At 69.1% G+C, this 55,966-nt stretch carries 56 protein-coding genes and 1 pseudogene (2 of these 57 running past the window's edge); 24 read left to right on the top strand and 33 right to left on the bottom strand.

The window, feature by feature from the left end:
• The 4 genes from ACFOSH_RS35150 to ACFOSH_RS35135 all read left to right on the top strand — a co-directional run.
• On the top strand, positions 1-578 hold the 3' portion of the coding sequence (locus ACFOSH_RS35150; protein ID WP_020631814.1) for a superoxide dismutase. It extends 46 nt beyond the left edge of the window; the window shows 578 of its 624 coding nt (coding positions 47-624); the start codon falls outside the window, past its left edge; the stop codon is at positions 576-578.
• A 90-nt stretch (positions 579-668) separates the two neighbouring features.
• Positions 669-1,427: an arylamine N-acetyltransferase family protein gene (locus ACFOSH_RS35145; protein ID WP_378244434.1), complete on the top strand. Its 759-nt coding sequence runs from the start codon at positions 669-671 to the stop codon at positions 1,425-1,427.
• 216 nt (positions 1,428-1,643) lie between these two features.
• On the top strand, positions 1,644-2,483 hold the full coding sequence (locus tag ACFOSH_RS35140) for an SDR family NAD(P)-dependent oxidoreductase (protein ID WP_378244432.1): 840 nt from the start codon (positions 1,644-1,646) through the stop codon (positions 2,481-2,483).
• A gap of 44 nt (positions 2,484-2,527) precedes the next feature.
• Positions 2,528-3,517 (top strand): hypothetical protein, encoded by a 990-nt coding sequence (locus tag ACFOSH_RS35135; RefSeq protein WP_378244430.1) that lies wholly within the window; start codon positions 2,528-2,530, stop codon positions 3,515-3,517.
• Between the two features lie 67 nt (positions 3,518-3,584).
• Here ACFOSH_RS35135 and ACFOSH_RS35130 read toward each other — a convergent pair whose 3' ends face one another.
• Positions 3,585-4,100, bottom strand: a complete 516-nt coding sequence (locus tag ACFOSH_RS35130; protein WP_378244428.1) for a hypothetical protein — start codon at positions 4,098-4,100, stop codon at positions 3,585-3,587.
• A 377-nt stretch (positions 4,101-4,477) separates the two neighbouring features.
• Here ACFOSH_RS35130 and ACFOSH_RS35125 point away from each other — a divergent pair, with 377 nt between their 5' ends.
• Complete coding sequence (locus ACFOSH_RS35125) at positions 4,478-5,491, top strand: hypothetical protein (RefSeq protein ID WP_378244426.1); 1,014 nt, start codon at positions 4,478-4,480, stop codon at positions 5,489-5,491.
• Here the strand turns inward: ACFOSH_RS35125 and ACFOSH_RS35120 are convergent.
• From ACFOSH_RS35120 to ACFOSH_RS35105, 4 genes are all read right to left on the bottom strand, one after another.
• Positions 5,488-5,925 (bottom strand): hypothetical protein, encoded by a 438-nt coding sequence (locus tag ACFOSH_RS35120; protein WP_378244424.1) that lies wholly within the window; start codon positions 5,923-5,925, stop codon positions 5,488-5,490. The genes ACFOSH_RS35125 and ACFOSH_RS35120 overlap by 4 nt on opposite strands.
• A complete protein-coding gene (locus tag ACFOSH_RS35115) occupies positions 5,922-7,181 on the bottom strand; it encodes an MFS transporter (protein ID WP_378244422.1) in 1,260 nt (419 codons plus the stop codon). Before ACFOSH_RS35115 ends, ACFOSH_RS35120 begins: the two co-directional genes overlap by 4 nt.
• A gap of 107 nt (positions 7,182-7,288) precedes the next feature.
• Positions 7,289-7,720, bottom strand: coding sequence for a MarR family winged helix-turn-helix transcriptional regulator (locus tag ACFOSH_RS35110; RefSeq protein WP_378244420.1), 432 nt, complete (start codon positions 7,718-7,720; stop codon positions 7,289-7,291).
• A gap of 220 nt (positions 7,721-7,940) precedes the next feature.
• On the bottom strand, positions 7,941-9,398 hold the full coding sequence (locus ACFOSH_RS35105; RefSeq protein WP_378244418.1) for an NCS2 family permease: 1,458 nt from the start codon (positions 9,396-9,398) through the stop codon (positions 7,941-7,943).
• An 80-nt stretch (positions 9,399-9,478) separates the two neighbouring features.
• Here ACFOSH_RS35105 and ACFOSH_RS35100 point away from each other — a divergent pair, with 80 nt between their 5' ends.
• Positions 9,479-9,706 (top strand): DUF2530 domain-containing protein, encoded by a 228-nt coding sequence (locus tag ACFOSH_RS35100; protein WP_378244496.1) that lies wholly within the window; start codon positions 9,479-9,481, stop codon positions 9,704-9,706.
• Positions 9,707-9,779: 73 nt separating this feature from the next.
• On the opposite strand, the gene ACFOSH_RS35095 is transcribed toward ACFOSH_RS35100, so the two are convergent.
• Together ACFOSH_RS35095 and ACFOSH_RS35090 are read right to left on the bottom strand one after the other, a co-directional pair.
• The gene (locus ACFOSH_RS35095) at positions 9,780-12,590 is read right to left on the bottom strand and encodes a sacsin N-terminal ATP-binding-like domain-containing protein (RefSeq protein WP_378244416.1); all 2,811 of its coding nucleotides are present in this window, start codon (positions 12,588-12,590) and stop codon (positions 9,780-9,782) included.
• Positions 12,580-13,578, bottom strand: coding sequence for a DUF3027 domain-containing protein (locus tag ACFOSH_RS35090; RefSeq protein WP_378244414.1), 999 nt, complete (start codon positions 13,576-13,578; stop codon positions 12,580-12,582). Before ACFOSH_RS35090 ends, ACFOSH_RS35095 begins: the two co-directional genes overlap by 11 nt.
• A gap of 49 nt (positions 13,579-13,627) precedes the next feature.
• Here ACFOSH_RS35090 and ACFOSH_RS35085 point away from each other — a divergent pair, with 49 nt between their 5' ends.
• The 3 genes from ACFOSH_RS35085 (at position 13,628) to ACFOSH_RS35075 (ending at position 16,917) form a co-directional block, all read left to right on the top strand.
• Positions 13,628-14,398, top strand: coding sequence for a glutaminyl-peptide cyclotransferase (locus tag ACFOSH_RS35085; RefSeq protein WP_378244412.1), 771 nt, complete (start codon positions 13,628-13,630; stop codon positions 14,396-14,398).
• 61 nt (positions 14,399-14,459) lie between these two features.
• The gene (locus ACFOSH_RS35080; protein WP_378244411.1) at positions 14,460-16,424 is read left to right on the top strand and encodes an MFS transporter; all 1,965 of its coding nucleotides are present in this window, start codon (positions 14,460-14,462) and stop codon (positions 16,422-16,424) included.
• Between the two features lie 28 nt (positions 16,425-16,452).
• Positions 16,453-16,917, top strand: a complete 465-nt coding sequence (locus ACFOSH_RS35075) for a DUF2771 family protein (protein ID WP_449224205.1) — start codon at positions 16,453-16,455, stop codon at positions 16,915-16,917.
• An 85-nt stretch (positions 16,918-17,002) separates the two neighbouring features.
• Here ACFOSH_RS35075 and ACFOSH_RS35070 read toward each other — a convergent pair whose 3' ends face one another.
• Positions 17,003-17,389, bottom strand: a complete 387-nt coding sequence (locus ACFOSH_RS35070; RefSeq protein ID WP_016337551.1) for a cold-shock protein — start codon at positions 17,387-17,389, stop codon at positions 17,003-17,005.
• Between the two features lie 132 nt (positions 17,390-17,521).
• Here ACFOSH_RS35070 and ACFOSH_RS35065 point away from each other — a divergent pair, with 132 nt between their 5' ends.
• The gene (locus ACFOSH_RS35065; RefSeq protein ID WP_378244407.1) at positions 17,522-17,767 is read left to right on the top strand and encodes a hypothetical protein; all 246 of its coding nucleotides are present in this window, start codon (positions 17,522-17,524) and stop codon (positions 17,765-17,767) included.
• Here ACFOSH_RS35065 and ACFOSH_RS35060 read toward each other — a convergent pair.
• Positions 17,742-18,356 (bottom strand): HAD family hydrolase, encoded by a 615-nt coding sequence (locus ACFOSH_RS35060; RefSeq protein ID WP_378244405.1) that lies wholly within the window; start codon positions 18,354-18,356, stop codon positions 17,742-17,744. The genes ACFOSH_RS35065 and ACFOSH_RS35060 overlap by 26 nt on opposite strands.
• 94 nt (positions 18,357-18,450) lie before the next feature.
• On the opposite strand from ACFOSH_RS35060, the gene ACFOSH_RS35055 reads away from it, so the two are divergent.
• A complete protein-coding gene (locus tag ACFOSH_RS35055) occupies positions 18,451-19,062 on the top strand; it encodes a TetR/AcrR family transcriptional regulator (protein WP_378244403.1) in 612 nt (203 codons plus the stop codon).
• Positions 19,059-20,030, top strand: a complete 972-nt coding sequence (locus ACFOSH_RS35050; RefSeq protein WP_378244401.1) for a R2-like ligand-binding oxidase — start codon at positions 19,059-19,061, stop codon at positions 20,028-20,030. The genes ACFOSH_RS35055 and ACFOSH_RS35050 overlap by 4 nt, the downstream gene beginning before the upstream one ends.
• A gap of 59 nt (positions 20,031-20,089) precedes the next feature.
• Here ACFOSH_RS35050 and ACFOSH_RS35045 read toward each other — a convergent pair whose 3' ends face one another.
• The 3 genes from ACFOSH_RS35045 to ACFOSH_RS35035 form a co-directional block, all read right to left on the bottom strand.
• Positions 20,090-21,217, bottom strand: coding sequence for a hypothetical protein (locus tag ACFOSH_RS35045; protein WP_378244399.1), 1,128 nt, complete (start codon positions 21,215-21,217; stop codon positions 20,090-20,092).
• A gap of 130 nt (positions 21,218-21,347) precedes the next feature.
• Entirely contained in the window at positions 21,348-21,545 is a 198-nt protein-coding gene (locus ACFOSH_RS35040) for a hypothetical protein (protein WP_378244397.1), read from the bottom strand.
• 101 nt (positions 21,546-21,646) lie between these two features.
• Positions 21,647-23,305, bottom strand: a complete 1,659-nt coding sequence (locus tag ACFOSH_RS35035) for an AMP-binding protein (RefSeq protein ID WP_378244395.1) — start codon at positions 23,303-23,305, stop codon at positions 21,647-21,649.
• 139 nt (positions 23,306-23,444) lie between these two features.
• Between ACFOSH_RS35035 and ACFOSH_RS35030 the strand changes: the two genes are divergently transcribed.
• Together ACFOSH_RS35030 and ACFOSH_RS35025 are read left to right on the top strand one after the other, a co-directional pair.
• Positions 23,445-24,206, top strand: a complete 762-nt coding sequence (locus ACFOSH_RS35030) for a PhzF family phenazine biosynthesis protein (protein ID WP_378244494.1) — start codon at positions 23,445-23,447, stop codon at positions 24,204-24,206.
• On the top strand, positions 24,206-24,580 hold the full coding sequence (locus ACFOSH_RS35025) for a YccF domain-containing protein (protein WP_378244393.1): 375 nt from the start codon (positions 24,206-24,208) through the stop codon (positions 24,578-24,580). The genes ACFOSH_RS35030 and ACFOSH_RS35025 overlap by 1 nt, the downstream gene beginning before the upstream one ends.
• Before the next feature lie 4 nt (positions 24,581-24,584).
• On the opposite strand, the gene ACFOSH_RS35020 is transcribed toward ACFOSH_RS35025, so the two are convergent.
• Genes ACFOSH_RS35020 through ACFOSH_RS34990 form a run of 7 tightly spaced genes read right to left on the bottom strand, consistent with a single transcriptional unit; the run spans position 24,585 to position 29,794 of the window.
• Positions 24,585-25,400, bottom strand: coding sequence for a metallophosphoesterase family protein (locus ACFOSH_RS35020; protein ID WP_378244391.1), 816 nt, complete (start codon positions 25,398-25,400; stop codon positions 24,585-24,587).
• A 38-nt stretch (positions 25,401-25,438) separates the two neighbouring features.
• Positions 25,439-26,233 carry an HAD-IIA family hydrolase gene (locus ACFOSH_RS35015; protein WP_037318851.1) on the bottom strand — a complete coding sequence of 265 codons (795 nt, stop codon included), beginning with the start codon at positions 26,231-26,233 and terminating at the stop codon, positions 25,439-25,441.
• Between the two features lie 10 nt (positions 26,234-26,243).
• Complete coding sequence (locus ACFOSH_RS35010; RefSeq protein WP_378244388.1) at positions 26,244-27,308, bottom strand: sulfate/molybdate ABC transporter ATP-binding protein; 1,065 nt, start codon at positions 27,306-27,308, stop codon at positions 26,244-26,246.
• The gene (locus ACFOSH_RS35005) at positions 27,305-28,081 is read right to left on the bottom strand and encodes an ABC transporter permease (RefSeq protein WP_378244386.1); all 777 of its coding nucleotides are present in this window, start codon (positions 28,079-28,081) and stop codon (positions 27,305-27,307) included. Before ACFOSH_RS35005 ends, ACFOSH_RS35010 begins: the two co-directional genes overlap by 4 nt.
• Before the next feature lie 43 nt (positions 28,082-28,124).
• Positions 28,125-28,886, bottom strand: a complete 762-nt coding sequence (gene modA, locus ACFOSH_RS35000; protein ID WP_378244384.1) for a molybdate ABC transporter substrate-binding protein — start codon at positions 28,884-28,886, stop codon at positions 28,125-28,127.
• Positions 28,883-29,287, bottom strand: a complete 405-nt coding sequence (locus tag ACFOSH_RS34995; RefSeq protein ID WP_378244382.1) for a TOBE domain-containing protein — start codon at positions 29,285-29,287, stop codon at positions 28,883-28,885. Before ACFOSH_RS34995 ends, modA begins: the two co-directional genes overlap by 4 nt.
• Positions 29,288-29,320: 33 nt before the next feature.
• Complete coding sequence (locus ACFOSH_RS34990) at positions 29,321-29,794, bottom strand: MarR family transcriptional regulator (RefSeq protein ID WP_378244380.1); 474 nt, start codon at positions 29,792-29,794, stop codon at positions 29,321-29,323.
• 90 nt (positions 29,795-29,884) lie between these two features.
• Between ACFOSH_RS34990 and moaA the strand changes: the two genes are divergently transcribed.
• From moaA to ACFOSH_RS34970, 4 genes are all read left to right on the top strand, one after another.
• Complete coding sequence (moaA, locus tag ACFOSH_RS34985) at positions 29,885-30,949, top strand: GTP 3',8-cyclase MoaA (protein WP_378244378.1); 1,065 nt, start codon at positions 29,885-29,887, stop codon at positions 30,947-30,949.
• Between the two features lies 1 nt (position 30,950).
• A complete protein-coding gene (locus ACFOSH_RS34980; RefSeq protein ID WP_378244376.1) occupies positions 30,951-31,205 on the top strand; it encodes a MoaD/ThiS family protein in 255 nt (84 codons plus the stop codon).
• Between the two features lie 100 nt (positions 31,206-31,305).
• A complete protein-coding gene (locus ACFOSH_RS34975) occupies positions 31,306-32,157 on the top strand; it encodes a phosphatidylinositol-specific phospholipase C/glycerophosphodiester phosphodiesterase family protein (RefSeq protein ID WP_378244374.1) in 852 nt (283 codons plus the stop codon).
• Between the two features lie 454 nt (positions 32,158-32,611).
• On the top strand, positions 32,612-33,250 hold the full coding sequence (locus ACFOSH_RS34970; protein ID WP_378244372.1) for a transglycosylase family protein: 639 nt from the start codon (positions 32,612-32,614) through the stop codon (positions 33,248-33,250).
• A gap of 437 nt (positions 33,251-33,687) precedes the next feature.
• Here ACFOSH_RS34970 and ACFOSH_RS34965 read toward each other — a convergent pair.
• The 5 genes and pseudogenes from ACFOSH_RS34965 to ACFOSH_RS34945 all read right to left on the bottom strand — a co-directional run bounded on the left by ACFOSH_RS34965 (position 33,688) and on the right by ACFOSH_RS34945 (position 38,442).
• Positions 33,688-34,604 (bottom strand): annotated as a pseudogene (locus ACFOSH_RS34965) (molybdenum cofactor biosynthesis protein MoaE).
• A complete protein-coding gene (moaC, locus tag ACFOSH_RS34960) occupies positions 34,601-35,071 on the bottom strand; it encodes a cyclic pyranopterin monophosphate synthase MoaC (protein WP_378244370.1) in 471 nt (156 codons plus the stop codon). Before moaC ends, ACFOSH_RS34965 begins: the two are co-directional and overlap by 4 nt.
• A 17-nt stretch (positions 35,072-35,088) precedes the next feature.
• A complete protein-coding gene (locus ACFOSH_RS34955) occupies positions 35,089-36,618 on the bottom strand; it encodes an alpha/beta hydrolase (protein ID WP_378244368.1) in 1,530 nt (509 codons plus the stop codon).
• A gap of 148 nt (positions 36,619-36,766) precedes the next feature.
• A complete protein-coding gene (locus ACFOSH_RS34950) occupies positions 36,767-38,158 on the bottom strand; it encodes an NAD-dependent malic enzyme (RefSeq protein ID WP_378244366.1) in 1,392 nt (463 codons plus the stop codon).
• A gap of 101 nt (positions 38,159-38,259) precedes the next feature.
• Positions 38,260-38,442 carry a hypothetical protein gene (locus ACFOSH_RS34945; RefSeq protein WP_005156172.1) on the bottom strand — a complete coding sequence of 61 codons (183 nt, stop codon included), beginning with the start codon at positions 38,440-38,442 and terminating at the stop codon, positions 38,260-38,262.
• 94 nt (positions 38,443-38,536) lie between these two features.
• Here ACFOSH_RS34945 and ACFOSH_RS34940 point away from each other — a divergent pair, with 94 nt between their 5' ends.
• Positions 38,537-40,780, top strand: a complete 2,244-nt coding sequence (locus tag ACFOSH_RS34940) for a helicase-associated domain-containing protein (protein WP_378244364.1) — start codon at positions 38,537-38,539, stop codon at positions 40,778-40,780.
• Position 40,781: 1 nt separating this feature from the next.
• On the opposite strand, the gene ACFOSH_RS34935 is transcribed toward ACFOSH_RS34940, so the two are convergent.
• The 7 genes from ACFOSH_RS34935 to ACFOSH_RS34905 form a co-directional block, all read right to left on the bottom strand.
• A complete protein-coding gene (locus ACFOSH_RS34935) occupies positions 40,782-41,114 on the bottom strand; it encodes a hypothetical protein (protein WP_378244362.1) in 333 nt (110 codons plus the stop codon).
• 461 nt (positions 41,115-41,575) lie between these two features.
• Complete coding sequence (locus tag ACFOSH_RS34930) at positions 41,576-42,166, bottom strand: DUF742 domain-containing protein (protein WP_378244360.1); 591 nt, start codon at positions 42,164-42,166, stop codon at positions 41,576-41,578.
• A 6-nt stretch (positions 42,167-42,172) separates the two neighbouring features.
• On the bottom strand, positions 42,173-42,595 hold the full coding sequence (locus ACFOSH_RS34925; RefSeq protein ID WP_020631857.1) for a roadblock/LC7 domain-containing protein: 423 nt from the start codon (positions 42,593-42,595) through the stop codon (positions 42,173-42,175).
• A 461-nt stretch (positions 42,596-43,056) separates the two neighbouring features.
• Positions 43,057-43,665 (bottom strand): GTP-binding protein, encoded by a 609-nt coding sequence (locus ACFOSH_RS34920; protein ID WP_378244357.1) that lies wholly within the window; start codon positions 43,663-43,665, stop codon positions 43,057-43,059.
• The gene (locus tag ACFOSH_RS34915; protein WP_378244355.1) at positions 43,646-44,425 is read right to left on the bottom strand and encodes a DUF742 domain-containing protein; all 780 of its coding nucleotides are present in this window, start codon (positions 44,423-44,425) and stop codon (positions 43,646-43,648) included. The genes ACFOSH_RS34920 and ACFOSH_RS34915 overlap by 20 nt, the downstream gene beginning before the upstream one ends.
• 25 nt (positions 44,426-44,450) lie before the next feature.
• Positions 44,451-44,909: a roadblock/LC7 domain-containing protein gene (locus tag ACFOSH_RS34910; protein ID WP_085939650.1), complete on the bottom strand. Its 459-nt coding sequence runs from the start codon at positions 44,907-44,909 to the stop codon at positions 44,451-44,453.
• 20 nt (positions 44,910-44,929) lie between these two features.
• On the bottom strand, positions 44,930-48,031 hold the full coding sequence (locus tag ACFOSH_RS34905) for a sensor histidine kinase (RefSeq protein ID WP_378244492.1): 3,102 nt from the start codon (positions 48,029-48,031) through the stop codon (positions 44,930-44,932).
• Between the two features lie 656 nt (positions 48,032-48,687).
• Here ACFOSH_RS34905 and ACFOSH_RS34900 point away from each other — a divergent pair.
• From ACFOSH_RS34900 to ACFOSH_RS34880, 5 genes are all read left to right on the top strand, one after another.
• Positions 48,688-49,719, top strand: a complete 1,032-nt coding sequence (locus tag ACFOSH_RS34900; protein ID WP_378244353.1) for an ABC transporter substrate-binding protein — start codon at positions 48,688-48,690, stop codon at positions 49,717-49,719.
• A gap of 247 nt (positions 49,720-49,966) precedes the next feature.
• Positions 49,967-50,974, top strand: a complete 1,008-nt coding sequence (locus ACFOSH_RS34895; protein WP_378244351.1) for an ABC transporter substrate-binding protein — start codon at positions 49,967-49,969, stop codon at positions 50,972-50,974.
• A gap of 8 nt (positions 50,975-50,982) precedes the next feature.
• Positions 50,983-51,753 (top strand): ABC transporter permease, encoded by a 771-nt coding sequence (locus tag ACFOSH_RS34890; protein WP_378244349.1) that lies wholly within the window; start codon positions 50,983-50,985, stop codon positions 51,751-51,753.
• Entirely contained in the window at positions 51,750-52,583 is an 834-nt protein-coding gene (locus tag ACFOSH_RS34885; RefSeq protein WP_378244347.1) for an ABC transporter permease, read from the top strand. Before ACFOSH_RS34890 ends, ACFOSH_RS34885 begins: the two co-directional genes overlap by 4 nt.
• Positions 52,584-52,604: 21 nt before the next feature.
• Positions 52,605-53,486 carry an ABC transporter ATP-binding protein gene (locus tag ACFOSH_RS34880; RefSeq protein WP_378244345.1) on the top strand — a complete coding sequence of 294 codons (882 nt, stop codon included), beginning with the start codon at positions 52,605-52,607 and terminating at the stop codon, positions 53,484-53,486.
• 181 nt (positions 53,487-53,667) lie between these two features.
• On the opposite strand, the gene mdlC is transcribed toward ACFOSH_RS34880, so the two are convergent.
• Both mdlC and ACFOSH_RS34870 read right to left on the bottom strand, forming a co-directional pair.
• Positions 53,668-55,251: a benzoylformate decarboxylase gene (gene mdlC / locus ACFOSH_RS34875; protein WP_378244343.1), complete on the bottom strand. Its 1,584-nt coding sequence runs from the start codon at positions 55,249-55,251 to the stop codon at positions 53,668-53,670.
• 83 nt (positions 55,252-55,334) lie between these two features.
• On the bottom strand, positions 55,335-55,966 hold the 3' portion of the coding sequence (locus tag ACFOSH_RS34870; RefSeq protein ID WP_378244341.1) for a copper homeostasis protein CutC. 43 nt of this gene lie beyond the right edge of the window; the window shows 632 of its 675 coding nt (coding positions 44-675); the start codon falls outside the window, past its right edge — the gene reads right to left on this strand; its stop codon occupies positions 55,335-55,337.

Below are 55,966 nucleotides of genomic sequence, written 5' to 3'. Positions count from 1 at the left end.
TGGCGCCGCACATCTCTGGCGAGATCAACGAGCTGCACCACAGCAAGCACCACGCGACCTACGTCAAGGGCGCGAACGACACGCTCGACAAGATCGCCGAAGCCCGCGACGCCGGCAACTTCGGTGACATCGTCGGCCTGCAGACCACGCTGGCGTTCCACCTGGCCGGGCACGCCAACCACGTCGTGTGGTGGAAGATCCTCTCCCCGGAAGGCGGCGACAAGCCGACCGGCGAGCTGGCCTCCGCGATCGACGAGGCGTTCGGCTCCTTCGACAAGTTCAAGGCGCAGTTCACCGCGGTCGCCACCACGATCCAGGGCAACGGCTGGGCCGCGCTCTCCTGGGACCCGATCGGCAAGACGCTGATCACCCAGCAGCTGCGCGACCACCACAACAACCTGGTCCTGCCGACCACGCCGATCCTGCTGGTCGACGTCTGGGAGCACGCGTTCTACCTGGACTACAAGAACGTGAAGCCGAAGTACGTCGAAGCCCTGTGGAACATCTTCAACTGGGCCGAGATCTCCAAGCGGTTCGACAACGCCGTCGCCGGTGGCAACGGCCTGCTGCTCGGCTGATTTCCCGCCACGAATCGGGGCTCTCCTGCCGGGAGGGCCCCGTTTTTCGTTCCTTGACCTCCAGCGAAGTGGAGGTGTCAAGGTGGTCGTATGGACGTCGCCGCATATCTCGACCGCCTCGGACTGGACCGCCCCGCCACCGTGGACGTCGCCGCGCTGCGGGTACTGCAGGAACGCCACCTCGCGGTGGTCCCGTTCGAGAATCTGAGCATCCACCTCGGCGAGCCGATCGTCCTGGACACCGAAGCGCTGTTCGACAAGATCGTGCGGCGGCGTCGCGGCGGCTTCTGTTACGAGCTCAACGGGCTCTTCGCCGCCTTACTGCGGGAGCTCGGTTTCGACGCCGAGCTGAAGGCGGCGAAGGTGTTCGGGCCGGACGGCACCCTCGGGCCGCCGTTCGACCACGCGGCCATCCGCGTCGAACTGGACGAGCCGTGGCTGGCCGACGTCGGCTTCAGCCGGTTCAGCCGCTTCCCGCTGCGGCTGTCCGCTACCGAGCCGCAGGCCGACCCGGACGGCGAGTTCCTGTTCCTCGACGCGCCCTACGGCGACATCGACGTCCTCCTGGACGGCAAGCCCCAGTACCGGATCGAGCCGCGGACGCGGGCGCTGGCCGAGTTCGTCCCGACGGCGTTCTGGCAGGCGACGTCGCCGGACTCGCATTTCACGCGGGGGCCGGCCTGTTCACTGCCGGGCAGCCACGGCCGGGTCACGCTGTCGGGTGACAAGCTGATCGTCACGACCCACGGCGTCCGCGAGGAGACCAGGCTTTCGAGTGATCAGGAGATCCTGGACGCCTACCGGAAGGAGTTCGGGATCGAACTCACCCGGGTGCCGGAACGGCCTTGACCGGATCGGCGGGGTCATCGACCATGAACCCCCGGAATGAACGAAGCCCCGCCTCCGGGGGTGACCCGGTTGCGGGGCTTCGTCCGTTCCCGAACTGACTGCCGCTCCCACCACGAAGCGGACATGTATGAGGTTAGCCTAACCTCATCTACTCGGGCAAGGGGTACGGCCGCGAGACGCCGATCTCACCCTTCCGGGTGACGGCACACTGGTCCCATGGATCTTCTGAGTGGCAAGGCCGTGGTGATCACCGGCTCCGGCCAGGGTCTGGGCAGGGCTTTCGCGCACCACGCGGCCGCGGAGGGCGCGGCTGTCGTGGTGAACGACGTCGAAGCGGGACTCGCGGACGAAGTCGCGGGAGAGATCCGCGCGCTGGGCGGGCGCGCCGTGTCCCACGGCGGCTCGGTCGCCGACGCCGCGCAGGCCGCCGGGCTGATCGGCCTCTGCGTCACCGAATTCGGCACGCTCGACGGCCTGGTCAACAACGCCGGCGTCAACTACCGCGCCGATCCCTGGGCGGACGATCCGGCCCGGATGCGCGAGGTGGTCGAGGTCAACGTGCTGGGCCCGCTGTTCTGCGGGACCGCGGCGGCCGAGGTGATGTGCGAGCGGGGCGGCGGCGTGATCGTGAACGTGGGCTCCGGCTCGATGATCGGCCAGCGCCGCGCGGCCGCGTACTCGGCCTCGAAAGGCGCCGTCGCCTCCATGACCGCCTCCTGGGCCGCCGATCTGACCGAACACGGCATCCGGGTCAACGCCGTCGCGCCGGTGGCCTGGACGCGGATGGCCCGCGCCGACCCGACCGTCGTCCAGACCCCGGAGCACACCCCGGAACGCGTGGCCCCGCTGGTGACGTACCTGCTCAGCGATCTTTCCGCGGGTGTCACCGGGCAGATCCTGCGGTTCCGGGGCGACATCCTGTGCGTCCTGGCGCAGACCGCGATCAAGGACCCCGTCCTCGAACGGGACACGTGGACCGTCGAAGACATCGCGAACGCCCTCGGCGGGGACCTGCGGGAGACCTTGGAGCCGCCTCCCTCGGCCAGGTGGAAGTAGCCGATTCACGCCCCTGACCGGCGATGATCCGCTAGCGTGCGCGCGTGACCACATGGGGTGTCAGGACTTTGGTGGCGTGCGTGATCGCCGGGCTCAGCGTGGGTTGCATGGCGAAGATCCCCACCTACGAAGAAGGGCTCGGACCGAAGGAACTGCCCAAGGAGTGGCCGACGGCGAGCGGCCGTCCGCTGCGCGCGGTGCCGATGCCGTCCGGCGAGTCCCTGCTGGCGCTGCCGAAGGAGACCGCGGCCCAGGTGCTGTGCCAGGCGCTCCCGGAGGACCGCTGGAACCAGCTGATGAGCGGCGACGTCGCGCGCGAGGTCGAGCACGGCGAGTCCTGCCACGCCGTCGGCCTGGACAGCTGGGTGCGGGTCTCCTTGAACCGCACCGGCTTGGCCGGATCGCCCGGGCTGGCCCCGCCCAAGGAAGTGACCGTCGCCGGACATCCGGCGAAGGTCGTCGTGGGCGGCTCACCGTCCTTTTTGGAGGTCACGCTCGCGGACTCCGGCGCGCGCGTGCTCCGGATCGAGACCAGCTGGACACGCGTCCCTCCGCAGAACGACCGGAGCGAAGGCATGCTGCTCGGACTGGCCGAGGCGATACTGAACGGCGCTTTCGCCCCCGGCCCGAAACTGCCCGCCGCCGACAAGCGGGACGTCATCGAACGGAAGACCGTCGAGCCGGGCGCGGGCATCCTCGACGCTCCGCTGCCCGAACTCTCGTGGAAGCTGTGCACGCAACTCGAACGCGCGATGGGGCTTCCCGCCGGCACGGCGGACCCGTACCTCGACGGGAAGTGCACGGCCACCGCGGCGGATGATTCCTCTGTCCGGGTCGAGCACACCGCCGTCCTGTCGGAACTTCGCGGTGAGCCGGTGGCCGGCCGCCCTGCCGCGGAGAGTCCCGGTCAGGTGAGCGTTCTGTTGACGGACAACGGTTCCGGGCAGGGTCTGAAGTTCTCGTGGAGCGGGGGTTCGAAGGCGGGTCTGCGGGATGTGGCGGAGAAGGTGGTGGCGCCGCTTCTGGGGTCGTGAGCGGGGATTCGGATATCGAGGGGTGCGGCAAACGTGGGCCCTTAAGGACACGACGTCACATCCCCACTCACGACACCCGACCCCGGCGCCGGTGGTAGTGCCACGTCACGACGGCGAGCAGCGGACCCCAGAGCAGCAGCGGCACGTAGACGAGGGCGATCAGCCAGTCCGCCCAGGGCTCGCCCGCCATGTCGGCGTTGAAGGTCGTGTAGACGAACAGCCCGGCGTAGACCGTCGTGGCCAGTACCCCGAGCGAGGACGTGATCACGACCTTGCGGGCGGAGACGGATTTGCCGCCCACGAAAGGGATCCAGCGTGGCCAGGTCTCGCCCCACGGCTGGATGAGACCGAGAGCCAGGAAGGCGACAGCTTCGGAGAACAAGGCAAGGAACACCAAGGAGATCGATCCCCACCCGGGCGTGTTCAAACCGTCCATTTCGGACTGGGCCAACCCGAACGGGATCCCCACGGCCAGCCCGAGCCGCCAGATGCCGGACGGGATGTTCACCAGGGCGACGGTGTGCGCCGACCACTTCGCCCACCTGGGCACTCCGGGAACGCTGCGGAACGCTGTGCTGCTCATGATTCCTAGCATCGCCGGACGAACTTCGATCCGGTTCCCTCCTGCGGTCCGTTGTCCTCCCCCACGAGAGCGACGTGCTGGTCGAGGACCTCTCGAGCGCCGGGACACGAATGCTCGTGCTGGAAAGCGACGAGTCGATCGTGGAGCTGGGCCGGAAGACGCTATCGCCGTCCCGGATGCCCTCGCCTGGTGTTGGCAGCGTGGAGGCCATGGGAGCCCACCCACCGTCCGGAAGGCTGCCGGGTCCACTTCGCCGGTTTACTGACCAGCGCTGATCGAGGTCTACCCCAACCCCTCCCGAAGGCCCATCCTCCGGATCCACCCATCGGGTTGGCGTTTCGCCGGACAGCGGGCCTTTGACGGGCTAGCTTCACCCCGTGGCCACCCCGAACGACTACCGCGCCATCGCGCGCAAGACCGACCGTCCGATGTGGATCTGGGCGGGCTGCGCGCTGACCAGCGTCCTGCTTCTGTTCGGCGTGGGCATCTTCGTCGCGATCACCCTGCTGAACGGCAACGAGGAGCCCGAAGGCAAGCTCCCCGACGTCTGGCCGACCAAAGCCGCGAACGCGCTCCGCCCGGTCCCGATGCCGACGGGCGAGATGGTGGCCGCGCTGACCGACGAAACCGGCGCGCAGGTGCTGTGCCAGGTGATCCCGGAGCGACGCTGGGAGGAGATCCTCGGCGGCCGCACGCTCCGGGAGGCGGGCAGGGCCTGTCACGCGGTCACCGCGCAGCTCGACGTCAGCGCGCAGATGATCCCCGCGCTGCCCGAGGACACGAGCCGGGGCGTGCCCGTCAGGACCACCATCGCGGGCAAGCTCGCGCTCATCGCCACCGACAAGGACGGCACCAGTCTGAGCGTCGAACTCGTCGAGGTCGCGCCGCACAACGGCGCCTCGCCGGTGCTGCTCGTCTCCTTCCGCAGCAGGACCTCCAAGGCCCCCGACGCCGAGGGCAAGGCGAAGGCACTCGCCGAGGCGCTGATCGCGAGCGCGATGCCGCCCGGTCCGAAGTTGCCGAAAATCGGCGAAGACGGCGAGATCGCGCCGCAGCAGGTCGAAGCCGGGCCGCTCAAGGACAAACCGCTTCCGGTGATGTCCTGGCTGTTGTGCGGAGAACTCGGCCGCGCGCTCGGCGCCCCGGCGGACAAAGCGAAACCGACGTTCTTCGCCTCATGCGAGCTGAACGGGGTGACCGCGGACTACAGCGAGCATTCCGCGGTCGTCGTCCCGACCACGACCATCGCCGGGCGACCCGCCCAGGTCGACGGACGGGGCGTCGTCGTGCAGCTCACCGACGACCCGGACGGGAAGACGCTGAAGTTCACGGGCACCGGCGATCTCCAGGGACTCGCCGAAAAGATGGTGCCGCCGCTGTTCGGCCGCTAGGAGCGGTAGTTCGACAGGAGGTCGCGGAGAAGGGTCTCATACGCCTTCCTGTCGAAACGGACCACGGCGAAGTCGAACTCCTGAGCCGGGTCGAAAGGCTCGTAGTCGTACTGCCAGCCGTAATCCCGCCACTCGACCACTTCGTCGCCGAAGACGACCTCGACGCTGTAGCCACCGCAGCCGAGGTCACCGCACAGCGGGCAGAACAGCAACGCGACCCGGCCGTCGTCGAAATCGCCGGGCAGGTCACCCAGCAGACGTGACAGCGTCGCGACGGCGGCCTCACGCCACCTGCCGTCGTCCAGGAACAACGGCGTCTGGTGCTGGGTGGGATCCAGGTCGCGCAGCGCGACACCGTCGATCGTCCAGTCCAGGAACCGGGCCTCGCCGTCGTTCCAGCGGGTCACCGACGGCTCGACGCCGAGTTCGTTCACACTCGCTCCCTCTTCAGCACGCGCAGCCCGTTCCCGAACCGCCGCACCGGCAAGCTCACCCCACCGCGCCGGATCAGCACTACGGCGCACACTATCGCGGCGAGCGCGGAAATCGCACCGCCGATGTAGAACGGCGAGCGGCCGCCGAAGGCATCGGCCATCCAGCCGGTCATCGGGCCGCCGATGGGGTTGCCACCGATCAGCACCAGCACGTACAGACCCATCACACGGCCGCGCATCTCCGGGCTGACCGCGGTCTGCACCAGCGCGTTCGCCGTGTTGAGGAAGGTGATCGTGGCGTAGCCGAGCGGGATCAGCGCGAGGCCGAAGGTCAGGTACGTCGGCATGAAGGCGGTGATGACCTCGAACGCGCCGAGCAGGAACGCCGAGATCAGCAGCAGCCGCACGCGAGGACCGCCGCGGGTGTTGCGGCGGGCCGACATCAGCGCGCCGGTGAAGGTGCCGACGGCGACCAGCGTCGACAGCAGGCCGTAGCCGTCGGCGTTGGTGTGGAAGACGTTCGCGGCGACGATCGGCAGCGACGTGAAGTACGTGATGCCGAACGTGCTCACGAAGAACACCAGCACCATCACGGTCATCAGGTCGCTGCGCCGACGGACGTACCGCAGCCCCTCGACGAGCTGCCCCTTCTCGCGCGGGATGGCCGGGCCGCGGAAGAGCTTGTCCGGGTTCATCATCACCAGCGCGGTGATGACGGCGCCCGTGCTCACCGCGTTCGCCATGAACAGCCAGCCCGTGCCGACCCAGGTGATCGCGAAACCCGCGATGGCCGGGCCGACGATGCGGGCCATGTTGAAGATCGAGGAGTTGAGCGCGACGGCGTTGGTGACCTTGTCCCTGCCGACCATCTCGGCGACGAACGACTGCCGCGCCGGCACTTCCAGTGACGCCGTGCAGCCGAGCGTGAAGCAGAGGAGGTAGACGTGCCAGAGTTGCGCGACCCCGCTCAGGTCGAGCGCGCCGAGGACGATCGCCTGCGCCAGCACGACGATCTGGATGCCGATCAGCAGCCGCCGCTTGTCGACCCTGTCCGCCAGCACCCCGGCCCACAACGAGAGGAACAGCGTCGGCGTGAACTGCAGGGCGACCGCGATGCCGAGCGCGATCGGATCGTTGCCGCTGAGGGTGAACACCAGCCAGTCCTGGGCGATGCGCTGCATCCAGGTGCCGATGTTCGAGATGACCTGGCCGGTGAAGAAGAGCCGGTAGTTGCGGACCTTCAGCGAGGAGAACATGCTCCCGCGCGGCTTGTCACGCGTGGGTGGTGGGGGTGGAGCGGGTTCCCGGGTAACGGTGGTCTTGGAAGGACACTGTGTTTCGTTACCCGTGGTCGTCACCGCTGTTAGTTCCCCGCCATCCTGTCGATGATCTCGGCGGCGCGAGAGAGCGTTTCGCGTTCCTCCGCGCTCAACTCCGCCAGTTGTTTGTCCAGCCAGATCTCCCGCGCGGTGATCTGCTCGATCACGTAGGCCCGGCCACGGCCGGACAACTCGACGATGGCCTGGCGGCCGTCCGTCGGATGCGGCCTGCGCTCGACGTAACCCATCTCCTCGAGCGCGGCGATCACCCTCGTCATCGAGGGCGGCTGGACGCCTTCCTTCGCGGCGAGCTGGCCAGGGGTCAGCGCACCGCATTTGTGCAGCGTGGACAGCGCCGAAACCTGGGTCAGCGAGATGCCGTCACTGGCACGCTGGGCCCGTAGCCGTCGGTTGAGCCGCACCACCGCGAGACGCAGGCGGCTCGCCAATGAGCGCTCGTGCGTGTCTCCGGACATATAGTTAGCATACCTCACGATCGGATCACCGTCCCGTGAGATCGCCCACGGGTAGCCTGACCTGCCAATACGGTCTCACAAAGGACGCTCGGCGCCCGACTGAGACTTCACCGATCGCGCCTCTTTGGCCGAAGGCCACGCGAACGCGGCAGCGGGGCACTTACCCGCGAAGGCGACGTTCTCACCGAACGGCCCCGCTGACTTGTTCGCGTCAGCGCGATCAGGAAAACGCGGCTTGGATCGGGCCGACAGCGAAGTAGGCCACGAACATGACCGCGATACCCCACATAAGCGGGTGGATGCCCTTCGCCCGGCCGGAGACCGCGCGGAGCACGACGTAGCTGACGAAACCGGCACCGATGCCGTTCGCGATCGAGTAGGTGAACGGCATGACCACGATGGTCAGGAACGCGGGCAGCGCGACGGTGAAGTCCGAGAAGTCGATCTCCTTGACCTGGCTCATCATCAGCGCGCCGACGACGACCAGCGCCGGAGCGGCGGCTTCGACCGGGACCACCTGGTAGAGCGGGGTCAGGAACATGGCCGCGATGAAGAGCACGCCGGTGACGACGTTCGCGAGCCCGGTCCTGGCGCCCTCGGCGATCCCGGACGCGGACTCGACGAAGACGGTGTTCGAACTCGACGACGCGAAGCCGCCCGCCACCGCGGCGGTGCCGTCGACGAACAGCGCCTTGCCGACGTTGGGGAGCTTGCCGTCCTCCGGGAGGAGCCCGCCCTCCTTGGCCAGCCCGGTCATCGAGCCCATGGTGTCGAAGAAGTCGGCCAGCACCAGCGTGAACACCAGCAGCACGACGGTGATGATCGGCAACCGCGTCCAGGCGCCGAAGGAGACCTCGCCGACCAGAGAGAGGTCCGGCAGGCCGAGGACCTGATCCGGCAGCGCCGGGTAGCCGAGGTTCCAGCCCTGCGGGTTGACGCCCTTCGAGGGGCCGACCTTCGTGATCGCCTCGACGACGATCGCCAGCACGGTCGAGGCGAGGACACCGATCAGGATCGCGCCCTTGACCCGTTTCGCGACCAGGATGCCGGTCACCAGCAGGCCGACGACGAACACCAGCGTCGGCCACGACGCGATCGAGCCGTTGATGCCGAGCCCGACCGGCACGGTCGTCTTCGCGTCGTCCGGGACGCGGCGGACGAAACCGGCGTCGACCAGGCCGATCAGGCAGATGAACAGGCCGATGCCGACGGCGATCGCCGCCTTGAGCGGGGGTGGCACGGCGTTGAACACCGCCGTCCGGATGCCGGCGAAGACCAGCAGGACGATCACCAGGCCCTCGATCACCACCAGGCCCATCGCCTCGGGCCAGGTCATCTGGGAGGCGAAGGTGACCGCGATCAGGCTGTTGATGCCGAGACCGGTGGCGATCGCGAACGGGTAGTTCGCGACCAGCCCCATGATGATGGTCAGCACCCCGGCGACCAGCGCCGTCACCGCGGCCACCTGCGGCACGGGGAGGATGTTGCCGAGGACGTCCTTGTGCGCGCCCGCGTCGTCAGCGGCGAAACTGCCGATGATCAGCGGGTTGAGGACGACGATGTAGGCCATCGTGAAGAACGTGACGATGCCGCCGCGGACCTCACGCCCCGGTGTCGAGCCGCGCTCGCTGATCTTGAAATACCGGTCCAGTGTGGACCGGGTGCGCTGCTCCGCCATCGCGTACCACCCTTCGCCCGTTGCCGGGTACCCTTCCCCACGTGGGCGAATCGATCAATTCCGGGGAAGTAAACGGTTCATTGCGGCCAACGCCGGAGCTGCCGAAGCGGCTGACCGACCTGACGCCGGTCGTGATCGTAGGTACCGCGCTCTGCGCCGTCGCGACCGTGGTCCTGTTCTTTGTGACCGACGGCATCTGGGTGCAGACGGCGTTCTCCGGCCTCGTGCTCGGCTTCATCGGCCTCGCGATCATCGCCTGGCAGCGCGCCGCCGCCCGGCGGGGCTCGAAAAGCGCCCAGCGCCTCTGATTCTCTCCCGCAACTAGTCACCTACTTGCGATGTGTGTGCCCTGTGACCATCGCAAGTAGGTGACTAATTGCGTTAGTTGAGGAGGGCCGAGGGTGAGGGGTCTTCGAGCAGGGCCGTGAGGACGTGGCGATCGGCCCACCGGTCCGTGGCCCAGGCGAAGGCACGGCCGAGGCCTTCGGGGGTGTCGGCGGCGTGCAGCCTGCCGTCGGACCACCAGGCGACCTCACGCTCCGCGTCCTCGAAAGTCACCGACAGCGCCTCGTGCAGCAGCACCCCGCCGTCGGGCGGTTCGACACCCAGCTGATCGGCGGCCAGCCGGAGCGCGGAAAGCTCCGTCCACGGCACGTACTCGCCGTCTTCGGTGACCTTGGCGTCGAGACCGCTCGCCACCGGCAGGTCCAGCAGCTCCGCCAGCTCGACGGCACCGCCCGCCGAAACGACCAACCGCTCCGGCGCCAGCACGGCCGCGAACCACGGCACGTCGAGGACGACGGCGTCGCGAGCGTCGACGGCCGAACCGTCCGCGACCCGGACGCGATCCGGCGCCGCGACGTCCACTGTGTACTCCGCGAGCGCCGCGTGCGCGCGGGAAGCGAGCCCCGGGCTCACCTTGCGCTCGGGATCCCCCAGCCGATCCAGGAGGTCTTCGACGTCTTCGGCGTCCGTTCCCAGCTCCGTCCGGACTCCGGCGGCGAGCAGGATCTCCTTGCTCAGCCCCGAATCCGGGACGACGTCGTAGAGCCCGGTCAGCGCGGCCGCTTCCGGCATGCGCCAGTCGAGCGGCGCGTGTCCGCCCAGCAGCGCGTACCGCGCGAGCCACCAGCCGCTGTGCCCACCGGGTTCGGTGAGAGCACGCCAGGTCTCGGGGCGGGCTGCGAGCAGTCGCAGCGCTTCCGGCCAGGCGTCGTCGCCGACGAGGTCGAGGTCGCGCACCGCGAGCACCCGTGACGGCGGGCGCTCCCGCGAGTCCCACCAGTCGTGTTCCTCGGGCAGGCCGTGCTCGGGCTCCAGCGGTTCGTCGTCGGTGATGATCGCGAAGGAATCGAGCACACCGACAGCGACGAGCGTGGCGACCGGCCAGTCTTCGGCGAATTCCTCGTCCAGCACGGACAAAGCGCCGTCTTCTTCGAACACCTCGGGGTCGAAGATGTCGCCCAGCGGCGACGTGGGCAGGACGAGTTCGTCCGCACGCCGCCAGCCGTCCTCGCCCGGCAGAGCCAGCGCGCCGGCCCAATCGGGGGCTTCGTCGCCGACCTCGGCGATCAGGCGGAGCACCGCGCCCGCGAGCGCCATACCGTCCAAACCGGACCGGACGTCTTCGACGCTGCGTTCGACGGCGGCGCTCAGCGCGTCGGCTTGGAGCAGGTCCCCGGCCTCGGCGTGCTTGGCGCCCAAGCGTTCCAGCAACGGATGCGCGGCGACCGGGTGCACGAGCCGGAGCCCGATGATGTCCACATCGGACAGAAGTTCGAGCAGTTCCGCCGAGCCGCCGACGAGCAGCGCGTCGCGCACTCCGGGCAAGGTACGGCCGTCCGACATCGGAACCGGCAGGGCGCCGAGGTCGTCCTTGGTGAGGTCGTGCGCTTCGAGCGCCGGGAGCAGCACGTCGTAGAGCGAGCGCCACCACGAAGGCTCGCGCTGGGCCCCGGTCAGCAGTTCGATGGCTTCGGCGGGCGAAAGCGCCTGCGCGCCGACGGCGCGAAGGTCCACACCGGACAGTGAAATCAGGCCTGGTACGAGATCGGCCAGCAGCGGCGCGAGATCCGGCACGTCGACCGAAAGCACTCGCGCCCGGCGCCCCGGCAGGTCGTCGCCTTCCTGCGCCGGAAGCCAGGGCAGTTCGGCGAGATTCTCCAGAATGGACTCCCGCAGCGCTCCGTCCACAGTGGAACGTGGGAAGGTCGCACCGGGGACGAGCGCCAGACGTTCCTTGCCGGGCAAGGAACAAACGAGAGCGACGTACTCCCGCGCGGCGTTCTTCAGTGCCACTGTCAGCTCCGGACCCGGTAGTGCGCGACGACGGGACGGCTCGATCGGCAGCGTCGCGATCAGCCTCGCGGGCAGGGAAAGCTCGTCGTCGGTGGGCGTCGGCGCGTGCAGGACGTCGTCCGTAAGCGGCTTCGGCGAACCGGACGCGTCCAGCGGGACGGCCCAGACGACGTCGCCGCGATGGACCTGCCAGTGCTCGGCGGAACCGTCCGGAGACGAGAGCTCCACGACGCCGTCACCGACGTCGATCCGGCGCCAGACGCCACCCTCGACCTCGATGCTCTCCAGCCAGGACAGCGTGAGCAGGAGATCGCCGATGTCGTTCTTCAGATCCGCCAGCAGGGCGAGGACGTCGACGCCCTCGCGCAACGGGAGCCGGACCTCGGTGGTGAAGCCTTCGGGCACGGGAGGTTCGCCGTCCGCGACCGGCCACGGGAGCCGGAGCACGGGAACGTCGCCGGTGCGGGCGGCCTCGGCTCGCGTGCGCTCCGCGGAGAACGCGACCCCACCGGTCGACGAAACGATCCTCGGTTCGGCGGAAACCGTGAGCACGGCGGCGAACCCGACGCCGAACCGGCCGACGGTCTCGTCACCCTTGCCGGAAGCACGAAGGGAGGCAAGGGATTCGACCCCGCGGGCGTCCAGCGGCGCGCCGGTGTTGGCGAACCTCAGCTCACCGTCCACAACGGACACCCGGAGCCTGCCGCGCTCACCGGCGGCCAGCGCGGCGTCGGCGGCGTTCTGCGCCAGTTCGACGAACAGCCTGTCCCGGTACCCGCCGACCCGCAGGTCGTTCTCGGTGTTGGTGTCCTCGGTGAACCGCGTCGGCGAATCCGCCCACGCGCGCAGAACGGCGGCACGCAACCGCTCCGTTCCGAACGGGTCAGTGCTCACTGGCGCTTTCGGCCTCGGGCTCGACCTCCTGCTGGACCTCGGCGGTCTCGGGCACCTCGGCCACCGGGGCCTCGGACTCGTCGACGACCGTGGCTTCGGCAGGCTCGGCGGCAGCTTCGACGGCTTCGGCCTTGGGCTCAGCCTCGGCGGCGGCTTCGGACTCGGCCTCGTCAGCCTTGGGCTCGGCGGCCTCGGGCTCGGCAGCCTCAGCAGGCTCGGCGGGCGCCTCCGGCGCGGACTCGAAGTCCATCAGCGAGTCGTCGTAGACCAGTTCCGCCACCGGCACCGACGAGGTCACCTCGACCTCGATCTCGGAGTGCGCGCCGCAGCCGTACCCGACGTCGACGACGTGGCCGTCCGCCGGGGAGATGTCGTTGGTGCACGCGCCGAAGGCCGCGCTGAGCGACCCCGCGAGCGACACGAAGAACCCGCAGCTCCCGCAGACGTCCGGCGCGCTGCGGGCCATGTCCGAACGCGGGCCGAACTCGCCCTCGTGCCAGCGGGCGGCGGCGTCGAGCCTGCCGTACCGCGACAGCACGTGGACCCGGCCGAGACCGGTCTCCTTGGCGACCTCTTCGACCGCGGGGTCGTCGGACTCCAGGTACGCCGGGGCGAGCCGCGGGTCGTCCTTCTCCACCGGGAAGATGTCGCCGACACCGAGGTCACCCGCCTGGACACGGCGGTCCCACGGCACCCACGCCGGGGCGACCCGCGCGTCCGGGCCCGGGATGAGCACGACCTCGCTGACCGTGATCGGCTCGTCATCGCCGGCGAGCGCGACCGTCACCGACCAGCGCCAGCCGCGATACCCCGTCACCGTCGCCTCGAACAGGTGGCTCGCGGAAACCGCGTCCTCCCGGTCCACGCCGACGTGCGCGCCGACCTGTTCGGCACCGGCGTCGTCCAGCACCGCCGCGCGGGCCAGATCGACCGCCTCGGCGAGTTTGCGCTGGATAGAGCCGTCGTCCAGGGTCAACAACAGGGTCATGCCCCCATTCTGCCGCACGCGATATCGCGGTCCGTGTCAGGCTGTCCGCGTGCGCACGCTGATGACCACCTCGCTCCTGCTGGCCGCCGTTCTCGGTGGCTGCGCCGCCGCGCCGGTGAGCGACGCCGCCCCTCCCGCGCCCGCGAAACTCAAGGTTCAGGTGCTCTCGACGCTGCCCCACGACCCGGGCGCCTTCACCCAGGGCCTCGAGTTCTCCGGCGAGACGCTGTACGAGGGGACAGGCCTGGTCGGGAAGTCGTCGATGCGGGCCGGACCCGCGGGCGCGGCGCCGTCGGTCCGGCAAGAACTGCCGGGACTCTTCGGCGAGGGCATCACCGTGCTCGGGCCGACGGCCTGGCAGATCACCTGGCAGGACGGCGTCGCGATCGAACGCGACGCCAAGACGCTCGCCGAGCGCAGGCGCGTGAACTACCCGGGCGAGGGCTGGGGCCTGTGCCATCGGGAGAGCACCGGGCAGCTGGTGATGAGCGACGGCTCGTCGAAGCTGACCTTCCGCGACCCCGTGTCCTTCGCGCCGACAGGCAGCGTCGACGTCGGGCGTGACCAGCTGAACGAACTGGAATGCGCCGGGGACTCGGTGTACGCGAACGTCTGGCAGACCGACCGGATCCTGCGGATCGACGCCTCGACCGGGCGGGTCACCGGCGAGATCGACGCGTCGGGGCTCCTCACCGCCGGGGAACAGGGTTCCGCGGACGTCCTCAACGGCATCGCGGCGGTGCCCGGGACCGACGAATTCCTGATCACCGGCAAGCTCTGGCCCAAGATGTTCCGGGTGAAGTTCGTCCCCGTGACCTAGAAAGTCAGCGAAAGCAGTGGTGAACGCGCGAAGCGGGTCCCGCGTAAGGCAGGATTGAGGGGTGGGAATCTTCGGCTCGAACTCTGGACCCGACGGCACGCGTTCCGGCCGGTCGGGCAAGGAGCGCGGCCGCAGGAGCAAGCGGAAGTGGACGCCGGAGCCCGGTGCCGCCCAGGCGCGCGGCTGGTCCGCGCCGCCGCCGACCAGGGTCGACCAGCAGCCGGTGCCGCCGCCCCCGCCGCGCGCGGCCCGCCCCCAGCCGCAGCCTCAACCCCAGTCCCAGCCGCAACCGCAGCCCCGGTACCAGCCGTATCCGGACGGGCCGACCGCCGACGAGGCGCGCACCAGCGCGATCCCGATGGGACACCACCAGCCACCGCCGCCGCGACCACCGCAAACTCCTCCTCGCGGCGCGCGACCGTATCCGGACCAGTCGCAGCGGCAGACCGAGCCTGTCCGGCGTGGTCCGGGCGGGTTCTACGACGATCAGCCGCCGGGCAGCGGCGAGTACGAGCACTACGACACCGGCGGCTACGCGGGCGAGCCGCGTGAGACGCCGGAGTACGTGCAGGAGAACCCGACGACCGCGGTCCCGCCGCGGGCGGGCGCCCTGCCGAAGATGCCGAAGAAGATCACGGTCACCCGGGTCGCGGCGATGCGCAGCCGTCAGCTCACCGGGCAGGCCGTCGGCGCGTTCCAGCGCGCGACGAAGGCGGACGGCGCCGACAAATCGGGTCTGACCTCGCTGACGTACGCGGTGATGCTGAACTACGCCAGCGACGCCGCGATGGCGATCGCGCTGGCCAACACCCTGTTCTTCGCCGCCACGAGCGGGGAGAGCAAGGGCAAGGTCGCGCTCTACCTGCTCATCACGATCGCTCCGTTCGCGCTGGTCGCGCCGGTGATCGGCCCGGCGCTGGACAAGATCCAGCGCGGCCGGAGGCTCGCCATGTGCGTGTCCTCGGCGGGGCAGGCACTGATGGCCGTCGTGATGGCGCTGCACTTCGACGACTGGCTCCTGTACCCGGCGGCGCTGGGCATGATGGTGCTCTCCAAGTCGTTCACCGTGCTCAAGTCGGCGGTGACGCCCCGGGTGCTGCCGCCCGAGATCACCCTTTCGAAGACGAACGCCCGGCTCACCGTGTTCGGCCTGGTCGCCGCCGGCGCGTTCGGCGCGCTGGCGAGCGGGTTCAACGCGCTGTGGGGTTCGCCGGGCGCGCTGTGGTTCACCATGGCGATCTGCGTCGCCGCCGCGGTGCAGTCGATGCGGATCCCGTCGTGGGTCGAGAAGACCGAGGGCGAGGTCCCGGCGTCGCTGTCCGCGCATCCGGACAGGCGGATCAAGAAGCAGCGTCAGCCGATGGGACGGCATATCGTCGTCTCGTTGTGGGGCAACGGTTCCATCCGGGTGCTGACCGGGTTCCTGATGATGTTCTCCGCGTTCGCGGTGAAGGCTCAGACCGAGGGCAGCGGGCAGAGCCCGGTCAACCAGTTGCTGCTGCTCGGCATCATCGGCGCCGCGGCCGGGGCGGGCGGGTTCCTCGGGAACGCGCTGGGTTCGCGGCTGCACTTCGGCAAACCGGATCAGGTGATCCTGGCCTGTGTCGGGGCCTGCCTCGGCATGGCGGTCATCGCCACCGTGGCGGCCGGGCTGGCGACGGCGGCGATCGTCGCGCTCGTCGGCGCGACAGCGAGCGCGCTGGCGAAGATCAGCCTCGACGCCGTCATCCAGGAAGACCTCCCGGAGGAGTCTCGCGCGTCGGCGTTCGGCCGGTCCGAGACCGTGCTGCAGATGTGCTGGTGCTTCGGCGGCGCCGTCGGCCTGCTGCTGCCGCCGACGTACTGGATCGGGTTCCTGGTGCTGTCGATCCTGCTGGCCGTCGGGTTCACGCAGACGTTCATGGTGCGGCGCGGCACCTCGCTGGTCCCGGGGCTCGGCGGCGACCGGCCGCTGCGTCCCGAGCCGACCAGCGAATCGCCCATCCCCTCGGAGGCCGGTGGCTCCCGGTGGCGGCCGGGCTCGTAATCTGCACCGTATGCGGCGACTTCGTATTTTGGCCCTGCTCGCGGCGGGTGGTTTCGTGGTGGCCGGTTGCTCGGCCCCCGGCCCCGAAGAGGTGACCTTCTTCGCCGACGGGAAGACGGTGAACGTCTTCCCGCTGGCGTCCTGCGACGTCAAGAGCGCCCAGTGCACCACCAGGCCCGACTCCGCGGGCAAGCTGCGCGTCCGGCCGGGGAAGCCGGTGCAGATCTCGGTGCCGAGCGCGATCGCGGAAACGCCGTGGAAGGTCACGGTGCAGTACGTGAACGCGCAGGGCGAGCCGCAGGAACTGAAGCAGGACATCATCACGTCGCTGGACCGGTTCGCCTACACCGTGACGACGCCCCGGCCCGACGACCAGATCCTCGTCGTCGAGGTCGCGCAGGCTTCGGTGATCAGCCAGACCGGACGTCCGGAGGACGCCGAGGCGGTCACGACGGCGATCTGGTCGCTGCAGGTCGAGTCACCGGCCGTCTGAAGCTCCCGCACGCTATGAAAGGTCCTTTCCTTGCCAAATTTGCAAGGAAAGGACCTTTCATAGCGCTTGCGGAGGGGGCCGCCGATCAGGGATCGAGATCCCTGGCGACGGCGCGCATGATCTCGGCGATCTGCTTGGTGTTCTTTCGGTCCGGATAGCGGTTGCGCCGCAGATCCGGCTGCACCTTGAGCTCCAGCAGCTTGATCATGTCCTCGATGAGCCCGTGCAGCTCCTCGGCGGGACGGCGGCGCGCCTCGGCGACCGAGGGCGGCGGGTCCAGGAGCCGGACGGAGAGCGCTTGCGGGCCGCGGCGGCCGTCGGCGACACCGAACTCGAGGCGCTGGCCCGCCTTGAGCCCTTCGACGCCCTGCGGCAGCGCGGCTTTGCGGATGTAGACGTCGGCGCCCCCATCCTGGGTGACGAAACCGAAACCCTTCTCCGCGTCGTACCACTTGACCTTGCCGGTCGGCACTTTCCTCACCAATCCTTCGCTGTCCTGCTCACGACGAACGCGCCCGGGGGCGTACCCAGGGCGCGCGTCCCATAAGCGTATCTCGACACATGCCCTGTGGAGAAGCGGATACCGGCGGATACCCTCTGCTTCATGGAGACCGCAGTTAAGGAGGCCGCTGTGGCCGTCCCGGAAAAGCCGCGTAAACCGATCCTCATGCGCGTGGGCATCGGCCTTTTCGCGCTGGGCATGATCGCCGTCACAGCGGTTTTCGTCCTGTTCGCCGCCGGGCTGGAGAACCTGCCGGTGTGGCTGTCCGCCGCGGCGGGCGTGGTCACGCCGCTGGGGCTGGCCCTCGGCCTGATCGCGCTGGTCAGGGAAGCTCGGCGAAAGAGCTGAACCACCCGGGGAACTCGGTCAGGGAGTCGAACACCACGTCGGCCCCTTCCGCGAGCAGTTCGGCCTTGGTGCACGGGCCCGTCGTGACCCCGACGGGTACCGCGCCGGCCGCCAGCGCGCCGCGGACGTCACCGAGGTGGTCCCCGACGTAGACACGGGCGCCGTGCTCGGTGAGCGCGGCGGCCTTCTCCGTCGACCACAGCTCTCCGACCAGGACGTCGACCTCGAGACCGAGGGCGTCCAGGTGGAGTTTCGCGTTGGGCGCGTATTTCCCGGTGACGACGACGGTGCGCCCGCCCGCCTCACGGACGGCGTGCAGCGCTTCGGCGGCACCCGGCAGCGCGACCGTCACCGGCACGACCGTCTCGGGGTACATCGCGCGGAACCGCGTGACCAGTTCCGGGATGCGCTCCTCCGGCGCCCCGAAGCCGCGCAGGCTGGCGTCGAGGGGCGGGCCGAGGTTGGCCGCGAAGAACTCGCCGTCCAGCGGCAGCCCGGATTCCACGCCGAGCGCGTTCATCACCGCGACCATGCCCGGCCGCGGATCGATCAGTGTCATGTCGAGGTCGAACCCCACGGTGATGCCCACCAGGTCACGGTAGCCGCCACCACCGACTGATTTACATCGGCCAGGCGCTCGTCAACTCCTTTGACATGGACGTGATCTGTGTCAAGCTGGAAGTGTGGGCGAGATCACGAGCTTCTCCGATCGGACCAAGGCCTCTCTGCGGGAGGCACTGCTCGACGCCGCCACGGAACTGCTCGCCGAGCGCGGTTTCACGGCGCTGCGGATGGCGGACGTCGCCGCGCGCGCCGGGGTGAGCAGGCAGACCGTCTACAACGAGTTCGGCAACAAGGCCGCGCTCGCCGAGGCCGTGGTCCTGCGGACGACGTCGGAGTTCCTGGAAGGCATCCGGCTGCGGGTCGAGGACGCGCGGGACCTGCTCGACGGCATCCGCGAGGCTGTCGTCTACACGATCGAGCACGCCCGGGAGAACCGGCTCGTCGCCACCACGCTCGGCACCGAAGCCGGCGAAGACCTTCTTCCCCTGCTCACCACCAAGGGCGAGCCGATCCTGACCGCGGCCACCGAAGTCGCGGCCGAGCAGTACCGCGAGTTCGAACCGTCGCTCTCACCGGAGTCCGCGGGGCTGCTGGCAGAGACCGTCGTGCGGCTTTCCCTGTCCCATCTCGTCATGCCGACGCATTCGGCGGGCGAGGCGGCGGCCTCTGTCGTAGCCGTGCTGGCGCCCGCCATCCGGGCGCTGACCACCGATTCGAAGGAGACCTTGTGACCGACACGCTTCCCGAGCTGCGGACCGGTTTTTCCTCGTTGCGCGAAGGCGGGCTGAACTGGGACTCGTTCCCGCTGCGGCTGTTCGCCAAAGGCAACAAGAAGTTCTGGAACCCCGCCGACATCGACTTCTCGCGGGAACGCGAGGGCTGGGAGACCCTGAACCCGGAACAGCGGCGGTCGACGACGTACCTGGTGGCGCAGTTCATCGCGGGCGAAGAGGCGGTCACCGAAGACATCCAGCCGTTCATGCGGGCGATGTCCGCGACAGGCCGCTTCGGCGACGAGATGTACCTGACGCAGTTCTGTTTCGAAGAGGCCAAGCACACCGAGGTGTTCCGCCGCTGGATGGACGCCGTCGGGCTGACCGCGGACCTGCATCCGTACGTCGCGGAGAATCCGCACTACCGCAAGCTTTTCTACGAAGAGCTGCCGCGGTCCCTGCGCGCGCTGGAGGACGATCCCAGTCCGCTCAACCAGATCCGCGCGAGCGTCACCTACAACCACGTCATCGAAGGCAGTCTCGCGCTGACCGGGTACTACACGTGGCAGCTGATCTGCACACAGCACGACATCCTGCCGGGCATGCAGGAACTGATCCGCCGCATCGGCGACGACGAACGCCGCCACATGGCCTGGGGCACCTTCACCTGCCGACGTCACGTCGCCGCGGACGACTCGCTGTGGGACGCGGTTCAGCAGCGGATGGGCGAGCTGCTTCCCCACGCGCTCGACATGATCCAGTGGGTGCAGGACCAGTTCGAGGAGATCCCGTTCGACAACGATCCGCAGGAGATCATCCAGTACGCGGCGGACCGGGCGCAGCGGCGCCTCGGCGCGATCGAGTCCGCGCGCGGGATGCCGGTGGAGCAGATCGACCTCGACTACTCGCCGGAGAACCTCGAAGAGACCTTCGGCGAAGAAGACGCGAAGGCGATCGCCGAGGTGGCCGCCAACTCCGCGGCGTGAAAGGTCGTGAAGGCCTCCTTCCCTACCCTGAGAGAGTAGGGAAGGAGACCTTCACGGACTTACCTGGCGGGCCAGTAGACGGCGTGCCAGTCACCGCCCGCGGTGACCGCGCCGCCCGCGATCGTCCCGTCCAGGCCGATCAGCTGCGCCCGGCTGAAACCGCCGCCCGGCAGCGTGCCGAGGTCGGTTCGTACGCCGTTCGCGTCCCAGAGCGTGGCCTTCCCCGCGCTCGCGCCGACGACCCGGCCCCGCGCGTCGATGTCCTCGGCACTGCCTTCGAGTTCGGCGGACAGCCGGGTCATCGTCCCGTCCGCGGCCCACCGGACCGCCGCGTAAGTACCGGTGGCGTCGGTGTAGCCCGACCCGGCCGAGACCCCGGATCCGTTGAGTGCCAGCACATCCGTGGCATACGAGTTGATCCAGCCGAGTTCGATCATGCGGCCGTCCGCGGTCCATTTCACCGCCGCGTACCGGTCGTTGATCGTCGTCCGGCCGACGATCTCACCGGAGGCGTTCAGCTCCTTGAACGAGCTGAGTTCGCTGTCCGGGCCGAGCATGGTGACCGCACCGGTGGCGTCCCAGCGCAGGACCCGGAAGCTGCCGTCGTCCCCGCGGAGCTGCCCGGCGATGAACCGGCCGTCCCGGCTGATCGCGGTCGCGGAGTAGTTCCCCGCCAGTGGCGGCGCGGCGAGCACCGAGACGTTCCCGGCCGAGTCCCAGCGCAAACCGCGTCCACGGCTGTCACTCGTCGAACCCGAGCCGACGACGATGCCGGTCGAGCTGATCCCGTTCGCTTCCGAGGTCGAGCCGCCCGGCGGCGCGGCCAACTGGGTGATCGAACCGTCCTGGGACCAGAGCACGGCACGCACATTCGACGCGCCGACGATCACCCCGCTCGCGTTGACCGCTTTCGCCGCCGCGAACCCGCCGGGCAGAGGCTTCAGCTCGGTGACCCGGCCTGCCTTGTCCCATTTCGCCGCGACGCACGAGTGCGAGTGCGGTCCGTTGGCGCAAGACTCCCCGATGAGCTGCCCACGGTCACCGATCGCCGTCACCCACGTGTCGTCGGTACCGGGCACGACGCCGAGTTCGATCGGCCCCGCCGCCGCGGTCGCCACCGCGGGGAGGGAGAACGGAAGAGCCACCGCGACCGCGGCCATGGCGAGTAGCCGTCTACCCCGTTGCACGAACATGTTTCCCCTACGCGGCTCCCCATCGCCCCGCGCCCTGCGGGAACTTCTGCCGCGTAGAGGACACGCCCCGTAGATGTGACAGGTTGCCCCGAAGTGTCAACTCGGGTTGAAAGGGCCCTTACGGTCAGAGCCCGATCGCGCCGAGGGTGCCGCTCAGGCCGCCCTGGTCGTGGCCGCCGTCGGTGCTGGAGTGGGTCTCACTGGACCCGGCACCGTCCTGGCCCCGCCCAGCCGCTGTGCTCCTGGTACGTCGCTGCGCCGTCCGGGCCGGCCTGGACCTCGGTGCTGCCGAAGCGGCGATGGTGCGGCGGATCGTACGCATGAGAATTCCCCGTCGTAGCGCCGCCTCATGCGTACGAAAGCTGTGAACGATCGCACCGCGCGGGTGGCCCATCCGACGCGGACAGGCCTCCGAAGCGACGGTCAGGCGTGCTTCGCGCCGGCCGCCGATTCCAGGCCGAGGATGCTGATCGACTCCGCCCGCATCTCGACCTTGCGCACCTTGCCGGTCACCGTCATCGGGAACTCCTCGACGACGTGGACGTAGCGCGGGATCTTGTAGCGCGCCAGCTTCCCCTCGCAGAACTCCCGCACCGCTTCGGCCGTCAACGGCGCCGCGCCCTCGCGCATGCGGACCCACGCCATCAGTTCCTCGCCGTACTTCTCGTCCGGGACGCCGATGACCTGCGCGTCGAGGATGTCCGGATGGGTGTAGAGGAACTCCTCGATCTCGCGCGGGTACAGGTTCTCCCCGCCGCGGATGACCATGTCCTTGATCCGGCCGGTGATGTTGACGTACCCGTCGGCGTCCATGATCGCGAGGTCGCCGGTGTGCATCCAGCGCGCCGCGTCGATCGCGTCGGCCGTCTTGTCGGCCTGCTCCCAATAGCCGAGCATCACCGAGTAGCCGCGGGTGCAGAGTTCACCCGGCTCGCCGCGCGGCACGGTCAGCCCGGTCTCCGGATCGACGACCTTGACCTCCAGATGCGGCCCGACCCGCCCGACCGTCGACACCCGCCGCTCGACCGAATCGTCCGCGCGGGTCTGGGTGGACACCGGCGACGTCTCGGTCATGCCGTAGCAGATCGACACCTCCGTCATGCCCATTCGGTCGATGACCTGCTTCATCACCTCGACCGGGCAGGGCGAGCCCGCCATGATCCCGGTGCGCAGCGACGACAGGTCGTGGGAGGCGAAGTCCGGGTCGGCGAGTTCGGCGATGAACATCGTCGGAACCCCGTACAGCGACGTGCATTTCTCGGCCGCGACGGCTTCGAGGGTGGCCTTCGGCTCGAACGCGGGCGCCGGGATGACCATGCACGCGCCGTGCGTCGTCGCCGCGAGATTGCCCATCACCATGCCGAAGCAGTGGTAGAAGGGCACGGGGATGCACACCTTGTCGGCTTCGGTGTAGTTGCAGAGTTCGCCGACGAAGTAGCCGTTGTTGAGGATGTTGTGGTGGGACAGCGTGGCGCCCTTGGGGAAACCCGTGGTGCCCGAGGTGTACTGGATGTTGATCGGGTCGTCCGCGGACAGCTCGCTCTGGCGCTTCGCGAGCCGCGCCGGGTCGGCCTTACCGCCGATCTCCAGCATCGACGGCCAAGCGGGGCTGTCCAGCAGTACGACGTGTTCCAGCGCCGGGCACTTCGGGCCCGCTTCGGCGATCATGCCCGCGTAGTCCGAGGTCTTGAACGAGTTCGCGGCCACGATGAGCTTGATCCCGGCCTGGTTCAGCACGTACTCGAGTTCGTGCGAACGGTACGCCGGGTTGATGTTGACCAGGATCGCGCCGATCTTCGCGGTCGCATACTGGACGCAGGTCCACTCCCACCGGTTCGGCGACCAGATGCCGACGCGGTCGCCCTTGGCGATCCCGAGGTCCAGCAGGCCCAGCGCGAGCGCGTTCACCTCGGCGGCGAGTTCGGTGTAGGTCCAGCGTTCCCCGGCCGCGCGGTCGACCAGCGCGTCCCGATCACCGAAGGCGGCGACGGTGCGATCGAAGTTGTCGCCGATGGTGTCCCCCAGCAGCGGGGTGTCCGAGATTCCCGATGCGTAACTCGGTAAGGCGGGGGCGTCGGACATGGAGACTCCTGCGTTCGGCGGCATCGACGCGTCGAGTCTAAGAACCCGGCGTGACGGCGGCCACCTGCAAGTGGAGACCCGCGCCACCTCAGGGGAAACCCGGAGGCCGGGTCCCGCCGTGCCCGATATCGTCGAAGACATGCGCCTCTACATCGTCGATGCCTTCACCTCCGAGGCCTTCGCCGGTAATTCCGCCGGAGTCGTGCTGCTGGACTCGCCGGGCGACGCGGGCTGGATGCAGTCCGTCGCGGCCGAGTTGAAGCACGCCGAGACGGCCTTCGTCGAGGTCGGTGGCGAAGGCCCGAAGTCGCTTCGCTGGTTCACGCCGGAGACCGAGGTCGACCTGTGCGGCCACGCGACGCTGGCGACCACGCACGTCCTGGGCGGCGAGCAGACCTTCACGACGAGAAGCGGCGAGTTGCGCTGCCGCGCCGAAGACGGCTGGGTGTCGATGGACTTCCCGTCGGATCCGCCCCGCGGGTCGGACGACGACCTGTCGCCGATCTTTCCGGACCTTGAGTTCGAGTACGTCGGGCGGAGTCACCAGAACCTGTTCGCGGTGATGGACGACGCTTCCGTGGTCAGGTCGCTGAAGCCGGACCTGGCCGCGCTGCGCGCGCACTGGACCGGACGGCTGATGGTCACGGCCCCTGGCGACATCGACGGGATCGACTTCGTCACCCGGTTCTTCGCGCCGGGCGTCGGCATCGACGAAGACCCGGTCACCGGCTCCGCGCACTGCGTGCTCGCGCCGTACTGGGCCGCACGCCTCGGCCGGGAGAAGCTCGTCGGCGAGCAGGCCTCGGCGCGCGGGGGCGTCGTACGGATGAGTCTCGAAGGCGACCGCGTCCTGCTCTCGGGGCAGGCGGTCACCGTGGCCAGTGGGGAGTTGCACGTCTGATGCGCCTGATCCTGAACGTCATCTGGCTCGTGCTGTGCGGCCTGTGGATGGCACTCGGCTACATCGTCGCCGGCATCATCTGCTGCATCCTGATCGTCACCATCCCGTTCGGGCTGGCGTCGTTCCGGATCGCGGCCTACGCGCTCTGGCCGTTCGGCCGCACCGTGGTGGACCGGCGCGACGCCGGCGCCGCGTCGACGATCGGCAACGTCATCTGGTTCCTCTTCGCCGGGCTGTGGCTCTCGATCGGGCACGTGCTGACCGGGGTCGCGCTGTGCATCACGATCATCGGGATCCCGCTGGGCGTGGCGAACTTCAAGATGATCCCGGTCTCGCTGATGCCGCTGGGCAAGGAGATCGTCGAAATCCCGTAAGCGCTCAGTCCTCGGGCTCCCAGGGCAGCGGGATGATCAGGCAAGGGCCGCCGACGAACAACCCGCCGTCGATCCCCAGCGCCTTCCCGCCCGCGTAGAGGTACGGCCCCTCGATCTGCGCGGGGTGGATCCCGAGCTGGTCGGCGATGACGCTGTGCCCGTGCACGATCCGCTCGCCGCCGAGCCGGTCCATGAGCTGCTGCGCGACGTCGGCGCCTTCCGGACCGCGGAAGGCGTAGCGCGTGGTCATCCGCCGCCACACGTCCCACCAGGCCTGGATGTCGCTGCCTTCGAGGATCTCGCGGCCGCGGGCGTTGATCCCGTCGATGTCCTCGCCCCAGTCGAGGTACTCGAGCGTGTCCGAATGCATCAGCAGGTGGTCCGCGGCCAGCGTCAGCATCGGGCGCGAGGACAGCCACTCGATATGCTGCGGGGTGAGCCTGTCCTGGTCGGAGAGCAGTCCGCCGTTGATCTCCCAGCTGCGGGCGAAGCTGCGCGGACCGAAGTCGGACGGCACCTCCGTGTCGCCGAAGTGGTACATCCCGAGCAGCAGGATCTCGTGGTTGCCCAGCAGTGTCCCGCAGTGCCCGCCCGCCGTGGCGGCCTGCCGTTCCAGCCGCATCACCAGGTCGATGACGCCGACACCGTCGGGCCCCCGGTCGACGAAGTCGCCGAGGAACCAGAGGGTCGCTTCACCGCCGGCCCAGTCGTCGTCGGAGTCGAGCAGCCCCTTCTCCCGGAGCGCCCCGGCCAGCTCGTCCCGGTGTCCGTGCACGTCACCGACCACATAGGTCGGGGACGGAGGCTGATCGTCGTGCATCTCTGTGACGATAATCCCTCCGCCCGCCATCGCCTCGTTCAGCCTTCTCCGAACGGGTCACCGGTCCGCCCGACCAGATCCGCGATCGAGTCGATGATCATGGTCGGCCGGTACGGATAGTGCTCGGCGCTCTCCCGGCTGGAGATGCCGGTCAGCACCAGGATCGTCTGCAGCCCGGCCTCGATTCCCGAGTGGACGTCGGTGTCCATCCGGTCGCCGATCATCAGCGTCGACTCCGAATGCGCGCCGAGCCGCCGCAGCGCCGAGCGCATCATCAACGGGTTCGGCTTGCCGACGTAGTACGGCGAGCGGCCGGTCGCCTTCTCGATCAGCGCGGCGACCGAGCCGGTGGCGGGCATCGAGCCCTCCACGCTCGGGCCGGTCGCGTCGGGGTTCGTGGCGATGAACTTCGCGCCGCCCTCGATCAGCCTGATCGCGCGGGTGATCGCGCTGAAGCTGTACGTGCGCGTCTCGCCGAGGACGACGTAGTCCGGGTCACGTTCGGTCAGCACGTAGCCGACCTCGTGCAGCGCCGTGGTGAGCCCGGCTTCGCCGATCACGAACGCCGAGCCGTTCGGCCGCTGCGAGGCGAGGAACTTCGCGGTCGCCAGCGCGGAGGTCCAAATGGCCTCCTCGGGGATGTCGAGACCGGTCCGCTCGAGCCTCGCCCGCAGGTCACGCGGGGTGTAGATCGAGTTGTTGGTCAGCACCAGGAAGCCGATGTCGTTGGCGCGCAGTTCCTTGAGGAACTCGTCCGCGCCGGGCACGAGGTGCTCCTCCTTGACCAGCACGCCATCCATGTCGCTGAGGTAGGTCCAACGGCGCTCGTTCATGGGTCCCACCCTAATGATCCGCGACGGCGTGGACAGTCACGGACGCCGCCTTGACCGAAAGATTGACCGGTGTGCCGGGTTCGAGCGCCAGTTCGGCGACCGCGGCGGGGGTCAGATCGGCGGCGAGACCCGCCGCCCAGTCGTCGCCGCGAGCCCGGACGCGGATCACCGGTCCGTGTGGTTCGAGCGCGTCGACGATTCCCTCGACGGTGTTACGCGGACTCCCCCGGTGCTCGCCGTCCTTGAGGTACACGGCGACGGCGCTGGGCGGGAAGACCGCTACGGCCGCTTCGCCCTCGATGACGTCCTCCGCCGGGATTCCGGCCAACTGTCCGCCTGACGTGCGCAAACCGCCTTCGACGGCGACACCCGGCACCAGGTTCAGCCCGGCGATCCGCGCGGTGAACGCCGTGCGGGGTGCGGCCAGGACCTTCCGGGTCTCGCCGCGTTCGACGATCCGGCCGCCGTCGAGGACGGCGACGTGATCGGCCAGCGCCAGCGCGTCGAGCGGGTCATGGGTGACCAGCACGGTCGGCGGTCCGGAGCGCAGTACTCGTCGAAGCAGGCCTCGGATGGCAGGCGCCGCGTCGACGTCAAGAGCCGCGAAGGGCTCGTCGAGCAGCAGAAGCCCGGGCTCGGCCGCCAGTGCCCGCGCGATCGCGACCCGCTGCGCCTGCCCGCCGGAGAGCTGCGCGGGCCGCCGTCCGGCCAGTTCGAGCGCGTCCACTTCGGTCAGCCACTCCCGCGCACGCCTCTTCGCCTCGGCGCGTCCGGCGCCGGTCGAGCGCGGCGCGAAGGCGACGTTGTCCAAAGCGGACAGATGCGGGAAGAGCAGGGCGTCCTGGGAGAGCAGGCCGATACCGCGCGCGTGCGACGGCAGGCCCGCCAGGCCCCGGCCGTCCAGGGTGATCCGCGCGCGGTCGGGCCGGAGCAGGCCCGCCAGGCAACCGAGCACGGTGGACTTCCCCGAGCCGTTCGGCCCGAGCAGGGCGAGCACACCGCCGTCGGGGACCTCGAACTCGACGTCCAAGGCGAACTCGCCGCGCCGGAGGGCGATCTCGGCCGAAAGGGTCACGACCGGACTCCTTCCAGCGCACGCGGCCGGGCGAGCGCGATCACCGCGACGGCGACCAGGATGAGCAGCAGCGCGAGCGCCACGGCGCTGTCGACGTCGACCTCGGCCTGGGTGTAGACCTCCAGCGGCAAAGTCCGGGTCACGCCTTCGAGGCTGCCGGCGAAGGTGATCGTGGCGCCGAACTCGCCCAGCGCCCGCGCGAAGCTCAGCACGATGCCCGAACCGAGGGCGGGCAGCAGCAGCGGCAGCGTGACCCGGCGGAAGACCGTCCACGGTTTGGCGCCCAGCGTCGAAGCGACCCGTTCGTACCGGTCACCGGCACCGCGCAGCGCGCCTTCGAGGCTGACCACCAGGAACGGCATCGCGACGAACGTCTGCGCGATGACCACCGCGGCCGTGGTGAACGGCACCTGCTCACCGGTCAGGGCGGTCACCAGCACACCCAGGAAACCCTTGCGGCCCAGCAGGTACAGCAGTGCCAGACCGCCGACCACCGGCGGCAGGACCAGCGGCAGCAGCACCACCGCGCGCAGGACGCGGATGCCCCGCGTCCTCGATCGCGCGAGCACCACGGCGAGCGGGACGCCGAGCAGCACGCAGGCCACAGTGGACAGTCCGGCGGTGATCAGGGAGAGCTTGAGCGCGTTCAGCGAGGACGTCGAGGTGATGAGGTCCGGGAAGCGGGTCAGGTCCGAGCGCACCAGCAGGCCGACGACCGGCAGCACCACCAGCGCCAGCGCGCATACGGCCGGTGGCCAGAGCACCCAGGGCACCCCGGCTCCCGCGTTTCGTCCTCTGGATGCGGTAAGTGCGGGATCAGGGCGCGCCAAAACCGACCTTCGCCAGTTCCTTCTTGCCCTCGGCGCCGAGGACGAAGTCGGTGAACTGCTTCGCGAGAGCCGCCTGGGGAGCGTCTTTCACCACCGCGATCGGGTAGTTGTTGATCGCACCCGCGGCTTCGGGGAAGTCCACTTTGTCCACCTTCGCGGCCGCGGACGTCGCGTCGGTGACGTAGACGAGTCCGGCGTCGGCGTCGCCCGACTGCACCTTCGCGAGCACCGACTTGACGTCCTGCTCCTCGCTCGCGGGCTTGAGCGTGACCCCGGACGACTGCTGGACCTTCTTCGCCGCCGACCCGCACGGCACCTGCGGCGCGCAGACGACCACGGTCAGCCCGTCCTTCGCGAGATCGGCCAGCCCCTTGATGCCCTTGGGGTTGCCCTTGCCGACGGCGATCGCGAGCCGGTTGGTGGCGAACACCGACGGCTGGCCGTCGATCACCTCGCCCTTGGTGGCCTTGTCCATATTGGCCTGATCGGCGGAGGCGAAGACGTCCGCTTTCGCGCCCTGGGTCAGCTTCTGGACCAGCGCCGAGGAGCCCTCGAAGCTGAACTTCACGGTCACCCCGGCGTGCTGCGCCTCGAACTGCTTGCCGAGTGCCCCGAACGACTCGGTCAGCGACGCCGCCGCGAACACGGTCAGCGTCTTGGCCTCCGCCTGCTGGGCGGCGGGCTCCTCGGAACCACAGGCCGTCGCGGCCAGCGCCAGCGCGAGCAGGGTGGGGACGAGTCTCCTCATCGGCTTCCTTCCGGGGTTTCGACCACGACGGTGGTCGCCTTGACGACGGCGACCGCGAGCACCCCGGGCCGCAGCCCGAGTTCGCGGACGGCTTCGGCGCTCATCAGGGAGACCACCCGGTGCTGGCCGCATTGCAGCTCGACCTGCGCCATCACCTTGTCCGTGATGACCTCGGTGACCAGCCCGACGAACCGGTTGCGCGCGGAGCGGCCGATGTTCGAGGGATCTTCGGGCTGTTCGGCCTGCGCCTTGGCGAACGCGGCGAGCTCGGCGCCGTCGACGACCTTGCGGCCCGCCGAGTCGTCGAACGCGGTCAACTGGCCCGCGCGCACCCAGCGGCGGACGGTGTCGTCGCTGACGCCGAGCAGACGAGCGGCCTCAGACAACCGAAATTGCGGCATGCCTGGACACTACTTGCCGCAGATGCGGAAAAGCTACGGTCGTGAGGAATTGCCGGGCAGTTCGTCGCGGAGGCCATCGAGCACCGCGCTCTGGAAACGTTCCAACACTTTCCGTTCCTCGGGAGAGAACTCCTCAAGGACCGACTTCATGTTCGTGTACGCGGATTCGAAGAGCGGCGCGTGGCGCTCCATGGCGCCGGGGACGACCTCTATCAGGACCTTACGGCGATCGACGGTGTCACGGACGCGGCGGGCGAGACCCGCCTTCTCGAGCCTGTCCATGACGCCGGTCACAGCGCCCGTCGACAACCCGGTCAGTTCGGCGATCCTGCCCGCTGTCAACGGTCCCGGCGCCTGGCCGGCGAGTTCGAGCACCTTGTGATCGGTGGCCGACAGCCCCATCCGCTCGGCGATCCTGGCGTGCCGGAGGACGGTCAGCGTGCTGCCTTCCCGGCCGAGGTGGGCGAACCGGGCCAATTCCTCCGCCGAAAGCGGATATTTCGCCATCCGGAAAACCCTTCGGGAAGAAACCGATTCGCTGGGAATTGGATTCTAGACAGTCGGCTTTTCGCCCGCTTCGGGGTTAGTCTGGGGACAATGACAGCGATCGATCTCGGGTTCCCCCGTGTCCCCGGCACACGAGGCCGCGCAAACGCGCCCAGGCCGGACAACCCCGCTCTGATCGACACCTTCGGCCGGGTGGCGACCGACCTGCGGGTGTCGCTCACCGACAAGTGCAATCTGCGCTGCACCTACTGCATGCCCGCCGAAGGGCTCGAATGGATGCCGAGCGCGGACGTGCTGACCGACGACGAGCTCGTGCTCCTGATGCGGATCGCCATCGAACGGCTCGGGGTCACCGACATCCGGCTCACCGGCGGCGAACCGCTGCTGCGCCAAGGGCTGGAGAAGATCGTCGAGCGGATCGCGGCCCTCGAACCGCGGCCGCGCCTTTCCATGACCACCAACGGGATCGGGCTCGCGAAGCGCGCGAAGCCGCTCGCCGACGCCGGGCTGGACCGGATCAACGTCTCGCTCGACACAGTCGACCGCGCGCTGTTCGAGACGATCACGCGCCGCGACAGGCTTTCGCACGTGCTCGACGGCATGGCCGCCGCGCGTGAAGCCGGGCTGGCCCCGGTGAAGGTCAACGCGGTGCTGATGCGCGGACTGAACGAGGACCAGGCCGTGCCGCTGCTGCGGTTCTGCCTCGCCGAGGGCTACCACCTGCGGTTCATCGAGCAGATGCCGCTGGACGCGCAGCACGGCTGGAACCGGCGCGACATGATCACCGCCGAGGAGATCCTCGGCATGCTCGGCGAGGAGTTCTCGCTGTCGCCGTTCCCCGCCGCGCGCGGCGGGGCGCCCGCCGAACGCTGGCTGGTCGACGGCGGGCCCGGCGACGTCGGCGTGATCGCTTCGGTGACGAGGCCGTTCTGCGGCGCCTGCGAGCGGACCCGCCTGACCGCGGACGGCGCGGTGCGCTCGTGCCTGTTCAGCAACGACGAGACCGACCTCCGCGCCCTCGTGCGCGCGGGCGCGCGCGAAGAAGAGGTGGCGGACGCGTGGCGGGCGACGATGTGGGGCAAGCTCGCCGGGCACGAGATCAACGAGGCCGGCTTCGCGCAGCCGATCCGGCCGATGAGCGCGATCGGCGGCTGACATGGTGACCATCGTGGTGCGGTACTTCGCGTCGGCCCGCGCGGCCACGGGCCTCGACGAGGAGAAGGTGGCCCTGCCGGACGGCGCCCGCGTCGCCGACGCCGTCGCCCGCCTGCGCGAACTCCACCCGGAAAAGCTGGCGAAGCTGCTCGACGCGGTCTCCTTTCTCTTGGACGGCGTCGCGGTGCGGGATCTCACGCGGCCGCTGACCGACGCCGCCGAACTGGACGTCCTGCCCCCGTTCGCCGGCGGCTGACCTGCGCTGACCTGCGCGAACGGCGAAAGTGATAGCAAAGGTCCCCTGCTCGCCGTTTCGAATTCACCGTCCGGACGCCGAAGCCGCCGAGGATGCGCCAGTGATCACTCCCCGCCGTATCCTCGCCGCGCTGCTCGCCGCGGTCGCCGCCACGAGCCTGGCGACCGCCCCGGCCTCCGCCCACGAGCGCGGCGTCCGGCCGCTGCCGCAGGCGCACAGCCACAACGACTACGAGCACACGCGCCCGCTGCAGGACGCGCTCGATCAGGGCTTCACCAGCGTCGAGGCCGACATCTACCTGGTGGACGGGCAACTGCTGGTCGCGCACGATCTCGCGGACACCCGCCCGGACCGCACCCTGGAGTCGCTCTACCTGGAGCCGCTGCGCAAGCGTGTCCTGGCCAACCACGGGGTGGGCGTCTACCGGCAGCGAACGGAGTTCCAACTGCTGATCGACGTCAAGGGGGACGCGAACAGCACCTACGCGGCGCTGGAGAAGCGGCTGTACGACCCGCGCTATTCCTTCCTCTTCTCTCTGTACGCGTTCGGGCACGTCCAGAAGCGGGCCATCACCGCTGTGCTCTCCGGCGGGCGTCCCAAGGACGTGATGCTCGGGCAGAAGTTCCGGCTCGCGTTCTACGACGGGCGGATCAAGGACGGGAACGACCTCGGCATCGGCTCGGACCCCCGCGTGACCCCGCTGGTGTCCGACTCGTGGACCGGACTGTTCACCTGGACCGGTGTCGGTGAATTCCCGGCCGCGGAACGCGCGAAGCTGCGCGAAATCGTCGAACGGTCGCACGCGGCGGGCCAGCGGGTCCGTTTTTGGGCCACGCCGGATGCCCCTGGACCTGCACGGGAAGCTCTCTGGAAGGTACTGGCCGCCGCCGGTGTCGACCACCTGAATACGGATGACCTGTCAGGGCTGGCGAACTTCTTGAGGGCTCGCTAAAGTGCGCGGCCCATTAGCGCGCGAAGGCGCACGAATGGGCCAGTCATCCCTTAATCCACGTGATGCAAGCCTCACGATCCGTGAATTATCTCGACTAGGAAACGGCCAGGTAACGGCCAGCTGACCTGCATAAACAGTCGAATCGCTCAGGGTTGCGTGCTGTTACTGTGATGTAGGTCACGGCTCGAATAATTTCCGCTGGGCCCGTTCGTTACGTACCGTCGCTTTTCGGTTGGCCCCGACCGACCACGCAACACCGGGAACCCGTAGCGCCGAGCCCTGTCCAACGGATTCCCGGACCCAACCCCGAGCGAAAGCATTTCCGGACAGGGACGAGGGGACCGAGCCGACGCGGCGTGCGTCAGGCGAAGTCAGCCGGCCTGAGACGGCCGGCCAGACCCCTGGGTCTTCCCTCAGCACAGACTCGTAGGCGCAGGGAGCGAGATTTACTCACATGTCGTACCGAGGCAAGCACCGCAAGATGTCCGCCGCCACCCGTCACATCGCTCGCGTTGCCATTGCGGGCGTCGCGGTCGGCGCTCCCCTCGCAATCGCCGCGACCCCCGCGTCGGCGACCAACTGGGACGCCATCGCGCAGTGCGAGAGCAGCGGCAACTGGAACACCAACACCGGTAACGGCTACTACGGTGGTCTGCAGTTCTCGCAGAGCACCTGGCGCGCCTACGGTGGCACCGGCAGTGCGCACGGCGCTTCCCGTGAGCAGCAGATCGCCGTCGCCGAGCGGGTCCTCCAGGGCCAGGGCATCGGCGCGTGGCCGCACTGTGGCAAGAAGGGCGGCTCCGCCAGCCCCGCCAAGGCCAAGTCGACCGCTCCGAAGGCCACCAAGAAGGTGACCCCGAAGAAGTCGACCGCTCCGGTCGCCAAGCAGCAGGCTCCGGTCCAGGCGCCGGCCGCCAATGTCGCGAACTCCAACCCGGCGGGTGACTACACCGTCATGGCCGGCGACACGCTGTCCAAGATCGCTTCCAAGTTCAACGTCCAGGGCGGCTTCCAGAAGCTGCAGGACCTGAACAAGGAATTCGTGCCGAACGCCGACTTCATCGTCGTCGGCCAGAAGCTCGCCACCAAGTGAGCTCTTGAGCACCAGTAAGTCGTGATGCCCGCGGGACTCCCCGCGTGGCCATGTCACGACTGACAAGGCCCCACCGCGCTCATTCCCCCGGCGGTGGGGCTTTGTCGCGTCCGGGGGCGGTTGGGGGTCAGGCTGCGGTAGGCGGTCCACTTGCCCCGTTTGAAGTCCGTGAAGGCCTCCTTACCTACGTTCAGGGTAGGTAAGGAGGCCTTCACGGACTCTGCGCTCATCACGCCCGCCCCACACGCACCAGCAGTCACAGCGGCAGCGCGTGAAGGCCCCTTCCCTCGGCTCAGTCGAGGGAAGGGGCCTTCACGTACTTCGGGTGACCACAAAGCGGCGGTGACGCCTCGGTACAGGTGGTCGTGAGTGGTAAGTGTCGTTAGAACGACACTTACCACTCACGACCACCCCGACCGACGTGCCCGGTGGCCGGCCTACGGCGAATTGACCCACTCGTCGCTGCCGTCGCTGAAGTGCTGGTGCTTCCACACCGGCAGCCGTGCCTTGACCTCGTCGACCAGCTCCGAGCAGGCCGCGAAGGCCTGGCCCCGGTGCTCGGCCGCCACGGCGCACGCCAGCGCGACGTCCCCGATGGCCAGCGCGCCCAGCCGGTGACTGACAGCGACGGCACGGACGCCGGTCCACTTCCCCGAGAGGTCCGCGACGACCTCCGCGAGCACCTCCGAAGCGCTGGGGTGTCCTTCATAGGCGAGCCGTTCCACCGACCGCCCGCCGTCGTGGTCCCGCACGACCCCGCCGAAGGTGACGACGGCGCCCGCGGCCGCGTCGTCCACCAGCCGGGCGTGTTCCTCGACCGAAAGCGGCTCGTCGACCACCGCGATCCGTGCGACCCGAACGCTCACTGCTGTGCCTCCCGTGGGTGGTCGCCGCCCGCCAGCTGGTCGACGGCGTGGTCGAGGATCCCGTCCAGGACGCCCAGGCCGTCCTTCACCCCGCCGCGCGAGCCGGGCAGGTTCACCACCAGGGTCCGTCCGGCGACGCCGGCGACCCCGCGCGAGAGCACGGCCGTGGGTACCTTGGGCAGCCCGGCGGCCCGGATCGCGTCCGCGACGCCGGGGAGTTCGTAGTCGAGGACGGCGCGGGTGACGTCCGGGGTGCGGTCCGTCGGCGAGATGCCGGTGCCGCCGGTGGTCACGATCACCTGGACCCCGGCCGCGACGGCGTCCCGCAGGGCTTCGCCGACCGGTTCCCCGTCCTCGACGACCACGGGCTCCGGTACGTCCCAGCCCCGTGCGGCGAACCAGCCGGTGATGACCGGACCGGTCGTGTCCTCGTAGACGCCCTTCGCGGCCCGGTTCGACGCCACGATCACCCTCGCGTTCCGGTTCACGGCCGCTCCCAGGTCCCGGTCTTGCCGCCGTCCTTGCGGATCAGGCGGACGTCGTCGAGGGTCGCCGCCGGATCGACGGCCTTGATCATGTCGTGCAGGGTCAGCCCGGCGACGGCGACGGCGGTCAGCGCCTCCATCTCGACGCCGGTCCGGTCGTTCGTCTTCGCGGTCGCGGTGATGTGCACGGCGGTCTCGCCGAGGGCGAACTCGACCTTCACCCCGGACAGCGCGATCTGGTGGCAGAGCGGAATCAGCTCGGGCACCTTCTTCGCGCCCATGATGCCCGCGATCCGGGCGGTCGCGAGGGCGTCGCCCTTGGGCAGCCCGTCCGTCGCGAGCAGGCCGAGCACCTCGGCCGTGGTGTGCACGGTGCCGCCGGCCAGCGCGGTGCGGGCGGAGGGCGTCTTGCCGGAAACGTCGACCATACGGGCGGCACCCGTATGGTCGACGTGGCTGAGTTCACTCACGCCCAGCAGGCTAGTCCTCAGAAAACCTGCTGCTTCGAGCGAACCTCGTCGAGCGCCTTCTCCCGGTCCTGCCGCTGCTGCGGATTCATCGAATCGAAGAGCCCGCCCTTGTCCGCGCCGCAGGCCGTGTCGTGCGCGGGGCGCTTGCCTTCCACGAGGAACCGGTTGACGGCGTTGTTGCCGCAAGCGTTCTCCGAGCCCAGCCAGACCCCGTGCCCGCCTTGGTCGACCGACACCATCCGCGCCCGGTCGCCCAGCGCGCGCCGCATCTCCTTGGCCCCGCTGAGCGGGGTGGCCGGGTCACGCAGGTTCTGCACCAGCAGGATCGTCGACGGTCCCCGGTCGCCGATCTTCACCGGCGGCTCGATCGGCTCGGACGGCCAGAACGCGCACGCCCAGATGTTCGCCCCGGCGGCTCCGAACATCGGGTACTTCACCCGGTCCTTCTCGACGTTGCGCTGGTAGACCCCGACGTTCTCGGGCCAGTTCGCGTCGTTGCAGACCACGTGCAGCTGACCGGACAGCACGTTGCCGATGTCGGTCTGCGCCGCCTGCTTCATGACGCCTTCGCCGTCGAGCGACTGCCACTGCTGCGCCAGCACCGGGAAGGCGCTGGTCGAGTACAGCGCGCCGAACGTGCCCATCCGGAACGCCGCGCCGTCCACGCCGGGAACGGCGCCGCTGTCGAGCTTGTCCGCGAGTTCGTAGAACTTCGCCGTCACCTGCCGCGGGGTACGGCCCAGCCCATAGCTGTCGTCGCGCGCCGCCGCCCACTTCGCGAAGTCCGGGAAGCGGTCCTGGAAACCCTCCGCGAGCCGACGCGAGGTCGCCGGGTCGAGCCCGCCCGGACTGGTCACGCTGTCGAGCACGACGCGATCCGTCTGCTGCGGGAACAGCGTCGAGTACACGGCACCGAGGTAGCTGCCGTACGAGACGCCGTAGTACGAGAGCTTCTTCTCGCCGAGGGCTTCGCGGATGCGGTCCATGTCGCGAGCCGTGTTGGCCGTGGTGATGTACGGCAGGTTCGCCGCGGTCTTCGAGTCGCCACACTGCTTCGCGATGCCCGCCACGGCCTTCGCCCGCTCCGCCACCGCGGCGGCGTCACGCGCGTACGGCGGCACGTTGCTCACCAGCTGCTCGGGCTTGAGATCGCAGGTGACCGGCGTGCTGTTCCCGATCCCCCGCGGGTCGAACCCGATCAGGTCGTACGCGTCGAGCACACTCGACGGCGCACCCGACGCGCGCAAAGCCTCCGGCATGGTCAGCCCCGGGCCACCGGGCCCGCCCGGGTTCATCAGCATGATCCCGCGCCGCTTCGCCGGTTTGGTGCTGGCGAGCTTCGACACGGCGATGTCGATGGTCTTCCCGCCCGGGTTCCGGTAGTCGAGCGGGACCTTCAAAGTGGCGCACTGCAGCGTGGCCGCCTCCGGGCACGGCCCCCAGTCCAGCGACGAAGACGCGGCGGTCGCCGTGGCCGGTACGAGTACCGCCACAGTGACCGCCGCGGCCGTGAGTGTCCCGATCCTGCTCAGGACAGAGCGATTCATCCCCAACCCCCGTCATGATCGACTTCGTGGTCGAAATCGAGCCTATGAGCGGGCCATCGGCGGAGTCGTCACCCTGAAGTCGGCCTCCAGGTCGGCCTCAGTGATGACGCTGCCGCCGAATGGAGCAAGGGACCTTTGCTATCGCGCCCTACTGCTTGGCGGCCTTCGCGGCCTTCTTCACCGCGTCGGCGACCGCGGGGGCGACGGCGCTGTCGAAGACGCTCGGCACGATGTAGGACGCGTTGAGCTTGCCGTTGTCCACGACGTCCGCGATGGCATCGGCGGCCGCGAGCAGCATCGAGTCGTCGATGTGGTGCGCCTGCGCGTCGAGCAGACCACGGAAGACGCCGGGGAACGCGAGCACGTTGTTGATCTGGTTCGGGAAGTCGCTGCGGCCGGTGGCGACCACGGCGGCGTGCTTCCCCGCTTCCAGCGGGTCGATCTCCGGGTCCGGGTTGGCCAGCGCGAACACGACGGCGTCGGACTTCATGGTCTCGACCTGCTCGGCCCCGAACAGGTTCGGGGCCGAGACCCCGATGAACACGTCGGCGCCGACGAGCGCCTCGTGCAGCGTGCCCGCCTGCTGCTCCTTGTTGGTGTGCTCCGCGATCCAGGTCAGGTTGTCGTCGAGGTTGCCGCGCGCGGAGTGCACGATGCCATCGATGTCGGCGGCCACGATGTCGCCCGGTCCCTTGCGCAGCAGCAGGCGGATGATCGCCGAGCCCGCCGCGCCGACACCGCTGACGACGATCTTGCAGTCTTCGATGTTCTTCCCGACCACGCGCAGGGCGTTGCGCAGCGCGGCGACCACGACGATCGCGGTGCCGTGCTGGTCGTCGTGGAACACCGGGATGTCGAGCTGCTCACGCAGGCGCTTCTCGATCTCGAAGCAGCGCGGCGCGGCGATGTCCTCGAGGTTGATGCCCGCGTAGACCGGCGCGAGCGCCTTCGCGATCATGATGATCTCTTCGGTGTCCTGGGTGTCCAGGCAGACCGGCCAAGCGTCGACGTCGGCGAACTTCTTGAACAGCGCCGCCTTGCCCTCCATCACCGGCAGCGCGGCGGCCGGGCCGATGTTGCCCAGCCCCAGCACCGCGGAACCGTCGGTGAGGACGGCGACCGTGTTGCGCTTGATGGTCAGGCGGCGCGCGTCCTCGGGGTTCGCGGCGATCGCCTGGCAGACGCGGGCGACACCCGGCGTGTACGCGCGGGAGAGGTCGTCACGGTTGCGGAGCGCGACCTTGGGGCTGACCTCGATCTTGCCGCCGAGGTGGATCAGGAAGGTCCGGTCGGAGACCTTGCGGACGCGGACGCCCGGCATCGAGTCCAGGGTCTGCGTGATGTCCTGCGCGTGGTTCTCCGACAGGGCGTTGGCGCTGATGTCGACGACGATCGAGTCGGGGTGCGACTCGACGACGTCGAAGGCTGTCAGCACACCGCCGACCCTGCCGACGGCCGTGGTCAGGTCACCCGCCGCGGTGGACGACGCGGGGGCCTCCACCCGGACGGTGATCGAATATCCGGGACCGGGAACCGGCATGGCACTACCCCCGCTGAGGAACGCTCGAATAGGTCGATCGAAAACCTACTCCCGTGACGACCGCCACGGACCCTCGCAGGGGGTGACTGACCAGTAACTTCTTACCGGTTGATCTCGGTCTCGGGGTGCACGTAGGGCACCGCTTCGAGCGGGAAGGTCACGTCGCCGAACGGGGACAGCGCGCCCTGCCGATCGGATGCGAGCTCGGTGACGGGGTGCTCCCCGTCTTCACCGGGCCACGTCGGGTCGATCCCCGCGCGCTTCTTGTTCTCGCCCTTCGCCACAACGTCCTCCAGAGCATGGTCAAGCCGTTCTCTCCGGCACAGTCTGCCCGAACGCGGCTGCCGGGCCTCCACCCGCCCGGTATCCTGGTCCTCTATGCCCGCGCCCTCCCTGGCGGACTGGCTGCGCCAGGAGTCCGACGAAGCCCTCGCCGCACTGCTGCGCACACGTCGCGACCTGTCCACGCCACCCCCTTCCGACACCATCGTGCTCGCCACCCGAGCGGGCACGCCGGGTTCCGTCGCGCGCGCTTGCGAAGACCTCGACACCTTCACCCTCGCCGTGCTCGACGCCCTCCTGCTGGCCGGCGCCGACACCGATCCGGTCACCGCGGCCGAGGTCACGCGGCTCACCGGCACGGAGATCGGCGAGCCGCTGGCGCTGCTGCGCGCGCGGGCACTGGTCTGGGGTGACGACGACGCCCTGCGAGTCCCGCCGTCGGCCCGCGACGCGCTCGGCCCCTTCCCCGCCGGGCTGGGATCGTCTTCGCCCTCATTCGCCGGAGCGGACATCGCGGCCGCGCTCTCGGAGGTCGGCGAGGACGAGCGCGCCGTGCTGACGACGCTGGCCGCCGGGCCGCCGATCGGCCGCACCCGCGACGCGGCGGCCGACGTCCCGCTGGAGCGGGCGCAGAACCCGGTCCAGCGCCTGCTCGCCAGGGGGCTGCTGCTGCGCCGCGACGACCAGACCGTCGAACTGCCGCGTGAACTCGGGATCGCCCTGCGCGGCGGCTCGGTGTTCGAACCGGCGTCGCTGCGCGAACCGGAACTCCCCGTGCATCCGCATCAGCGGTCCACAGTGGACACGACGGCGGCGGGCGAGGCGATGGAGTTCCTGCGCCAGACCGAAAACATGCTCCGCGCATGGTCGGAGACGCCGCCACCGGTGCTGAAGTCCGGCGGGCTCGGGGTCCGCGAACTGAAGAAGCTCGCCAAGGACCTCGACGCCGACGAGACGCGGGTGACCCTGCTCGCGGAGATCGCTGTCGGCGCCGGACTGGTGGCCGACAGCGAAGCGACTTCACCTGAATGGGTACCGACGACGCTCACGGATTCGTGGCTCGCGTCGCCGACAGCGCAGCGCTGGATGACTGTCGCGCAGGCCTGGCTCGAACTGCCCCGGCTGCCCGGTCTCGCCGGCGGGCGGGACGCGAAGGACAAGCCGATCGCGCCGCTTTCGGAGGACCTTCGCCGTCCGCTGGCACCCACGTCGCGGCGGCGGATCCTCCTCGCTTTGGCCGCGTTGCCCGAGGGCGCCGGGGTGAAGAGCACCGACGAACTGGTCGCCGCGCTCGCCTGGCGCTCGCCGAGGCGGGGCGGTCGGCTGCGGGACGAAACCGTGCGCTGGACGATGGCCGAGGGGGCCGCGCTCGGCCTGCTCGGGCTCGGCGGGCTCACCACGGCGACGCGCGCGCTGCTGGCCGAGGACAGGCCCGGCGCGGTCGAAGCGATGCTCGACGCGCTGCCGCGTCCGGTGGACCACGTCCTGGTCCAAACCGACCTGACCGTGGTCGCACCAGGTCCACTGGAAGCCGAACTCGCGGGCGAGATGACCGCCGTCGCCGACATCGAATCGGCCGGGCACGCGACCGTCTACCGGATCACCGAGACCTCCATCCGCCGGGCGCTCGACACCGGGCGGACCGCGGGCGAACTGCACCAGCTGTTCACCGCGAAGTCGGCGACGCCGGTACCCCAGTCGCTGAGCTACCTGATCGACGACGTCGCCCGGCGGCACGGGCGGCTGCGCGGCGGGGCCGCCGAGTCGTTCCTGCGCTGCGACGACGCGTCGCTGCTCGCGGAGGTCCTGGGCAGCTCCGTCGCGATCGAGTACGGCTTGCGCATGATCGCGCCGACAGTGCTCATCAGCGCGTACCCGCTCGCCGAAGTCCTCGACGCCCTTCGCTCAGCCGGGTTCGCCCCAGCCGCCGAAGGGCCCGACGGACGCGTCATGGACATCAGGCCGTCTGGACGTCGTCTGCCCGCGAAGGCACGAGCCGCTCGTCGGGCTCCTGGGGAACCTGCCGGACTGTCAGACGACCAGGTCGGCAAGATCGTCGCGCACGTCCGGGCCGGTGACGCCGCTTCGGCGCGTCGTCGCGGCGAGGCCGTCCGCGCGCCGCAGGGAGGCGGCGCCGGGGACACGTCCGCGACACTGGCGTTGCTGTCACAGGCGACCATGGAACGCCGCGAGGTGTGGATCGGGTTCGTCGACTCACGCGGGACGGCGAGCCAGCGGGTGGTGCGGCCGCTGCGGGTCGGCGGCGGGGTCCTCGAAGGGACCGACAACGAGCGGTACCCGCTGCACCGGATCACCTCGGCGGCCCTCGTCGAGGACTGACCTACGCGAGCTGCTCGGTGTGGAGGTCTTTCAGCACCATCGACATGGCCTCGCCGTGCGTCGGCCAGTCCGGCGTCCCGATCCCGACCGAATGCAACGCGGACCGGACGGCGGCATGAGCTTTCGCGATGGCGTGTGAGAGATCGTCGCCGGAAACGTCGGCCTCGATCTCCATGACCGCTCGCCCGGCGTCCGCGGAGACCGCGCTGTCCGCGAAACCGCCGAGGCGGCGTTCTTGTTCGAGCAGCGCTCGCATCACCTTGTCGCAGTAGCCGAAGAGATCACCGTCGCCGTCGGCGATGAACACCCAGTGCGCGTGGACCGTCACACCCATCAGGAACCCCCCTCGATCTCGTAGCAAGGTTGACGAAGCAGCCAGGACACCGCGTTCTTTCCGTAGTTGGCGCCGCTCGGTGTCAGGTGGATCCAGCGCTGGTGCAGCCCGCAAGGACAGCGGACGGTGTAGTAGGTCGGCGGATCCAAGATCCTCCATCCTGCCTGATGGAAGTGCTCCAGAACAGCTTCCAGATCCTTCCTAGGATGCTTTCTCCAGTACCCCACCGGCTACTCCTCGACCAGGTTAACGCAGATCAGGACGACCGGCGTCACGCTGAGATCCCGTTCACGGACGACCGTGGTTCTATCGAGAAGCAGCACAGACCGCTACCAAAAGTGCTGGTAAGTCACCTCAAAGTAGTCAGATCGGGGGCTACTTGCGGGACCTACCGGTCGGCCTCGAAGAGCGATAGCGCCGACGGAGCGCAGTCAGAGGACGAAACGCGCGAGACGACAGCGTCAGAGGGCGCGAAGACCTTGAAGCACGCGCTCCATGAAGGCGCGCGAGGAGGAGTCGCCGAGGATCAGCTCGGTCTGGTGGATCAGCACCAGCCCCGCGTCCGCCATGTCGCCGACGAGCACCTTCACGACGCCCAGCGGCAGCCGCAGGTGCGCGGCGATCTCCGCGATCGACCGGGTGTCCAGGCAGAGGTCGCAGATCTGCCGGTGCTCAGGTGTCCGGACGCCGCGATACCGGCGGCCGTCTTCGCTGGTCGACACCAGGGCTTCCAGCGCCAGGTCGTGCGCGGTGCGGGTGCGCCCGCCGGTGCGCGTGTAGGGCCGGACCCGGGAGCCCGAAGACGGCAGGTAGACCGAAGCGGGCGCGGCGGCGCTCTCGGCCCTGGAACGCGGCGGCGTCTGGCGGATCGGCGAAGGCATCGAAGCGGGCAAAGGGGGCGGCTCAGGCGGAGCGGCCGGGCGGCGCGGCATGACCGTGCTGATCGAGCTCAACTCGAAGCGGCTCGGGGAGTCGAAGGACTCACGGTCGGTGCCCTGGTAGAGGGAGTCCCAGCCGGAGGGTTCCGGTTCGGTGAATCCCGTGATCTTCATCGGCTGTCACCCACGTACGCCGCCCTGCAGCTGCGCCCGCAGCTCGGGGGTGATCTGCTGCCCGACCCGCTCGACGAGCAGGGTCATCTCGTAGGCCACGGTGCCGATGTCGCAGGTCGGCGCCGCCAGTACGGCGAGCGACGAGCCGTCGGCGACCGACATGAGGAAGAGGTACCCGCGTTCCATCTCGACGACGGTCTGGTTGACCCCGCCCGCGTCGAAGCAGCGCGCCGCGCCGGCGGTGAGGCTGATCAGCCCGGAGGCGACCGCGGACAGCTGTTCGGCCCGTTCCTGCGGCAGCCCTTCCGACGGCGCGAGGAGGAGCCCGTCCGCGGAGACCAGCACGGCGTGTGCGGCACCGGGAACCCGGCGCGCGAAATCCGTGATGAGCCAGCCGAACGAGCTCTGCTGCTGCCCGGATGCCGTCACAAGTCCCTCCTCGCTGCGTCAAGACCACCTGGGCGGCGTGGTCCGGGCGTCTTTCGCCGACCAGCACCGATCCGGTACCGGCGGAGCCCAAAGACGCCTCCACCCAGCGTATTCGTCCCGCCGATCGTGTCGAGCCCGCCACCCGGCCGAGAGCGTTAACCGAACGTAAGCGTCCAGCCGCTCACCGCGTCGACACATGGCGGACCACGCATTCGTGGGTCACCCCTTGGTGGCCTGGTGCGACCAGGTGCGAATCGGCGTCCACGCAGGTCAACGCCGTTCCGGCCACCCGATCAGGCCATGCCTGCACCGGATCGCGTGAAAGGGATCGCCCGGCGTTCAATCCGGCAGGTGGCGCCACTCCCCGAAGCGGGTGAAGCCTGCCGAGTTCACTCCAACGGCCGCACCCGCTCCGGGCATTCGTCTGTTTTCTACCCCGCGCGCATCCTTGTTCGTCCTGCCTACCCTGCGCGCAACGCCGAATCGTAGGCGATGGCGTGCTGCACGACCGAGATCAACACCTGCTTGGCGGACTCACGTTCCCGGGCGTCACAGGCCATGATCGGCACGGACGGCGAGATCGTCAGCGCGTGCCGGACGTCCTCGATCTGATGGTGCAGCAGCCGGTCGAAGCAGTTGATCGCCACGACGTACGGCAGCTTCCGGTTCTCGAAGAAGTCGATCGACGGGAACGCGTCGGCGAGCCGCCGCGTGTCGACCAGCACGACGGCACCGATGGCGCCGACCGCGAGGTCGTCCCACATGAACCAGAACCGGTGCTGTCCCGGCGTACCGAACACGTACAGCACCAGGTCCGAGTCCAGCGAAATCCGGCCGAAGTCCATGGCAACGGTCGTCGTCGACTTGTTCGGGGTGGCCGAATTGTCGTCGACGCCGGTACTGGCCTCGGTCATCATGGCCTCGGTGGTCAGCGGATCGATCTCCGAAACCGCTCCGACCAGCGTGGTCTTCCCCGAGCCGAATCCGCCAGCGACCACGATCTTGGCCGACGAAGTCGGTCCGGTCACCTGCGGCGCATTCGCGTCGGAGTCAAATTCTCCGAAGCCCACTGAGCACCCTCTCCATGAACTCGATACTGGGCCGGTCACCCACGTTCTGGCTGGCAGTGTGCACCAGGACCAGACCGAGGCCGGCCACGTCTCCGATCAGCACCCGGACCACGCCGAGCGGCAGGCGCAACAGCGCCGCGACTTCGGCGACGGACCGGGTGTCCAGGCAAAGGTCGCAGATCGACCGGTGTTCGGGGACGCGTACCCGGTCGAGTACCCGTCCCTGTTCACTGGTGGAGATCAACGCCTCGATGGCAAGGTCGTACGTCGGCTTGGTCCGTCCCCGCGTGCGGAAGTACGGCCGGACCAACCCGGAGGATTCGACGTCGGTGGTGTACTGCTCGTCGACGAACTCGTTCTGTGCCTGCTGCGGCAGTGCCGCGGCGAGCGGATCCGCGGCCGCCGCCCGGCGCTCCTCCTCCTTGTCGAAGGAGAACTTGGCGAACTCACCGGAGTCGTAGAGCGGACCACTGCCACCACCGAACAGTTCCGCCCCGGGGCCGCCGAGCAGGCGTTCCCGGTAGTCCGAGACGCTGAAATCGGCGGGTCCCTGTCCCGCGTTCGAATCGGTCAACCAGCGGGAGGCTTCGTCGGAGGACACCGGGTCGTTGTCCGACCCCTGTGCCCGGCGCGAGCGCCATTCGCGGTCGACCCGGTCCCGGAAGGACGTCCAGTCCTCCCGGCCGTCGTCACGTTCCGACCACCCGCCGTTGAAGTCGTCACCGAGCCGGCCATCGCCCCTCAAGCGCCCGTCGTCCACGGCAATCTCCTCGGTTCCCGGTCGCTCAGCGGCGGACCGACGCGCCCTGCAGCTGCGCGCGCATCTCCGGTGTCAGCTGTTGCCCCACCCGTTCCACCAGCAGGGTCATCTCGTAGACGACCAGGCCGATGTCACTCTCCGGCGACCCGAGGACCGCCAGACAGGAACCGTCGGACACCGACATCAGGAAGAGGAAGCCATTGGCCATCTCGACCACCGTCTGCGCGACCGTGCCGCCTTCGAACACCTTGGCCGCACCGCGCGCGAGGCTGGTGAGCCCCGACGCGACCGCGGCCAGCTGATCGGCCCTGTCCTTGGGAAGCCCCTTCGAGGAGGCCAGCAGCAAGCCGTCCGCCGACACCACCACGGCATGCGCCGCGCCCGGGACCCGGTGCACGAAATCCGTGATCAGCCAGGCAAAGCTGCTCGTGTGTCCTTTACCCTGCGCCTGGCCGCCAGGCTGCGCCGGACCACCCGGCTGCATCGCACCCGCCCGTGTCACTGTCACTCCTTACTGCTGTCATCGGCAAGGGAATCCGCACCCCTGCCAGTCACCGGAACGCCCTTGTCATCCAGCGCGTCGAGCGGGCGGTCCTGCAACGCGTGCCGTCCCGACTTGTAGCCCTGCTGGAAGCTTGCCATCCGGCTGCGAGCCGCCGTCGCCGAGCGGGCGATCGCACCCGTTCCCGGCATTCCGGAAGTCTTGTCGGCGAACGAGTCTTCCTTCTTCGGCTCGTTCCCGCCGATCGAACCGGGGACGAGGTTCTGGTTCGGCACCCGTTTGGGCAGGCCCGCCGGGGTGATCTCGTCGTTCCGATCTTCGTACAGGACCTGCGCCGCCTGCCAGCCGTCGTCCGACGCGCTGCGCCAGCCATTGTCCTGGAGCACCGTCTCCGGCGGAATACTCTGCGGGGTCCGAGTGGGCAATACCTCTTCGGGGACGTCCTCGACGACGGGTTCCACCGCTTCGGCGCCACTGGTGCGGGCCTGCGCGGGTACGTCGGACTCGACCGGCTCGGTGTAGGTGGTCGGGGTGTCGCTCCCGGCCTCGTCACCTTCGCTGAACCAGCGCGAGAGCACCGACTGGTAGATCGGCAGGCGCCGGGTGGGCACGTCGTCCTCGAGCGCCGACTTGCCGGCGTCCGAAGGCTCCTCGGGCTGCCGCGGCGGCTCGGGCGGGGTGTACCGGGGCTCCCGCTTCGGCAGTACCAGCGACGCGAACTGCGTCTCCGTGCCGCTCGAAGCGCCGTCGCCGTTCGTCGGCGAGATGTCGTCGGCCGTCGGCCAGGCCGGGGACTCCTCGGGAGGAGTCACGGGGCTGAGGAACGGCCCCGCCGCGTTCTTGCCCGCGACCAGGTCGTCGAGACTGATCGGCTGGTCGAGCGGGACGAGCCCGCCCTGCTGCGCGACCGGCTGCGGCGCCGGGGGCTTCGACGGCGGCGGCGGGGTCATCTCCAGGCCGCGGTCGGAGGCGGGAACGTTCGGCAGCGAAGTCGACATCTCGGACATCGACGGCATCGACGTTTCCGAGCGGTTGGCCGGCGGCGGGGTGTTCCGCACGCCGGGCCGCAGGTGCGTGAGCAGCTCGGCGGGCACGACGACCCGCGCGATCACACCGCCCTCGATGTCCTCGTTCTCCCGGAGCCGGACCTCGATGCCGTGGCGGCGCGCCAGGCGCGCGACCACGTACAGGCCCATCCGCCGGGTCACCGAGACGTCCAGGTCCGGCGGGTCGGCCAGACGCTGGTTGACCTCGGCGAGGCGTTCGTCGGTCATGCCGACACCGTGGTCGGTGACCTGGATGGCGAGCGCCTTCTTGCGGGTGATCACCGCGCGGACGGTCACCTTCGTCTCCGGCTCGGAGAAGTAGGTGGCGTTGTCCAGCAGCTCCGCGAGCACGTGCACGAGGTCGTGGATCGTCAGGCCCTGGACGGCGACCTCGGGGACGATCCCGATCTCGATCCGGGCGTACTGCTCGATCTCCGAGACCGCGGCGCCGATGACGTCGGCGGCGGGGACCGGCTTGGGCACCGACTTCGCGAGACCGGCGCCCGAGAGCACCAGGAGGCTTTCACCGTTGCGGCGCAGCCGCGTGGCGAGGTGGTCGAGCTCGAACAGGCTGGCCAAGTGGTCCGGGTCCTGCTCGTCGGCTTCGAGCCGGTCGATCACGCCCAGCTGGCGTTCCACCAGTCGCTGCGAGCGGCGGGACAGGTTCACGAAGATGCCGTTGACGTTCTCGCGCAGGAGGGCCTGTTCGGCGGCCATCTTGACGGCTTGCGCGTGGACGACGTCGAACGAACGCGCCACTTCACCGATCTCGTCACGCGAAGTGACGGGCACCGGCTCGACCGACCGCTTCGAGGCGTTGACCGGGTCCGGGTCGTCCAGGATCGCTTGCACGGTTTCCGGCAGCCGGGTGTAGGCGACGTCGAGCGCCGTCTTCCGCAGCACCCGCAGCGGGCGCAGCATCAGGCGGGCGATGACGAGCATCAGGAACAGCGCCGCGAGCAGGGCCAGCAGCACGACCGCGCCGCCGATCCACGCCGAGTTGATCGCGTCGGTGGCCAGGCCGTCGGCCTGGGCCCGCAGCTGGCCGAGCAGGTTGGTCTCGACCGCGCGCAGCTTGTCCAGCGCGACCCGGCTGTCGTTGCCGAGGGCGGCGTTGTCGATCGACGGCGTCTGGTTCTGCTGGTAGAGCGAGAACGCCATCGTGGTGATCCGGCGGCGGTCGTCGACCTCGGGTCCCGAGAAGGTGTCCGAGTAGAGCTGCCGCTGCTCGGGGCTGGCGTTGGCGACGAAGGCCGCGGTCGACGCGTCGCCGCTGGCCACCGCCGAACGAGCCTGGTCGAACAGGTCGCCGGGGAACGACGAGCGGAAGGAGGCGATCAGCAGCGCCGCGTCACCGCGGGCGATGAACTCCTTGCTCTCACTGATGGCCTGCACGGTGACGCCGAGCCGGAGCACGTCGCGGTTCGCCACCGCGGTGGTCACCTCGCGGCCGAGCTGGACCAGCGAGTCGAGGATGCCGGAGTAGGCGATGAGGACCGGGGTGTCGCCCAGCAGCGAGGTGTTCATCGCGCCGCGCAGCGGGCGCAGGGCGTCGAGCCGCTGCAGACCACGCGAGTAACGGTCCCTCGTGTCCTGGTCGTCCGGGTTGATCTGGTTCGCCGAGGACCGCAGGTCGTCGACGGCGCGGTCGACCTTGGCGATCTGCGCGTCGAGGCCGGTCTGGCGCGACCCGTCCTGCGAGGAGATCCGGGCGACGGCGAGCGCGCGTTCGCTCTGCAGCTCGTGCACCACGAGGGTGATCTTGTCGGCGAACGCGACCTGGTCGGCCGTGTCCTGGAACCGGGCCGCCTCGCTGCTGTCGTCGATCACGCGCAGCGTGCCGAGCGCGAGCGCGGTCAGTGTCGGGATGATCAGGACTGCCGCGAGCTTGGATCGCAGACGCCAGTTCCGCAGGCCCAGGAACGACCCGGCCACCTTCCCGCCAGGACCGTCTCCGGTTTCCCGCGCAGGGGTCCCTCCCACCCCCGCGGTGTCTTCGTTCGGCACCGCCGCACCACCATCATCTTCATTCGGGCCGGGAAAGCCCATTTTGGACATGCCGTTCTCGAGCTGGCCGTACTGCTGCTGTCTGGGTCGCTTGTCGGAGACCACTACCCGCACGCTCCTGCCACCCGGCAGGGACGTTCAGGGCGTGAGTACTCGGTCCTCCGAATGAGGAAGTCGTCTTCGACGCAGTCTCTCAAGTGCACTTGACCGAAACCCTGCCTGGCGTCATTGGTCCGTTCGGCCTAACCCGCCAGTGCGCGGGTACGCACCAGTGAAGCACGGTCGTGTTCGACATGTTCGACACAGAGTGCCTTGCACCTCGGGAAAGGTCCAGAGCGTTCGGCCATCCAAGGCACTCTCTTTCACTACATCAGTGGTCCACACCTCACTACCGGTGCATGAGGGTAGCGAACGGTAGCCCCAGATGTAACCCTTCGGACAAGACGCACAAGAAGACACCGGACGGCCCTTGACCTGTCCGCGCTCAGTTGTCAACAAACCCACGGCGCGAACACGCCGAGTTGTGTTCACTTCTGACAAACAACCTGTTCGGGTGATCGTTACCACTGGGGATCATAGGATGACCACCCATTGTGAGCACGTTGTCCGTTCTCTACAGTGAGGCCGTGACTCCGGCAAAGAGTCACTTCCGAATTCCACATCAGGGCACGTCGTCACGTGTCCTCCCCCTCGATCAGGAGCACCACTTGCTTTCGAAGAACGCCTTGAGCGCCCGCCTCGGGCGGCCGTCTCGTGGAAAAGCGAAGGCGCTCGCGCTCGCTATGGCGGTCGTCGTCACGACGTCGGTCGGTGGCTGCGGCCTGCTCGGCGGGGACGAGTCGTCCTCCTCCGGCGGCTCCGGAAACCTCGAGAAGTCGAAGATCAAGGTCGCCGTGATGTCGACCATCGACCTCGCGCCCCTGCGCCTCGCGCAGGACGGCGGCTACTTCAAGAACGAAGGCCTCGAGGTCGAGGCGATCGAGGCAGGCACCGGTCAGATCTCCCTGACCAAGCTGATCGGCGGCGAGGTCGACGTCGCGTACGCGAGCTACACGCCGTTCTTCATCGCGATGAGCAAGGGCACCGCCGACATCAAGCTGGTCGCGGACGCTTCCTCCGCCGGCCCGAAGAGCACGATGCTGGTCACGCTGCCGACGTCGTCGGTGAAGAGCGTCAGTGACCTGGCCGGCAAGAAGATCGGCATCACCGCACCGAACACCGTGTCCGACACGCTGTCCAAATCGGTCATGAAGGACCACGGCGTCGACGCCAGCAAGGTCACCTGGGTGCCGATCCAGCTGCCGAACGTCGGGGCCGCGCTCAAGAACGGCGACATCGACGCCGGCTTCCTGACCGAGCCGTTCATCACGCAGACCGCGAAGCAGGCGGGCACCGTCCCGGTCGTGGACACCGCCACCGGCGCCACCCAGGACTTCCCCACCGCGGGCTACGGCTCCCTCGGCAAGTTCGTGAGCGAGAACCCGAAGACCGTGGCCGCCTTCCAGCGCGCCATGCAGAAGGCCACTCGCGACGCGGCGGACCGCTCCAAGATCGAGCCGCTGCTGGTCAAGTACGCCAAGATCGACCAGGACACCGCCGCGCTGACCACGCTGCTGACCTTCCAGTCCACCCTGGACCCCCGCCGCATCCAGCGGGTCCCGGACCTGCTCCTGCAGATGGGCGCCATCCAGACCAAGATCGACGTCGCTCCCATGATCGCGGCCCAGGCCACGAGTTGATGACGCGCGGTTACTCCGAATAGCCGCTTTGCTCGCAATTTGCTTACTTAAAGTAATGCTGTCCAAGCGGGTGATCATAGGATCGGGCGAATGGCCTAAAATGATCACCCGCTCACGACACCCATTGTGAGCAGGTGGGCAAATCTCTAAGGTGACCGCGTGCCTGGCGAAACGAAGCCACGACACGGATGAAAAAACCCAACGGTGATTCATTGTTTCCGAGGAGCTGGCTTTGTTTCGAAACGCCATGAGCAGGGGTCGGTCACGTAGAGGACAGGGTGCCATCGGCGTCGCCCTGAGCGCGCTCATGCTCGCCACGTTGGGCGCCTGTGGCGCCCTCGGCGGGGAAGACACGTCCAAGGCATCCAGTGGTGGTGACGGTGCTCTTGAGAAGCCGAAGATCAAGGTGTCCCTGCTGCCCGTCGTCGACCTCGCGCCGCTGCGGCTGGCGCAGGAAGGCGGCTACTTCAAGGCCGAGGGTCTCGAGGTCGAAGCTGTCGACGCCCCCAGTGGTCAGGCGTCGATGACCAAGATGATCGGTGGCGAGGTCGACATCGCCTTCTCCACCTACATGCCGTTCTTCGTCGCGAAGAGCAAGGGCGCGGCCGACGTCCGGCTCGTCGCCGACTCCGTTTCGGCCAGCCCCAAGAGCAACGCGGTCGTCACGGTGCCGACCTCGTCGGTCAAGACGATCAACGACCTCGCGGGCAAGAAGATCGCGATCACCGACAAGAACACCGCCTCCCACCTGCTCACCGTCTCGGTGATGAAGGACCACGGCGTCGACACCAGCAAGGTCCAGTGGGTGCCGATGGCACTGCCGAACATCGCTGCCGCGCTCGCTTCGGGCCAGGTCGACGCGGGTTACCTGCCCGAGCCGTTCCTGACCCAGGCCTCCAAGGTCGTCGGCGCCACCCCGGTCGTCGACATCGCGACCGGCGCCACGCAGGACTTCCCCCTGGCGGGCTTCGGCGCGCTCGGGTCCTTCGTGGACAAGAACCCCAAGACGCTGGCCGCGTTCCAGCGCGCACTGGGCAAGGCCGTGCGCGACTCGGCCGACCGCTCCAAGATCGAGCCCCTGATCGTCAAGTACGCCAAGGTCGACGCGGAAACCGCGTCCCTGCTCACGCTGCCGACGTTCGGGTCCACCCTGGACCCGCGCCGTCTGCAGCGCGTGCCGGACCTGCTGCTGCAGACCGGTGTGCTGACGGCCAAGCTCGACGCCGCTCCGATGCTCGCCCCTCAAGCTGGATAAAGGTCAAGGTGCCACGACTTCTCCGTGCCCTGGCCGGTCTGGCCGGTTTCTTCCTCGTCTGGGAAGTGATCGTCCAGGCCGGCCTGGTCCGTAAAGAGTTCCTCCCCCCGCCGTCCGTCGTCCTCGTGACGATCTTCGAACAGTTCGGGGAGACGCAGTTCATCCGGGATCTGATCGCCACGTTCCTCGCGTGGGCGATCGCCCTGCTCATCGCGGTCGCCGTCGCCGTGCCCGCCGGGCTGCTGCTGGGCAGCATCCCCGGCCTGCGCACCGCGACCGCGGTGGTCGTCGAGTTCCTGCGGCCGATCCCCGCCGTCGCGCTGATCCCGCTGGTGCTGTTGCTGATCGGCGGCGGCCCCGAGGCGAAGATCACGCTGGCCGTGTACGCGTCGTTGTGGCCCATCATGTTCAACACGATCTACGCGCTCGGCGAGATCGACCCCGTGCTGATGGAGACCGCGAAGGCCTGCGGCACGGGCAAGTTCCGGACGCTGACGTCGGTGGCGCTGCCGCATACCGCGCCGTTCGTGTTCACCGGGGTCCGGCTGTCCGCCAACATCGCGCTGATCGCGGTGGTCAGCACCGAGTTCCTGGCGGGCGCCAAACTCGGCATCGGCAACTTCATCATGCAGGCCAGCACCGGTTCGACCAGGTTCGACCTCGTGCTCGCCGGCACCGTGGTGGTCGGCGCGCTCGGCTTCCTCATCAACGGCGGACTCGAAATGATCGGCAGGCGGGCGTTCCGCTGGAGCACGGTCGACCGGGAGGCGATCTCGTGACGACCCTCACGCTGACCAGCCGCGTCGGCAGGCGCGTGGGCCGGGGCCTCGGCATCCTGGTCCGCAACTGGCTGCTGTTCTTCGCCCTGCTCGGACTCTGGGAGCTCTCGACCCGGCTCGGCCAGAGCCCGTTCTTCCCACCGCCGACCGAAATCGCGGCCACTTCGGTGAAGCTGTGGTTCACCGGTCCGGCCTCGCAGCTGTTCCTGACCGACACCGTGTTCGACAACGTCCTGCCGAGCCTCGGCCGGACGCTCGGCGGCTGGCTGCTGGCCGGCGCGCTCGGCGTCGCGCTGGGTGTCGCGCTGGGACGGTCCCGGCACGGGATGGACTACGTCGGGCCGCTGTTCGCGTTCTTCCGCTCGGTGCCGCCGCCCGCGCTGATCCCGGTGTTCATCGTCCTCTTCGGACTCGGACCGGGGATGCAGACCGGCTCGATCATCTTCGGCGCGATCTGGCCGGTGCTGCTCAACACCGTGGACGGCGTCCGGTCGGTGGACCAGGTGAAGGTCGACACCGCGAAGTCGTTCCGGACCCCTCGGTCGTACTGGGTGCGCTCGATCGTGCTGCCCGCCGCCGGGCCGAAGATCTTCGCCGGCCTGCGGTTGAGCCTGTCCATCTCCCTGCTGCTGATGGTGATCTCGGAGCTGGTCGGTTCCTACAACGGCATCGGCCGGTCCCTGATGGACGCCCAGCAGGCGTTCGACTTCCCGCTCATGTGGTCGTGGCTGGTCCTGCTCGGGCTCCTCGGCTTCGGGTTCAACGCGGCGTTCCTCGCGGTGGAGCAGAGAGTGCTTCGCTGGCAGCCCACCCGCAACGGCCGTATCTAGTTCTTTCGAAGGGTCAGCAAGATGTCAACCATGCTCGAAGTCTCCGGGCTGAACCACCGGTACGGCGCGGGAGAAAAGGCGCACGTCGCGGTCAACGACCTGTCGTTCACCGTGGAAGCGGGGCAGCTCGCGAGCATCGTGGGCCCGTCGGGCTGCGGTAAGTCGACGCTGCTGCGCTGCATCGCCGGGCTGATCAAGCCGACGTCCGGCCGGGTCAGCCTGCACGGCGACGACATCTCCGCCGGGGTGCCGGAGGATCTGGCCGTGGTGTTCCAGGACTACAGCCGCTCGCTGTTCCCGTGGCTCTCGGTCGCCAAGAACGTCGAGTTCCCCTTGCGGTGGCGCAACTTGAGCCGCTCGGAGCGTCGTACGCGGGCGCAGGACGCGCTGGAGTCGGTCGGCCTGGCCGGGGTCGGTTCGAAGTTCCCGTGGCAGCTCTCGGGCGGTATGCAGCAGCGTGTGTCGATCGCGCGGGCGCTGGCCAGCCGGCCCGCGCTGTTGCTGATGGACGAGCCTTTCGCGTCCGTCGACGCGCAGACGCGGTTCGAACTCGAGGATCTGACCCGGCGCGTGCAGCGCGAGAACGGGAGCACGATCCTCGTGGTCACGCACGACATCGACGAGAGCGTCTACCTGTCGGACCGGGTGCTGGTGCTGTCGAAGTCGCCGGCCACGATCGTCGCGGACCTGCCTGTCGGGCTGCCCGCGGACCGGAACCAGATCACCACGCGCGAGTCCGCCGAGTTCGTGACGCTGCGCGGTGAGGTGGCGCGGCTGCTGCACGGCGGTGCTCCCGAGAACGCCGCTGCCGTCACCGCGGCTTCGGACGCGGCCGAGTACGAGCTGGCGCAGCAGGACGCCGCGACCGACGCTGCCGCTGAGGCTCGCGCCAAGAGCTCCTGACGGCCAAAGTCCGTGAAGGCCTCCTTCACTACCTTCAGGGTAGGGAAGGAGGCCTTCGCTACTTCTGGGCCCAGGGCCGGAGCCTTCAGCCCTCCTGACCCACGCGCTATGAAAGGTCCTTTCCTTGCAAATTTTGCAAGGAAAGGACCTTTCATAGCGCGCGAAAGCGCCCTTCGGCTCGTCAGTAGAGCGTGCGCGGGTTCGCGTCGATGCGGACGTGCACCAGGTGCGGGTGCTCGTCCGGCAGCGCGGCTTCCAGCACCGGCTTGAGGTCCTCGGCCTTCTCGACGACCGACGTCCCCAGGCCCAGGCTCTTCGCCAGCGCCGGGAAATCGATGCCGCCGAGGTCGACGCCCGGCACCTTCTCGCCGCCCGCCGCCTCGCCGAGGATGCGCACGGCGGCGTACTCCGAGTTGTCGAAGATCACGAACGTCACCGGCAGATTGTGCTGCGCCGCCGTCCACAGTGCCTGGACGCAGTACATGCTCGACCCGTCGCCGAGGATGGCGACGACCTTGCGGTCCGGGCGGGCCAGCGCGGCACCGACGGCGGCGGGGAGGCCGTAGCCCAGGGTGCCGCTGGCGACGGTGAGGAAGCCGGTGTCGGTGGACTTGATCGGCAGGTGGTCGTGCAGCTCGTTGCGGTGGCTCGGCGTCTCTTCGACGACGATCGCGTTGTCCGGCAGGACTTCCGAGATCGTGGCGTAGGCGAAACCGGGCGTGATCGGCGTGGCCTCGGCGGGCTTTTCCAGCCGGGTACGGGACTTCGGCGCTTCCCGCGGCGCGGCGCGGTCCAGGAGCGCGCGGATCGCGAGCTTCGGCGTCGACCGGATCCCGGTGCCCTCGGCGGCCCTGGCGAGGACCTGCTCGTCGTCGCTGATCAGGAACAGCGGCGGCAGCGCGGTTTCCGACTCGCCCCGGTACACGTGGTAGGTGAACGCCGGCGCGCCGATGACGACCACGAGGTCGTGCTCGGCCAGCGCGCCCGCGAGCATCTTTCGTTCCGGCTGCAGGAAACCGAAGAACTGCGGGTGGTCCTCGGGGAACGAGCTGCGCGCACCCATCGGCGGCGCCCAGACCCCGGCGCCCACCTTCTCGGCCAGCGCGACGACGTCCGGCACGGCGCCTTCACCGTCGATGCCTGGGCCGACCACGATCGCCGGGCGCTCGGCGGCGTCCAAGGCGGACACCAGCTCGTCCACAGCGGACGGATCGGGCGCGAAGCCGCGGATCGGCGGCCGGGAGATGATCGGCTTCGTGGTCTCGACGTCCCAGTCGTCCACGGGCACGGAGACGAACACCGGACCCATGGGCGCCTGCGTCGCGATGTGATACGCCCGCGCCAGCGCCGCCGGGACGTCCTCGGCCCTGGCCGGTTCGCAGCTCCACTTCACGTACGGCTTGGGGAAGTTCGTCGCCTCGACGGCACCGAGGAAGGGGTCGTCGGGCAGCAGCGACCTGGTCTGCTGTCCGGCCAGGATGATCAGGGGCGCGTTGTTGCGATAGGCGGTGAAGACATGCCCGAGCGCGTGGCCGACCCCGCCCGCGGAGTGCAGGTTCACCAGCGCCGGCCGTCGCGAGGCGCGGGCGTACCCGTCGGCCATCGCGACGACGGACGCCTCGTGGAGCGCGAGCACGTAGGTGAAGTCGTCCGGCCATTCCGTGAGGAAGGCGATCTCGGTCGTGCCGGGGTTGCCGAAAACCGTGGTCAGGCCCAGTTCTCGCAGCAGTTCCCTGGTCGCGTCACGTACGGTGCGGGTAGCCATGGCGCACACGGTATCTCGTCACCCGCCGATAGTTGAAGATGCAACCTCATATCACCGTGTGTGGTCTGGACCTGACCCGGTGTTCACTTGACCACGGCAGCCCACTCGCGCACGGCGGCGGCGTCCACATCGGACTCCCAGCCGCCGGGCCGGACGGCGCTGCCGACGTGGAACGCGCGCACCCCGCCTGCCCGCAGCAGATGCACCTGCTGGGCCCGCAGACCGCCCCCGACCAGCAGCTGAGGCCCGTCCTCACGCCGGGCGAGCCGCTGCAGGACCGAGAGACCGTGCGCCACGCCGTGCGGATGCCCGGCCGCGAGCACCGTGTCGCACCCGAGCGCGGCCAGCTGGTCGTAGGCGCGCAACGGGTCCCGCGCGCGGTCGATGGCCCGGTGGAAGGTCCACGGCAGACCGTCCAGCTCCTTCACCAGGGTCTCGCAGGCGTCGACGTCGATTTCGCTTTCCAGGTCCAGGAATCCGAGGACGAACTCCCGCGCGCCCGCTTCGATCAGCCGCACGGCGTCCGCGCGCAGCCCGTCGAGGTCACCGGCGGCGAACGACATGTTGTCGCGCAGCATGACCCGCACCGGCAGATCGGTGGCGGCGAGCACGTCGCGCAGCGTCCCGACCGACGGCGTCAGACCGTCGCTGGCCATGTCGCTGACCAGTTCGAGGCGATCGGCCCCGCCCTCCTGTGCGCGCTCCGCGTCCGCCG

Origin of the sequence: Amycolatopsis speibonae, from assembly GCF_042647925.1 — a bacterium.
GTDB lineage: Bacteria > Actinomycetota > Actinomycetes > Mycobacteriales > Pseudonocardiaceae > Amycolatopsis > Amycolatopsis speibonae.
Note: the sequence above shows the minus strand (reverse complement) of the source record. Positions and strands in the feature narration are given on the sequence as shown.

Bases quoted from the DNA above. Each gene is read 5' to 3' on its own strand.
- ACFOSH_RS35145 (WP_378244434.1), top strand. From the start codon at position 669: ATGGACGTCGCCGCATATCTCGACCGCCTCGGACTGGACCGCCCCGCC.
- ACFOSH_RS35140 (WP_378244432.1), top strand. From the start codon at position 1,644: ATGGATCTTCTGAGTGGCAAGGCCGTGGTGATCACCGGCTCCGGCCAG.
- ACFOSH_RS35130 (WP_378244428.1), bottom strand. From the start codon at position 4,100: ATGAGCAGCACAGCGTTCCGCAGCGTTCCCGGAGTGCCCAGGTGGGCG.
- ACFOSH_RS35115 (WP_378244422.1), bottom strand. From the start codon at position 7,181: ATGTTCTCCTCGCTGAAGGTCCGCAACTACCGGCTCTTCTTCACCGGC.
- ACFOSH_RS35110 (WP_378244420.1), bottom strand. From the start codon at position 7,720: ATGTCCGGAGACACGCACGAGCGCTCATTGGCGAGCCGCCTGCGTCTC.
- ACFOSH_RS35105 (WP_378244418.1), bottom strand. From the start codon at position 9,398: ATGGCGGAGCAGCGCACCCGGTCCACACTGGACCGGTATTTCAAGATC.
- ACFOSH_RS35090 (WP_378244414.1), bottom strand. From the start codon at position 13,578: ATGACCCTGTTGTTGACCCTGGACGACGGCTCTATCCAGCGCAAACTC.
- ACFOSH_RS35065 (WP_378244407.1), top strand. From the start codon at position 17,522: ATGGAGACCGCAGTTAAGGAGGCCGCTGTGGCCGTCCCGGAAAAGCCG.
- ACFOSH_RS35040 (WP_378244397.1), bottom strand. From the start codon at position 21,545: ATGCGTACGATCCGCCGCACCATCGCCGCTTCGGCAGCACCGAGGTCC.
- ACFOSH_RS35035 (WP_378244395.1), bottom strand. From the start codon at position 23,305: ATGTCCGACGCCCCCGCCTTACCGAGTTACGCATCGGGAATCTCGGAC.
- ACFOSH_RS35030 (WP_378244494.1), top strand. From the start codon at position 23,445: ATGCGCCTCTACATCGTCGATGCCTTCACCTCCGAGGCCTTCGCCGGT.
- ACFOSH_RS35025 (WP_378244393.1), top strand. From the start codon at position 24,206: ATGCGCCTGATCCTGAACGTCATCTGGCTCGTGCTGTGCGGCCTGTGG.
- ACFOSH_RS35020 (WP_378244391.1), bottom strand. From the start codon at position 25,400: ATGCACGACGATCAGCCTCCGTCCCCGACCTATGTGGTCGGTGACGTG.
- ACFOSH_RS35015 (WP_037318851.1), bottom strand. From the start codon at position 26,233: ATGAACGAGCGCCGTTGGACCTACCTCAGCGACATGGATGGCGTGCTG.
- modA (WP_378244384.1), bottom strand. From the start codon at position 28,886: ATGAGGAGACTCGTCCCCACCCTGCTCGCGCTGGCGCTGGCCGCGACG.
- ACFOSH_RS34995 (WP_378244382.1), bottom strand. From the start codon at position 29,287: ATGCCGCAATTTCGGTTGTCTGAGGCCGCTCGTCTGCTCGGCGTCAGC.
- ACFOSH_RS34990 (WP_378244380.1), bottom strand. From the start codon at position 29,794: ATGGCGAAATATCCGCTTTCGGCGGAGGAATTGGCCCGGTTCGCCCAC.
- moaA (WP_378244378.1), top strand. From the start codon at position 29,885: ATGACAGCGATCGATCTCGGGTTCCCCCGTGTCCCCGGCACACGAGGC.
- ACFOSH_RS34980 (WP_378244376.1), top strand. From the start codon at position 30,951: ATGGTGACCATCGTGGTGCGGTACTTCGCGTCGGCCCGCGCGGCCACG.
- ACFOSH_RS34970 (WP_378244372.1), top strand. From the start codon at position 32,612: ATGTCGTACCGAGGCAAGCACCGCAAGATGTCCGCCGCCACCCGTCAC.
- ACFOSH_RS34955 (WP_378244368.1), bottom strand. From the start codon at position 36,618: ATGAATCGCTCTGTCCTGAGCAGGATCGGGACACTCACGGCCGCGGCG.
- ACFOSH_RS34950 (WP_378244366.1), bottom strand. From the start codon at position 38,158: ATGCCGGTTCCCGGTCCCGGATATTCGATCACCGTCCGGGTGGAGGCC.
- ACFOSH_RS34940 (WP_378244364.1), top strand. From the start codon at position 38,537: ATGCCCGCGCCCTCCCTGGCGGACTGGCTGCGCCAGGAGTCCGACGAA.
- ACFOSH_RS34935 (WP_378244362.1), bottom strand. From the start codon at position 41,114: ATGGGTGTGACGGTCCACGCGCACTGGGTGTTCATCGCCGACGGCGAC.
- ACFOSH_RS34930 (WP_378244360.1), bottom strand. From the start codon at position 42,166: ATGAAGATCACGGGATTCACCGAACCGGAACCCTCCGGCTGGGACTCC.
- ACFOSH_RS34910 (WP_085939650.1), bottom strand. From the start codon at position 44,909: ATGCAGCCGGGTGGTCCGGCGCAGCCTGGCGGCCAGGCGCAGGGTAAA.
- ACFOSH_RS34905 (WP_378244492.1), bottom strand. From the start codon at position 48,031: ATGTCCAAAATGGGCTTTCCCGGCCCGAATGAAGATGATGGTGGTGCG.
- ACFOSH_RS34895 (WP_378244351.1), top strand. From the start codon at position 49,967: ATGAGCAGGGGTCGGTCACGTAGAGGACAGGGTGCCATCGGCGTCGCC.
- ACFOSH_RS34880 (WP_378244345.1), top strand. From the start codon at position 52,605: ATGTCAACCATGCTCGAAGTCTCCGGGCTGAACCACCGGTACGGCGCG.
- mdlC (WP_378244343.1), bottom strand. From the start codon at position 55,251: ATGGCTACCCGCACCGTACGTGACGCGACCAGGGAACTGCTGCGAGAA.